The sequence below is a fragment of the Ruegeria sp. CL7 genome (assembly GCF_056536445.1).
This window is the reverse complement of the sequence record NZ_JBQFPQ010000003.1, coordinates 56,952-111,377: the sequence shown is the minus strand read 5'-3', so window position 1 is coordinate 111,377 and position 54,426 is coordinate 56,952. Positions and strand designations below refer to the sequence as shown.

The 54,426-nt window shown below is 58.7% G+C and carries 63 protein-coding genes (2 of these 63 running past the window's edge); 38 read left to right on the top strand and 25 right to left on the bottom strand.

Annotated features, from left to right (window positions below; all coding sequences use genetic code 11):
• Positions 1-834 carry the end of a tetratricopeptide repeat protein gene (locus ACR0LI_RS10780; RefSeq protein WP_480718495.1) on the top strand. The gene continues 1,392 nt to the left of window position 1, outside the view, so 834 of the gene's 2,226 nt are visible here — the last part of the coding sequence; the start codon falls outside the window, past its left edge; its stop codon occupies positions 832-834.
• A 109-nt stretch (positions 835-943) separates the two neighbouring features.
• Here the strand turns inward: ACR0LI_RS10780 and ACR0LI_RS10775 are convergent, their stop codons facing one another.
• On the bottom strand, positions 944-2,419 hold the full coding sequence (locus ACR0LI_RS10775) for an NAD-dependent succinate-semialdehyde dehydrogenase (protein ID WP_257599804.1): 1,476 nt from the start codon (positions 2,417-2,419) through the stop codon (positions 944-946).
• A gap of 284 nt (positions 2,420-2,703) precedes the next feature.
• Between ACR0LI_RS10775 and ACR0LI_RS10770 the strand changes: the two genes are divergently transcribed.
• The 8 genes from ACR0LI_RS10770 to ACR0LI_RS10735 all read left to right on the top strand — a co-directional run bounded on the left by ACR0LI_RS10770 (position 2,704) and on the right by ACR0LI_RS10735 (position 10,145).
• Positions 2,704-3,783 (top strand): coiled-coil domain-containing protein, encoded by a 1,080-nt coding sequence (locus ACR0LI_RS10770; protein ID WP_171230262.1) that lies wholly within the window; start codon positions 2,704-2,706, stop codon positions 3,781-3,783.
• A 216-nt stretch (positions 3,784-3,999) separates the two neighbouring features.
• Complete coding sequence (locus ACR0LI_RS10765; RefSeq protein WP_480718494.1) at positions 4,000-5,118, top strand: hypothetical protein; 1,119 nt, start codon at positions 4,000-4,002, stop codon at positions 5,116-5,118.
• A gap of 54 nt (positions 5,119-5,172) precedes the next feature.
• Positions 5,173-7,107 carry an AAA family ATPase gene (locus tag ACR0LI_RS10760; RefSeq protein WP_480718493.1) on the top strand — a complete coding sequence of 645 codons (1,935 nt, stop codon included), beginning with the start codon at positions 5,173-5,175 and terminating at the stop codon, positions 7,105-7,107.
• Positions 7,104-7,433: a hypothetical protein gene (locus tag ACR0LI_RS10755; RefSeq protein ID WP_171724105.1), complete on the top strand. Its 330-nt coding sequence runs from the start codon at positions 7,104-7,106 to the stop codon at positions 7,431-7,433. Before ACR0LI_RS10760 ends, ACR0LI_RS10755 begins: the two co-directional genes overlap by 4 nt.
• Positions 7,430-7,888: a hypothetical protein gene (locus tag ACR0LI_RS10750; RefSeq protein ID WP_171724106.1), complete on the top strand. Its 459-nt coding sequence runs from the start codon at positions 7,430-7,432 to the stop codon at positions 7,886-7,888. Before ACR0LI_RS10755 ends, ACR0LI_RS10750 begins: the two co-directional genes overlap by 4 nt.
• Positions 7,885-9,222: a DUF6638 family protein gene (locus ACR0LI_RS10745; RefSeq protein ID WP_480492285.1), complete on the top strand. Its 1,338-nt coding sequence runs from the start codon at positions 7,885-7,887 to the stop codon at positions 9,220-9,222. The genes ACR0LI_RS10750 and ACR0LI_RS10745 overlap by 4 nt, the downstream gene beginning before the upstream one ends.
• 1 nt (position 9,223) lies before the next feature.
• On the top strand, positions 9,224-9,490 hold the full coding sequence (locus ACR0LI_RS10740; RefSeq protein ID WP_171120117.1) for a hypothetical protein: 267 nt from the start codon (positions 9,224-9,226) through the stop codon (positions 9,488-9,490).
• Between the two features lie 10 nt (positions 9,491-9,500).
• The gene (locus ACR0LI_RS10735; protein WP_171635623.1) at positions 9,501-10,145 is read left to right on the top strand and encodes a DUF1523 family protein; all 645 of its coding nucleotides are present in this window, start codon (positions 9,501-9,503) and stop codon (positions 10,143-10,145) included.
• 54 nt (positions 10,146-10,199) lie between these two features.
• Here the strand turns inward: ACR0LI_RS10735 and ACR0LI_RS10730 are convergent, their stop codons facing one another.
• From ACR0LI_RS10730 to ACR0LI_RS10705, 6 genes are all read right to left on the bottom strand, one after another.
• The gene (locus ACR0LI_RS10730; protein ID WP_171635626.1) at positions 10,200-11,294 is read right to left on the bottom strand and encodes a flagellar basal body P-ring protein FlgI; all 1,095 of its coding nucleotides are present in this window, start codon (positions 11,292-11,294) and stop codon (positions 10,200-10,202) included.
• Positions 11,291-12,298 carry a flagellin gene (locus tag ACR0LI_RS10725; protein ID WP_480718492.1) on the bottom strand — a complete coding sequence of 336 codons (1,008 nt, stop codon included), beginning with the start codon at positions 12,296-12,298 and terminating at the stop codon, positions 11,291-11,293. Before ACR0LI_RS10725 ends, ACR0LI_RS10730 begins: the two co-directional genes overlap by 4 nt.
• Positions 12,299-12,300: 2 nt before the next feature.
• On the bottom strand, positions 12,301-13,752 hold the full coding sequence (gene flgK, locus ACR0LI_RS10720; RefSeq protein ID WP_480492284.1) for a flagellar hook-associated protein FlgK: 1,452 nt from the start codon (positions 13,750-13,752) through the stop codon (positions 12,301-12,303).
• A 32-nt stretch (positions 13,753-13,784) separates the two neighbouring features.
• Complete coding sequence (locus ACR0LI_RS10715) at positions 13,785-15,080, bottom strand: flagellar hook protein FlgE (protein ID WP_171635632.1); 1,296 nt, start codon at positions 15,078-15,080, stop codon at positions 13,785-13,787.
• Between the two features lie 91 nt (positions 15,081-15,171).
• Positions 15,172-16,011 (bottom strand): flagellar motor protein MotB, encoded by an 840-nt coding sequence (locus ACR0LI_RS10710; RefSeq protein WP_480492281.1) that lies wholly within the window; start codon positions 16,009-16,011, stop codon positions 15,172-15,174.
• A gap of 85 nt (positions 16,012-16,096) precedes the next feature.
• A complete protein-coding gene (locus tag ACR0LI_RS10705) occupies positions 16,097-17,416 on the bottom strand; it encodes a FliI/YscN family ATPase (protein ID WP_480718565.1) in 1,320 nt (439 codons plus the stop codon).
• 105 nt (positions 17,417-17,521) lie between these two features.
• Here ACR0LI_RS10705 and ACR0LI_RS10700 point away from each other — a divergent pair, with 105 nt between their 5' ends.
• Genes ACR0LI_RS10700 through ACR0LI_RS10660 form a run of 9 tightly spaced genes read left to right on the top strand, consistent with a single transcriptional unit; the run spans position 17,522 to position 22,066 of the window.
• A complete protein-coding gene (locus ACR0LI_RS10700) occupies positions 17,522-17,908 on the top strand; it encodes a FlgB family protein (protein WP_171724113.1) in 387 nt (128 codons plus the stop codon).
• An 11-nt stretch (positions 17,909-17,919) separates the two neighbouring features.
• On the top strand, positions 17,920-18,306 hold the full coding sequence (flgC, locus tag ACR0LI_RS10695) for a flagellar basal body rod protein FlgC (protein ID WP_171724114.1): 387 nt from the start codon (positions 17,920-17,922) through the stop codon (positions 18,304-18,306).
• A 12-nt stretch (positions 18,307-18,318) separates the two neighbouring features.
• A complete protein-coding gene (fliE, locus tag ACR0LI_RS10690) occupies positions 18,319-18,609 on the top strand; it encodes a flagellar hook-basal body complex protein FliE (protein ID WP_171724115.1) in 291 nt (96 codons plus the stop codon).
• 4 nt (positions 18,610-18,613) lie between these two features.
• The gene (locus ACR0LI_RS10685) at positions 18,614-18,886 is read left to right on the top strand and encodes a flagellar biosynthetic protein FliQ (protein WP_152459750.1); all 273 of its coding nucleotides are present in this window, start codon (positions 18,614-18,616) and stop codon (positions 18,884-18,886) included.
• On the top strand, positions 18,886-19,596 hold the full coding sequence (locus ACR0LI_RS10680; RefSeq protein WP_171635644.1) for a flagellar hook-basal body complex protein: 711 nt from the start codon (positions 18,886-18,888) through the stop codon (positions 19,594-19,596). Before ACR0LI_RS10685 ends, ACR0LI_RS10680 begins: the two co-directional genes overlap by 1 nt.
• Positions 19,597-19,617: 21 nt before the next feature.
• Positions 19,618-20,403 (top strand): flagellar basal-body rod protein FlgG, encoded by a 786-nt coding sequence (gene flgG, locus ACR0LI_RS10675; protein ID WP_170345694.1) that lies wholly within the window; start codon positions 19,618-19,620, stop codon positions 20,401-20,403.
• Positions 20,403-20,819: a flagellar basal body P-ring formation chaperone FlgA gene (flgA, locus tag ACR0LI_RS10670; RefSeq protein ID WP_171724117.1), complete on the top strand. Its 417-nt coding sequence runs from the start codon at positions 20,403-20,405 to the stop codon at positions 20,817-20,819. Before flgG ends, flgA begins: the two co-directional genes overlap by 1 nt.
• A complete protein-coding gene (gene flgH, locus ACR0LI_RS10665; RefSeq protein WP_171635648.1) occupies positions 20,819-21,550 on the top strand; it encodes a flagellar basal body L-ring protein FlgH in 732 nt (243 codons plus the stop codon). Before flgA ends, flgH begins: the two co-directional genes overlap by 1 nt.
• A 9-nt stretch (positions 21,551-21,559) precedes the next feature.
• The gene (locus ACR0LI_RS10660) at positions 21,560-22,066 is read left to right on the top strand and encodes a flagellar basal body-associated protein FliL (protein WP_480718491.1); all 507 of its coding nucleotides are present in this window, start codon (positions 21,560-21,562) and stop codon (positions 22,064-22,066) included.
• A 33-nt stretch (positions 22,067-22,099) separates the two neighbouring features.
• Here the strand turns inward: ACR0LI_RS10660 and ACR0LI_RS10655 are convergent, their stop codons facing one another.
• From ACR0LI_RS10655 to ACR0LI_RS10620, 8 genes are all read right to left on the bottom strand, one after another.
• The gene (locus ACR0LI_RS10655; RefSeq protein ID WP_171635652.1) at positions 22,100-22,486 is read right to left on the bottom strand and encodes a hypothetical protein; all 387 of its coding nucleotides are present in this window, start codon (positions 22,484-22,486) and stop codon (positions 22,100-22,102) included.
• Positions 22,483-23,571 carry a flagellar type III secretion system protein FlhB gene (gene flhB, locus ACR0LI_RS10650; RefSeq protein WP_480492276.1) on the bottom strand — a complete coding sequence of 363 codons (1,089 nt, stop codon included), beginning with the start codon at positions 23,569-23,571 and terminating at the stop codon, positions 22,483-22,485. The genes ACR0LI_RS10655 and flhB overlap by 4 nt, the downstream gene beginning before the upstream one ends.
• Positions 23,568-24,341 carry a flagellar biosynthetic protein FliR gene (locus ACR0LI_RS10645; protein WP_480718490.1) on the bottom strand — a complete coding sequence of 258 codons (774 nt, stop codon included), beginning with the start codon at positions 24,339-24,341 and terminating at the stop codon, positions 23,568-23,570. The genes flhB and ACR0LI_RS10645 overlap by 4 nt, the downstream gene beginning before the upstream one ends.
• A complete protein-coding gene (gene flhA / locus ACR0LI_RS10640; protein ID WP_480718564.1) occupies positions 24,338-26,365 on the bottom strand; it encodes a flagellar biosynthesis protein FlhA in 2,028 nt (675 codons plus the stop codon). The genes ACR0LI_RS10645 and flhA overlap by 4 nt, the downstream gene beginning before the upstream one ends.
• A 69-nt stretch (positions 26,366-26,434) precedes the next feature.
• Positions 26,435-27,133 (bottom strand): transglycosylase SLT domain-containing protein, encoded by a 699-nt coding sequence (locus tag ACR0LI_RS10635; protein ID WP_371732246.1) that lies wholly within the window; start codon positions 27,131-27,133, stop codon positions 26,435-26,437.
• Positions 27,134-27,206: 73 nt separating this feature from the next.
• Positions 27,207-27,635, bottom strand: coding sequence for an Lrp/AsnC family transcriptional regulator (locus tag ACR0LI_RS10630; protein ID WP_171120148.1), 429 nt, complete (start codon positions 27,633-27,635; stop codon positions 27,207-27,209).
• A gap of 52 nt (positions 27,636-27,687) precedes the next feature.
• Entirely contained in the window at positions 27,688-29,007 is a 1,320-nt protein-coding gene (locus ACR0LI_RS10625) for an MFS transporter (protein ID WP_480718489.1), read from the bottom strand.
• 3 nt (positions 29,008-29,010) lie between these two features.
• On the bottom strand, positions 29,011-29,268 hold the full coding sequence (locus ACR0LI_RS10620; RefSeq protein ID WP_171635661.1) for a metal-sensing transcriptional repressor: 258 nt from the start codon (positions 29,266-29,268) through the stop codon (positions 29,011-29,013).
• 133 nt (positions 29,269-29,401) lie between these two features.
• Between ACR0LI_RS10620 and ACR0LI_RS10615 the strand changes: the two genes are divergently transcribed.
• The 7 genes from ACR0LI_RS10615 to ptsN all read left to right on the top strand — a co-directional run bounded on the left by ACR0LI_RS10615 (position 29,402) and on the right by ptsN (position 34,185).
• Positions 29,402-30,016, top strand: a complete 615-nt coding sequence (locus ACR0LI_RS10615; protein WP_171635664.1) for a ribonuclease D — start codon at positions 29,402-29,404, stop codon at positions 30,014-30,016.
• Entirely contained in the window at positions 30,013-30,981 is a 969-nt protein-coding gene (locus tag ACR0LI_RS10610) for a KpsF/GutQ family sugar-phosphate isomerase (RefSeq protein ID WP_171724122.1), read from the top strand. Before ACR0LI_RS10615 ends, ACR0LI_RS10610 begins: the two co-directional genes overlap by 4 nt.
• An 11-nt stretch (positions 30,982-30,992) precedes the next feature.
• Positions 30,993-31,592 (top strand): LPS export ABC transporter periplasmic protein LptC, encoded by a 600-nt coding sequence (locus ACR0LI_RS10605; protein WP_152459764.1) that lies wholly within the window; start codon positions 30,993-30,995, stop codon positions 31,590-31,592.
• 3 nt (positions 31,593-31,595) lie between these two features.
• Complete coding sequence (locus tag ACR0LI_RS10600; RefSeq protein ID WP_371732247.1) at positions 31,596-32,087, top strand: LptA/OstA family protein; 492 nt, start codon at positions 31,596-31,598, stop codon at positions 32,085-32,087.
• Positions 32,087-32,845, top strand: coding sequence for an LPS export ABC transporter ATP-binding protein (gene lptB / locus ACR0LI_RS10595; RefSeq protein ID WP_152459766.1), 759 nt, complete (start codon positions 32,087-32,089; stop codon positions 32,843-32,845). The genes ACR0LI_RS10600 and lptB overlap by 1 nt, the downstream gene beginning before the upstream one ends.
• A 252-nt stretch (positions 32,846-33,097) precedes the next feature.
• Positions 33,098-33,661: a ribosome hibernation-promoting factor, HPF/YfiA family gene (hpf, locus tag ACR0LI_RS10590; protein ID WP_117870967.1), complete on the top strand. Its 564-nt coding sequence runs from the start codon at positions 33,098-33,100 to the stop codon at positions 33,659-33,661.
• A gap of 59 nt (positions 33,662-33,720) precedes the next feature.
• Positions 33,721-34,185, top strand: coding sequence for a PTS IIA-like nitrogen regulatory protein PtsN (ptsN, locus tag ACR0LI_RS10585; RefSeq protein ID WP_117872900.1), 465 nt, complete (start codon positions 33,721-33,723; stop codon positions 34,183-34,185).
• A gap of 55 nt (positions 34,186-34,240) precedes the next feature.
• Here ptsN and dalA read toward each other — a convergent pair whose 3' ends face one another.
• On the bottom strand, positions 34,241-34,756 hold the full coding sequence (gene dalA / locus ACR0LI_RS10580) for a divisome-associated lipoprotein DalA (protein ID WP_171120163.1): 516 nt from the start codon (positions 34,754-34,756) through the stop codon (positions 34,241-34,243).
• Between the two features lie 169 nt (positions 34,757-34,925).
• Between dalA and ACR0LI_RS10575 the strand changes: the two genes are divergently transcribed.
• A complete protein-coding gene (locus ACR0LI_RS10575) occupies positions 34,926-35,525 on the top strand; it encodes a L,D-transpeptidase (RefSeq protein ID WP_171635671.1) in 600 nt (199 codons plus the stop codon).
• Positions 35,526-35,664: 139 nt separating this feature from the next.
• Positions 35,665-35,847 carry a hypothetical protein gene (locus ACR0LI_RS10570; protein ID WP_117870963.1) on the top strand — a complete coding sequence of 61 codons (183 nt, stop codon included), beginning with the start codon at positions 35,665-35,667 and terminating at the stop codon, positions 35,845-35,847.
• Positions 35,848-35,918: 71 nt separating this feature from the next.
• Here the strand turns inward: ACR0LI_RS10570 and hemH are convergent, their stop codons facing one another.
• Positions 35,919-36,968, bottom strand: coding sequence for a ferrochelatase (hemH, locus tag ACR0LI_RS10565; RefSeq protein WP_480718488.1), 1,050 nt, complete (start codon positions 36,966-36,968; stop codon positions 35,919-35,921).
• Between the two features lie 56 nt (positions 36,969-37,024).
• Positions 37,025-37,855: a methyltransferase domain-containing protein gene (locus ACR0LI_RS10560; protein WP_171635676.1), complete on the bottom strand. Its 831-nt coding sequence runs from the start codon at positions 37,853-37,855 to the stop codon at positions 37,025-37,027.
• On the opposite strand from ACR0LI_RS10560, the gene ACR0LI_RS10555 reads away from it, so the two are divergent.
• From ACR0LI_RS10555 to ACR0LI_RS10540, 4 genes are read left to right on the top strand one after another with little or no spacing between them, the layout of a single operon-like run.
• Positions 37,806-38,600 carry a ComF family protein gene (locus ACR0LI_RS10555; RefSeq protein ID WP_209834182.1) on the top strand — a complete coding sequence of 265 codons (795 nt, stop codon included), beginning with the start codon at positions 37,806-37,808 and terminating at the stop codon, positions 38,598-38,600. The two genes, ACR0LI_RS10560 and ACR0LI_RS10555, sit on opposite strands and share 50 nt — an antisense overlap.
• A gap of 38 nt (positions 38,601-38,638) precedes the next feature.
• Positions 38,639-38,896, top strand: a complete 258-nt coding sequence (gene grxC / locus ACR0LI_RS10550; RefSeq protein WP_152459773.1) for a glutaredoxin 3 — start codon at positions 38,639-38,641, stop codon at positions 38,894-38,896.
• Entirely contained in the window at positions 38,896-39,726 is an 831-nt protein-coding gene (locus ACR0LI_RS10545) for a carbon-nitrogen hydrolase family protein (RefSeq protein WP_480492264.1), read from the top strand. The genes grxC and ACR0LI_RS10545 overlap by 1 nt, the downstream gene beginning before the upstream one ends.
• Before the next feature lie 12 nt (positions 39,727-39,738).
• Positions 39,739-40,179, top strand: a complete 441-nt coding sequence (locus ACR0LI_RS10540; RefSeq protein WP_171635682.1) for a MarR family winged helix-turn-helix transcriptional regulator — start codon at positions 39,739-39,741, stop codon at positions 40,177-40,179.
• Between the two features lie 4 nt (positions 40,180-40,183).
• Here ACR0LI_RS10540 and ubiG read toward each other — a convergent pair whose 3' ends face one another.
• Positions 40,184-40,930: a bifunctional 2-polyprenyl-6-hydroxyphenol methylase/3-demethylubiquinol 3-O-methyltransferase UbiG gene (gene ubiG, locus ACR0LI_RS10535; RefSeq protein ID WP_209834178.1), complete on the bottom strand. Its 747-nt coding sequence runs from the start codon at positions 40,928-40,930 to the stop codon at positions 40,184-40,186.
• 48 nt (positions 40,931-40,978) lie between these two features.
• On the opposite strand from ubiG, the gene pip reads away from it, so the two are divergent.
• The 6 genes from pip to infB all read left to right on the top strand — a co-directional run bounded on the left by pip (position 40,979) and on the right by infB (position 48,273).
• On the top strand, positions 40,979-41,956 hold the full coding sequence (pip, locus tag ACR0LI_RS10530) for a prolyl aminopeptidase (RefSeq protein ID WP_480492261.1): 978 nt from the start codon (positions 40,979-40,981) through the stop codon (positions 41,954-41,956).
• Positions 41,953-42,774: an ABC transporter substrate-binding protein gene (locus tag ACR0LI_RS10525; RefSeq protein WP_480718487.1), complete on the top strand. Its 822-nt coding sequence runs from the start codon at positions 41,953-41,955 to the stop codon at positions 42,772-42,774. Before pip ends, ACR0LI_RS10525 begins: the two co-directional genes overlap by 4 nt.
• 160 nt (positions 42,775-42,934) lie before the next feature.
• Positions 42,935-43,525, top strand: a complete 591-nt coding sequence (gene rimP, locus ACR0LI_RS10520) for a ribosome maturation factor RimP (protein WP_152459779.1) — start codon at positions 42,935-42,937, stop codon at positions 43,523-43,525.
• Positions 43,525-45,144, top strand: a complete 1,620-nt coding sequence (nusA, locus tag ACR0LI_RS10515; RefSeq protein WP_171120181.1) for a transcription termination factor NusA — start codon at positions 43,525-43,527, stop codon at positions 45,142-45,144. Before rimP ends, nusA begins: the two co-directional genes overlap by 1 nt.
• Before the next feature lie 22 nt (positions 45,145-45,166).
• Positions 45,167-45,790 (top strand): RNA-binding protein, encoded by a 624-nt coding sequence (locus tag ACR0LI_RS10510; protein ID WP_171635687.1) that lies wholly within the window; start codon positions 45,167-45,169, stop codon positions 45,788-45,790.
• Positions 45,791-45,798: 8 nt separating this feature from the next.
• Entirely contained in the window at positions 45,799-48,273 is a 2,475-nt protein-coding gene (infB, locus tag ACR0LI_RS10505; protein ID WP_171724130.1) for a translation initiation factor IF-2, read from the top strand.
• A gap of 70 nt (positions 48,274-48,343) precedes the next feature.
• On the opposite strand, the gene ACR0LI_RS10500 is transcribed toward infB, so the two are convergent.
• From ACR0LI_RS10500 to ACR0LI_RS10475, 6 genes are all read right to left on the bottom strand, one after another.
• The gene (locus ACR0LI_RS10500) at positions 48,344-49,168 is read right to left on the bottom strand and encodes an alpha/beta hydrolase (protein ID WP_480718486.1); all 825 of its coding nucleotides are present in this window, start codon (positions 49,166-49,168) and stop codon (positions 48,344-48,346) included.
• Between the two features lie 3 nt (positions 49,169-49,171).
• Entirely contained in the window at positions 49,172-50,056 is an 885-nt protein-coding gene (locus ACR0LI_RS10495; RefSeq protein WP_480718485.1) for a tryptophan 2,3-dioxygenase, read from the bottom strand.
• Positions 50,057-50,120: 64 nt separating this feature from the next.
• Positions 50,121-51,149, bottom strand: coding sequence for an L-threonine 3-dehydrogenase (tdh, locus tag ACR0LI_RS10490; protein WP_480718563.1), 1,029 nt, complete (start codon positions 51,147-51,149; stop codon positions 50,121-50,123).
• Between the two features lie 19 nt (positions 51,150-51,168).
• Positions 51,169-52,119: a PLP-dependent cysteine synthase family protein gene (locus ACR0LI_RS10485; protein WP_480718484.1), complete on the bottom strand. Its 951-nt coding sequence runs from the start codon at positions 52,117-52,119 to the stop codon at positions 51,169-51,171.
• Positions 52,116-53,303, bottom strand: coding sequence for a glycine C-acetyltransferase (locus ACR0LI_RS10480; protein ID WP_480486018.1), 1,188 nt, complete (start codon positions 53,301-53,303; stop codon positions 52,116-52,118). Before ACR0LI_RS10480 ends, ACR0LI_RS10485 begins: the two co-directional genes overlap by 4 nt.
• Positions 53,304-53,413: 110 nt before the next feature.
• On the bottom strand, positions 53,414-53,977 hold the full coding sequence (locus tag ACR0LI_RS10475; protein ID WP_480718483.1) for a helix-turn-helix domain-containing protein: 564 nt from the start codon (positions 53,975-53,977) through the stop codon (positions 53,414-53,416).
• A gap of 116 nt (positions 53,978-54,093) precedes the next feature.
• On the opposite strand from ACR0LI_RS10475, the gene ACR0LI_RS10470 reads away from it, so the two are divergent.
• Positions 54,094-54,426 carry the 5' end (the start) of an acetyl-CoA C-acyltransferase family protein gene (locus ACR0LI_RS10470; RefSeq protein WP_210093232.1) on the top strand. Its footprint extends 843 nt past the window's final position, so the window shows 333 of its 1,176 coding nt (coding positions 1-333); the start codon lies at positions 54,094-54,096; the stop codon falls past the right edge of the window.

The window sequence follows — 54,426 nt, the reverse complement described above, 5'->3', positions numbered from 1 at the left end:
CGGGCTATTGTCAGTCTCAACCTTCCGGATTGGGACAGTAACCTACGGGTAGGTCGGGGGACGGAAGAAGCCAGACGAGAAGCAGCGAAAGCCATCGCGCTGCAACCCAGCGACCCCGAGGCGCATCTGACGATGGGATGGGCGCTGATTGCAGCCGGTGAGCCCGAGGAAGGATTGGCCTTTGTACAGGCTGCGACCCGGCTGGATCCCAATTATCCCAGCCACTACGCGCTGTTTGAAGCGGCGGCTCTTTACGCATTGAATGACCTGACGGGCGCGGCAGATGTGATCGAGAAAGAGTTGAACAGAAATCCGCAGGCAACCGAGCTGATGCCATTTGCAGCCTCGGTTCTGGCCCTGAATGGAGATCGCCGTGCGGGCAGGGCCATCATCGACCGATGGCAAAAGGGCAAGCATGCCGGTGTCATACAGGACGCTGTTCAGAATTACTTTTTCATCATTCGCTGGGTCGGTGAGAACCAGCAGTTGAACGCCCGGCTGAACGACGGGCTGCGTCTGGCGGCGTTGCCTCCGGAAAAAACCATAGCAAGCCTGAGGGCGGACCTGTCACGGGGGGATGCCAAAGATCAGAGGACGGCAGCCCAATCGCTGGCCCTGTTTGGTCCCGAGGCAGAGCCAGCGGTGCCGGAATTGATCGCGCTTCTTGAAAGCCCGTCGGTGTTTGTCCGCAAAGAGGCAGCTATTGCATTGGGGAAAATAGGTGGCGCGGCGTCCTCTGCATTGCCCGCGCTGGAAGCCATGGTGGACGGTTCGTTGCAGGGAAAGTTCGCGACCCGTGCAATCGAACAAATCCGCGACAAATCCGCAGAATAGCCGTGTCAGCGTCGACTGGGCCGCCGCCATGAACAGTCAATAGACGACGCGATTGCGTTTCCGGACGCGGGGTCTCTGCCCACCGCAATGGGACAGAGACCGTATTGGATCAGACCGACATGCAGACGTATTTCATTTCCAGATAGTCTTCCATGCCGTGATGGCTGCCTTCGCGGCCCAGACCGGATTGCTTGACGCCGCCGAACGGGCCCAGCTCGGTTGAGATGATGCCGGTGTTCACGCCGACGATACCGTATTCCAGCGCTTCGGCCACCTTGTAGACGCGGCTCAGGTCCTTGGCATAGAAATACGAGGCCAGACCAAAAATCGTGTCATTGGCCATGGCGATCACGTCGTCTTCGTCCTCGAACTTGAACAGCGGGGCCAGCGGGCCGAAGGTTTCGTCCTGCGCCACCAGCATGTCCTGCGTCACGCCGGTCACGATGGTTGGCTGGAAGAACGTGCCGCCCAGATCATGGGGCAGGCCGCCTGTCAGAACCGCGCCGCCCTTGTCGGTCACGTCCTTGATATGTTCTTCGACTTTGGCGACCGCGTCGGCATTGATCAGCGGGCCGGTGGTGGTGCCTTCGGTCAAACCGTCGCCGATTTTCAGCGCTTCCACTGCCGCTTTCAGTTTGGCCGCGAACGCGTCATAGACACCGGCCTGCACATAGATTCTGTTCGCGCAGACACAGGTCTGACCGTTGTTGCGGAACTTGCACAGCATCGCGCCTTCGACGGCGGCATCCAGATCGGCATCGTCGAACACGATGAACGGCGCGTTGCCGCCCAGCTCCATCGAACACTTCATGACCTGATCGGCCGCCTGCCGCAGCAGAATGCGCCCCACTTCGGTCGAGCCGGTAAAGGTCAGCTTGCGCACGCCGGGGTTTTCGCAGAACTCCTTGCCGATCTCACTGGCCCGGGATGAGGGCACCACGTTGAACACACCCGCGGGCACGCCGGCCTGTTCCGCCAGCAGCGCAAGTACCAGCGCCGACAGGGGCGTTTCGGTGGCCGGACGCGCCACAAAGGCGCAGCCGGCGGCCAAAGCCGGGCCTGCCTTGCGGGTGATCATGGCATTGGGAAAATTCCAGGGCGTGATCGAGGCCGCAACGCCGATTGGCTGTTTCATCACCATGATCCGCTTGTCGCGCTGATGGCCGGGAATGGTCTCGCCATAGACCCGCTTGGCCTCTTCACCGAAGAACTCGATGAAAGACGCGCCATAGCCGATCTCACCGATGGCCTCTGCCAGGGGCTTGCCCTGTTCAGCGGTCAGGATCTTGCCCAGATCCTCGGCGTTTTCCATCATCAGATCGAACCAGCGCCGCAGGATGGCTGCACGTTCCTTGCCGGTCAGCTTGGCCCATTCTTTCTGCGCGGCTTCGGCCTGTGCGATTGCTCCGGCGACCTGAGCGCGGCTGACGTCTGCCACCTCGGCGACCACATCGCCCCGAGCGGGGTTTGTGACTTTGAACGTGCCATTGTCACCGTCCACCCACTGACCGCCGATATAGGCTTTGGTTACAAGCAATTCGGGGTTCTTCAGGATTGACTTCAGATCGGTCGTTGCGTCCAGCATGATAAGCCTCCGGCGTGAATTGGGTTGTGCGCACCCAAACAGGTGATGTCTCAATTGTCTATGGCCACTCTGGATGTGGAATCAATCCAGATTTGATCAAAAAATTACTTAACAAGTTAATTTAATCGAGTCACCCGAAATCTGCGCGTTTCATTGTCCGGTCTCGCCTTTCTTTTTGCCAAGGAGTTTGCCAAAGTCTGGGTGAATTTTGAGACCCAGGGGATGTAAATCAGTGTAACATTTCCTATCTTATTGGGTAATAGAAGAAAAAAGGGATAGAAGCGATGTCGAACCAGCAATTCGAAGCGTTGATAGAAGAGACTCAAGCCAAAGTGCGCGAAAGCCAGTCTCAGATCGAAGGGCTGACCTCGCGCATTGAAGCGGCCCGCGCCAAGATCGGCACTGCCGAGGCCGATATCGACATCGAAAACGCCACGCTCGAAGATGTGCATGCCCATACCGAGGTGATGAATGCCAATATCGCCGAGCTGATCATGGGGCTGGACGACGTCACCAGCGCGTTTTCCAAGGATTTTGACGAGATGCGCTCGAAAACCGGGTGGGAGTCGTTTGTCGGCATCTTCTCGAAAGGTAAATCCGAGTCGATGCGGCAGGAGCGGATGCGCACCGCCAATATCGACGACAAGTTGCAAGACCTGATCGCCAAATCCGACGTGATCGTCAAACTGCTGCAAGGGCAGTTGGCCGTGCTGGAGGAACAGCGCGTCAAGGTCGAGGACAACCTGACCGTCACGCTGGACGATCGCGAGGCGACCGTGGCGGAACTCGAGGCGCTGCGCGCCGAAATTCAGGGTATGGATCCGACGATCATCACGCTGGAAAACAAGATCAGCGTCGAACAGGACGCCGCCGCGCGGACCCAGTTAGAGACTGAATTGGCTGAGCTGAACAAGCAATACAACGCCAAGGTTCAGGAAGAGCAGGTCAAGCTGGCCAAATCACAAACGCTGGAGCGGTACATTGAAAAGGGCAAGACCTGGGTCGATTCACTGCAAAATCAGGCGGCGACGCAGATGGTGCTGATCAACAAGCTGCAAACAGACACACAACAGCGCGTGGTGCTGTATGACGCGCTGACCAAATCGCTGAAAACCGCGCAACAGCAGGACGTGGCCCACCGTATCAACGAGATCGGCGTGCAGACGGATCAGGAGGCGCAAACCGCCATGGCCGCCATCGGCACCGCGACCAATCAGAAAATGGCCGACATGCTTGAGGCGCATGAGGACCACATGGTCTTTGCCCGCGACGTGCTGGAGAAAAAGGCAAAGGCGGATGAACGCTTTGCCCGCCGGTTCGCGTCGATTGTCGAGAAGCATGATAAGAATTTGTATGGGGGATGAAGCTCTCTGAGTTCAATTTAGTGGGGCGTCCAAGAACGTTGGGTGAGTGGGCATACCAATCAGCATTAGGTGCCTGCCTCATTCCGTTCATAGTCTGGTTAGCTCCAAACGATGCGTCGAAATGGATACTGCTCTATGCTGTGCTCTGCTTTGGCAGCTTAGTTAGGTTTTGGTTTTCTAGGCTGAGTTCAAACAATTTTGAAGAAACCATCAAGGATGACTGACCCCACCCAAGACCATGTCGGCCTGACCGACACCTTCGCCTCGCGCCGTTACTTCCGCAAATTCGAGGTGATCACCGTCCACCTTCTGCGCGTGGCCGCAACGATGGAGGCCGAGGGCGCGATCAGCAAACAAGAGGTGCGGATCGTGTCGCGCTACCTTTCGGGGCTGCTCTACACCTTCCGCGCGCTGTCCATGAAATACCTGCTGGTCGGGCGCGATACGGGGCGGTTCTTTGGCAGCCTCGCCATGGACAAGCGCGACAGCGGGTTTCCGGTGGCGGCCGAGTTGTTGACCATGGCCAATGACGCGCAGCAGGCGCAGGTTCATCTGGCGAATATGCCCTCGGAAGACGACCTGAAAACCGACATGGTGCGGACAATTATTGGCGACCGGGAGATTCCCACCAAGCTGCAATTCGCGCTGTCCCAAAGGCTCTATTACGAGGAATTGCTGAAAGGTCAGCTGTTCTGGGCCCGCAACGATCCCGAATGTCACTGGATCGGGAATGAGGGCGAGCGGCGCAAGTTCCTGATCCATTGGGCGGTCTATGACAGCCAGATCAACCTGCCGGTCATTTACCTGATGCAGTTGGAGGACAGCGGCAAAACTGCCCTGCCCAAGGACCAACGCCGCTGGCCCGAGGTGCAGGCGCATCTGATGGCGCAAAGCTTAGGCGGTCTGAAACTGGTGACCATTGCCAAAGGCTTCGATCAGGATTTCGACGACCTCCATCCCAAACATTTGCGCCGCATCCATGTGGGCCCGATGTATTCCTCGGCCTATACCGAGCAATCCGGCCCCCTGCGGCAGGTGTTGGAGGACGCACAGGCGCCCGAAGGTCAGGATTGGGCGCTGGCCTGGACCACCGAGGAGCTGGAAAGCGAAGAGGTGATCGAAGAACGCGCCGGTTGGTTTTCAACCGTCGAGCGCGAGGTTTTTGCGCTGGACCCGTTCGGCGGGCAGGGGGCCGAAACCGGGGCTACGCGCACCCAGCGGTCGATCATCCTGCCACAGCGGCCGTTTCAGGTGCTGGCCGAGCGCAACCCGCCAGGCTTTGCCGATGTGCGCAAATTCGTCGTCAGCAAGGCCGGGCAGGTGTTGCGATATTAGTTTCGCCTCCGGCGAGAGTATTTTTGAAAAGATGAAGCAAGAGCGGTTTTTGAGATGAGTTTAACGTCAGATCAGATGGAATTGCGGGAAGACGATATTCGCAAGCATTACCCTGCGGCGACGGCCTTGTTGAACGGGTTCGAACATGCGCCGCGGATTGCGAAACCGGTTGAAGTGGCGGTTGAGCGGTCTCCGGGGATTTCCACGGGGCGACGGTTTCGATCCACGACACCAGGTCTGGTCACGCGGCGCACGGTGCGGGCGGATGGGGTGCATCTGGTTGAACGGATCGAGGCGTCGGACGATGGGGATACGCTGGTGTCTCCGCCTCAGGCTACGACACAGCAAGCCATTCGCCGCGCGATAGCCATCGCTCTGGCTGTGGCCGAGACCTATGCGGAGCAGACATTGTTGGCCGATCTGAAACGTGCCAATTTGGCCGGGGATCTACCTGCCGCGCGCAAGACTGAATTCTCGGAATTGCTGACCGCCGAGGCTTTGATCACGCTCCATACGTTCGGCAATGCGCTGGCCTATCTGTTGTCCTCGCATCTGGGCGAAACCACGGTTGATCTCGGTGAGATCGAAGAGGTCCTGACCGACAATGGCCAGCTTGCCCTGCATGGCGCGCTGTGGGAGCTGGATCAGGTACTGGCCAAACACGCCCCCGACGACGCCCATCTGATCGCGGCAACCAGCGCTTATGCCGAACAACTGATGGAAAAGTCCGCCCTGCGCGCAGGGTCCGCAGGCCATCTGGCCCCGTTCCATAATGCTGCCTGGCATATCGAGGCGGATGATCTGACGATCCGGGGGTTTGAGCCGGCCTCAAAAGCCAAATCCACAACGCTCACCATGACGTTCAAGAAACCGAACGAGGTGGTGGGCAACCATATCGCCAAGTATCAGGCGATGAAGCTGGCCAAGATGGTGATGGCCTATGATTTCGACCGCCGCCTGAACCCGTTCGCGGAACTGGGCGGGTTCATCTTTACCTTCATGGGCGACGGCAAGCCGGGTACCGGCAAGACCACCCTGATCCAGATGATGGCCGGGCTGATCAACGATTATTGCCAGAACGCGGGCTATCCGTTCCGCTATCAGAACCTGAGTACCGACAATATCGACAGCTATCAGGGGAAATCCGGTCAGAACGCCAAGGCCTTTATCAACACGATCATCGACCCCTCGGTCATCGGCTTTGGCACTATCGACGATATCGACCAGCTGGCAGGCAAACGCGGCGACCGGCAATCGTCAGCCGGGCAGCTGGAAATCACCGCCGTGCTGATGGAGAGCTTTGCCGGTGCCAACACAGTCGTGCGTGGCAACTGCACCTTTGGCATGTTCTCGAACTACCCTGAGAATGTGGACGACGCCCTGCGCCAGCGCGCAGGCGCGCGGTTTCTGGTGGACGGGCCGCAAGCGCGCGAGGATTACATCGACATCCTGCACCTGCTGATGGGCCGCAACCACGACATCCCGCTGGGCGAACACGAAGCTTACGCCGCGCAGGAAATCAAGAAGGCCGTCGCCGCCAGTTTCGAAAGCCATTCCCGCCCACATGAGGACGCTCTGTTGCAGGTCTATGACCGGGTCTCGGGTGAGATCGGCCAGATGGATACGATCGCCAAGCTGGGCACTTACCTCAAGGCGATCCAGCAGGCGGATGAGCGCTTTACGGGCCGCGCGATCAAGAACATCACCGACGCGGTCAAGGTCCGCGCGATGGATTTCGAACTGCCTGACGAATGGATGGAAAACCCCGACCTGTTCCTGTTCCGCGACTACGACACCAAGAAAGCGATGATCGAGGACCTGCGCCAACCGATCACGGTCGAGATGGTGATCCAAGAGATCAACCGCTACGCCGACAGCGAGTTCCGCTATGCCGACAAGAGCGACGAGGTCGCCATCGAAAACGCGGTGCGTGAGATGGGCCGGATGGAAGAGGCCAAGCGGCGGTATCTGGAGGGGAAGGGGTCTTGATTGCTAACTTTGTGATCTTCGCACTTCCAGCCAGTCTGAGTTTGTCTGCGTGCTTTTTGATTGCTCAAAAAATTGTCCGCCTGCCATTCATCCCGCGTTCGATTGTAGCATGGATTACGGCGCTGGCAGTTTCGATCCTGTGTCTTTCTCTGATCGGAATGTTGTTCGATCTTGGCCTTGGCCATCGGCTTCTCAGCAATGATCGAACAACTTACGCAGCAACGGGTTGGGCTTCGTTTCTTCTTAGTTTTTGCCTATCTTCGGTTGTCTTGATCCTGATTGTAGTCAGCGAGGCCAAGCGGCGGTATCTGGAGGGGAAGGTGTGAGCAGTAACTTCGTAATCGTTGTCTTTTTTGTTTTCAGTATGGTGACTTCCGGTCTTGTCGGCTGGCGTGCAGGAAAGACAGCTTCGAACAGAGCTGGCTTCATTAGGTTTCGTGCGTTGATGATGACTATGGCGTTGTTTTTCACAGTAGTTCCACTCGCACCTGTCGTGGTCTCAACTATTTTGGCAGGTGGCGCGGAAAGCTTGAGCCACTTTTTGGACATGTGGACCGCGGCAATGTTCATAGTGGTTGGCGGCATCATTGTCGGATCGGCTATCCTTTGGGCAATATTGGTGTTGGGTATCCTGTTTTGCCTAGCAGCAGTGTCAATCAGCAGCCGTAATTCTGGCAATGGCGAAATATGCTCAGAACGACAATCATCCCAGTTGGCTCAGCAGGAAGAATTTTTGTGGAACGTTGAGGAAAAGAGCGCTCAACAGAAAGGAGGCCAATGATCCGCCTCATCAAAAAAGGCCTGATGTTCGGCAACCTCGTCCACATCTCCAGCCCGGCCTTAGTCGAGCGGTATAACCGCGCGCTGCAGCATCTGGCGGGCAAGACCACCGAGCTGACGGATTTCCATGTCGATATCTCGGGCTATTCGCCAGAGGTGGGGATTGAGCTGGAGGATGAGCTCTACCTCAATCCCAACGGGGTCAACCGGCAGTTCATCCTGCTGACGACCGAGCAGAAACGCGCGCCGCTGCTGGACGTCAAATTCTCGACCTCGCGCGATATCCTGCGGGAATTCATCGAGATGAACGAAGCGCAGTTGTTTGCCCTGACCGCCACCGATGCGGTGGCCGGAGAATTGGTGAACTCGGTCATCAAACTCAGCACGCCGCGCGATCTTCTGAACCTGCGCAAGATTGAGATTGAGGCTGACACCGCAGGCGGCACCCTGCGCAAGGCCGAACAACTGGCGGGCATGGTCGAGCGGTTCAAAACCGAAGAGGACGCCTGGTTCGACGATGTGCTGATCGCCAAGATGATCGAAACGGCCAGGGAAACCGGTGACGTGACCCGAAACCCCGTCCGCTTGCGCCATACCGCGTTCGAGCAGCGCAACTTCTGGACAGCGCATTTCGGTGGGCTTTATCTGTTCCCGGATCTGGATCACCCGGCCGCAATTTGTATGGAAGACGTACCAGACGATCTTCCGCTGAAACACGTCTTTCAAAAGGCGCAACGTAATCAGATCGCCAAATTCCTTGGGCTGAACAACCTTGTCGAAACGATCATCGAAGCGCGGGGCGTGAACTCGAGCGCGATCCTGCAACAGAAGATGGATTTTCTGACGGTTTCTGCTGCTGCGGATGCGGGCGTGGATATGGCGGGTCTGGATCGCAGCGATATGCGCCGGTTGGCGCGCAACCATGCCGACCGCCTGCCCGAAGCCTATCACGGCCTTGCGCAATTGCTGCGCTGGGCAAAGGATGGCGGACCTTGGCCGCGCATCACCTCGGATCACCCGGCCTACTTCTACACCTTGCGGGCGACCGATACACCGAACCGTGATCTGGTGAACATGCTGTTGTCCGAATTGGCCCCGCTGGACCCGCGCCAGATGTTCATCTGCCACAAAGAATTGTTCTACCGAACATATTCGGGCTGGCCCGAGAGCAAGAAGGCCTATGTGGCCGACTTCCTTGCGCGCGAATATCAGGTGGACAAGCAAGGCGCCCGCGCCGCCCTGTTCGGACATGAGCCGGATATGAGCGGCGACGATCGGGTCAGCGATGACATAATTGCCCGGGTTGGTCCGTGGGGTTCGGTGAGGAAAGGTTGAAATGATTGGATTATTGCGCCTTTTGCTGATCTTGCTGGTGATCCAGACGATTGCCTATGTCGGGCTGTCTTTCTATTCGCGCGGCATACGCCGGCGGAAACTGGAGAACTGGTGGGACGAAAAGGGCAAGACGGGCAACAAAGAAGCCTTTGTCGAACGCGGATTGCATGTGTATGACAACTCGTTTCGGCGTAAACTGATCCTGGGTGTCTATATTGTGCCGTGGGTGGCGATTGGCGCGCTGATCTACATCGTGAATTACATGTGAGGGTTTAGGCATGGCCTATGTGAAATGGGCGTTCATTATCATTTTCTGGGGTACGATTGCCGTGATCCTGCAATATTCTCTGCCCCAGCATGACATTGTGCGCATCGTCAACACCTATGAAGAACGGCAGGATCTGAACGACTGGACCCGGATCTTCTGGTCAGAGCCGGAAGATCAATCCACCAGCCTGTCCAACCGGGATGTGCAGTTCATTCAGGCAGTGCGGGCCAACGGAAAACCCATCGTGTACCGAAATGAGGATACCGGCTGGGGATGGCCCCCGTATTTCAAGTTCGACACTGCGAACCTGTACACCGAGGCCAATGATGCGAAATCCACCAAGGAAAACCCGAAATGGGTGGTCGTAACCCATTACGGGTGGCGCAACGAATTCATGTCGATCTTTCCCAACGCCATTTTCATCAAAGACGTTGAAGGGCCGGATGTTCGGATCATTCCCTGGTTCAATATCATCTTCCTGACGATCTTTGCGGCGTTCGTCTGGGCGATGTGGGTGCGTTGGCGCAGGTTCCGGCAAGCACGGATTGATCCGATGATCGAAAACGTGGAAGACGGCCTTTATGCGGCGGGTGACGCCATAGAAGAGCGACACAACAGATTTCGGCGCTGGCTGGACAGCTGGAAATCGAAATAGATACAAGCTTTGGCGGGCGTGCCAGCAGCACGCCCATCCAACTGGCGGCGCCCTTCACCTGACGATGAATTCCGCATGCAGCGCGCCTGCTGCCTTGATCGTTTTCAGAATGTCGATCATGTCCTGAGGCGAGACCCCAAGCGCGTTCAGACCTGCCACAACCTCGGACAGGGTGGTGGCTTCGGGGATTTCGGCGAGGCCGGTTCCCTCTTCTTCCTCGATCCCTGCGATTGTACGTGGCACGACCACTGTTTCACCTCTGGCGAACGGGTTGGGCTGCACCGCAATCGGTGCTTCCTGAACCGTCAGAGTCAGGTTGCCTTGAGACACCGCAACACGCGAAATTCGGACCTCCTGCCCCATGACAATGGTGCCAGAGCGCTGATCAACAACAACGCGCGCTTTCGATTCAGGTTCGACCAGAATGTTTTCGATACGCCCTATGGCGTGGGCTGTCGAAACCGCCTGCGTCGCCGCGACGTTGATCTCAACCGTGCCGGAATCTCGCATGATTGCCACGGTTCTGTTGAACTCGGTGTTTATCGCGGTTTCGATGCGCGCGGCTGTTGTGAAATCGGGCTCTCTGAGTGCAAGGCGCATCTGAGTGAGAGTTGACAAGTCGAAGTCAATTTCACGCTCGACCCTGGCACCGGATGGGATCACGCCCGAAGTTGGCACCCCACGCACGACCGAGGCTGCCTCTCCTTCAGCCGAAACGCCACCTGCAAGGATTGTGCCCTGCGCGACCGCATAAATTTGGCCATCGGCTGCGTTAAGCGGGGTCATGATCAATGTTCCACCCAACAGGTTGCTTGAATCGCCTATGGCTGAAACCGTTACATCGATTTGACCACCCACCCGTGCAAAGGGCGGCAGGCTGGCCGTGACCAATACCGCTGCCACGTTTTTGGGCCGGAAATCCTCACCTGTGACGTTGACGCCAAGGCGTTCGAGGATATTGGACATGATTTCTTCGGTGAAAGGCGCGTTGCGTAACCCATCGCCAGTTCCGTTCAAGCCGACCACCAGGCCGTAACCCACCAGATCGTTGCCCCGTACACCGTCAAAATCCACGAGGTCCTTGAGACGGATTGTCCCTGCCCAAGCCATGCCGGGAAGGAGAAGCAGGAGAAATATCAGCGCCCTCATCTCAGAAAGTTCACCAGCGACAGGTTCGCATTGCGAACGGTTACGGAATACAGGCTTTCCAACTGAAATTGCACCGTTTGCAGTTTCGCTGCCGTCTCATAAGGATCGGCCGCGATCAGTTCGTTCCGGCTGAATTCCAGGCTGGTTCGGGTCGAGGAATTGCGTGTTGCCGCCTCTTCGATGCGGGCTTCGGCCGCCCCGACCTTTGCCCGGAGCTTGACGGTGGCATCCTGTGAGTTGGCCAGATCGACCCCTAACTGCGTGAACAAAGCGGTGCGTTGATCGGGCGAAAGTGCCAATGCGCTGTCGGTGGCCAGCGCCGCAACGGCGACATCCTTGAGTGCGGCCTTGAACGCCGGGTCCGTTGCCGTGATCGGCAGCGTGACGCTTTCGTTTTCCGAAATCTGCATCGGAGACAGGGTGCCGTTTGACCCCTGATAAATCACGGCGTCGAAACCGGCTGGGTCATTGAACCAGTTTTCTGCCGCCAGCCTGATATCAGCGACCGTCGCAAGCCCCGTCAACTGCGATTTCAGCGCCGTCAAAAGCTCGTTCGAAGATTGCAGGGGCGACACATCGGTGGCGGTACCGGAAAACAGGCTGCGCCCTCCTACGCGCGTGTTCAGTGCCGAGATCATCGTGTCCAGCTCATTCTTCGCCTGTTGGGACGCTTGTTCATGATTGACGGGCTGATTGGCGGTTCCGTAAGCCAGCAAAGACGCGGTCATGTCTCCGACCGAATCTCCGAAGGTTTTCAGGCTCAGTTGCATGGTATCGGTGAACAGGGCCGCTTCGGACGTTGCGATGCCAAAGGCGTCGAGTCTGGCGAGGCTGCGGTCGAGATCCAGAATTTGCGAATAAATTCCGCCAAGCCGCCCCGAGACGTCCTGTACCCGCCCGGTGGACATTTCATAAGACAGGGTTTCGATCTGGGTTTTGATATCTGTTGCGCGGGTTCGTAAGGTCATTCCTCGCGCCAAATCGCCGATAGAAGTGATATTCATGGTCACAACCTCAGAAGAGTTTCCATAAGCTCGTCAACAACCGAGATGACACGAGCGTTTGCGGCATAAGTCTGTTCGACCTGCATGAGCCGCTGTAGTTCCTGATCGGTATCCACGCCCTGCGCGGCCTCGATCTGCGCCATTTGCTGCTGGAAGCTGTTTGCAAAAGTCTTGCGTTGATCTGCGGCATGGGCGTGTGCGCCCGCTTTCGACAACAGGGCCTCGGTCAACTCGGCAGCTCGCATGTTTCCCGTGCCGAACAGCCCGCCAGGTACCGGACGTGCGTCGTTCAATATGTGCCCGAACGCGCGCAATTGAGCAGCCTGCCCAGGGTCACCCGGAGTTGCGGCGCCCAGACCCGCGCGCAGTTTCCAACTGACCCCGCCATTGTCAGGGTCCACGGTTGAATTGAGTGAGATCCGTGATGCAAGTCCGACAACAGATGCAGGATCAAATCGGTTGCCATCGTCGGTGAACAGACCGGGATCTGTCACAAGAGCCGACGAATCCAAACCGGGCGTTTCAAATCGTTCAATCAGGTCCCTTGCAACCGTGTCGAGCTGAACCTGCGCCTCGACTGCCAAGTCGTCGCGGATGGTGAACTGCGCCATCAGTGCCCCGCCGCGGATTTGAGCGTTATCTCCGCTTGTCCGTACCGGGTTTCCGTTCATCTCCAGACTGGACAACAGACCATTTGCCACAGTCATATGAGGCTTTGTTTCGCCCGTCGTGGAAAAAGTGAACTCCGAGGCCGTGCCTTCCAACAGGATCAGCCCGCCCTCCGAGTACAGGGATACCTGATCATTGGCGCGAGGCACGACATTGACCGGGATCAGGGTATTGACTTGGTCGATCAGGACGTGCCGCTGATCCAGCAGGGCACCGATGTCACCGCCAGAGTTTTGAATGGCGGGAATCTTGGCGTTCAGGTCTTCGATATCTTTCAGAGTCTGATTCAGGGTATCGATCTGGGCGCCAATTTTTCGATCAGCATCCGAGCGTGCCTGGCGTACGCCTTCGGACGCCGCGTTCAGCTCGTTGGTCAGATCGCGGGCCGAGCGCGCAACCTGATCCAGCCGTTCGATCGAGTCAGGCAGACTGGCCGCCGTGATAAAGGCGTTTTCCAACGAGGACAGACGGGTAGACAGCGAAGGGCCGTCATCAGGAGACCCCACCAGTTGTTCGAACCGCGCGTGAAAATCTGAAACGTCCGACCGAAAGGCGAGTTCGGCATCAGACGAACGTCTGTTGGCGGTCAAAACCGGATCCTGATGCCGGATCACGCCAACGGTGCGTACGCCATTTCCGGATATAGGACTTGTCGCAAGTTCCAGGGACCGGCGCGCATAGCCGGGGGTTAGCGCATTCGCGATGTTCCCGGACACTACAGCGGCCCCGCGACTGGCCGCAGTCAGCCCGCCCAATGCGTTATTGAGTGCTGTCGACATGTTCATGAGGCCGCTCCTTTCTTTGGGTCAGAGCTGGATTAACGTTTCAGGTTTGTCGTTTCCTGCAACATCTCGTCCACTGTCTGGATCACAGTGGCGCTGGACGAGTAAGCACGTTGCGTCTGAATCAATGAGGTCAGCTCAGTCGCCACATCCGTGGTGGATTCCTCACGCGCGAAAGAAACAAGATCCCCTGTCGGGCCTTCGCCGGCATTCCAAAGAAAGAACGTACCGCTTTCCCGTGACGGCTCGTAGGTTTGGCTGTCCAGCGCGGTCAGGCCGTTAGGATTGGGAACGTCAGCAAGCGGGATTTGGAACATGCGGCGGTTGACACCTGTATCATAGCGCGCGTAGACATAGCCGTTTTCGTCCACCTGAACGCTGGTCATGGTTCCCACGGCAGAGCCGTCGCGTGTGATTGAAACCGGCGCAAAGGTGTCGGATAGCTGGGTTATGCCGTCGGTATCCCCGATCTGGCCGATATTGATCTCCATCGGTCCACCGGCGACGTTGACCATGACACTGCCCGTTGCTGGATCATAAGCACCACCTGAAATAGGTGTCACGCTTGCGAGGGTTCCCCCGGCCGTTCGGTTGTCGGTGAATGTCAGCCTGTATTCCCCCACGACGGCCCCGCCAGAGGCTGAATCGCGCAATACCATCCGCCATTCATTGCTGCTGCCGGTTGCGGGAACGGTCGGAATCAACTGGATATCGACGCTTTCAGACTTGCCGAGATTGTCGAAATACTTGACCGACAAAGGCTGAATGTCGCCCGGCGCGCCCGCATCTGTTGCCGTGGCCGGAAGGTTCATACGCAGTTTCATTTCCGTGGTTGGAGAACCCGACAGCTGATTCACGCTGAGCTGAATGGGTACAAGCGCGGAGGGTGTGTCGCGCGAAACCGGTGGAATAGTGCCATCAGATGCCGCGGGCCACCCCAGAAGAACGAGGCCGGATTCGGTAACCAAATACCCTTCTTCGTTGGTGCGGAACGACCCGGTTGTTGTCAGCAGCATCTCGTTCGAATTATTCCCGATCTGCGAACTGGGGCGCACAGGCAACATGCCGCGCCCACGAACTGCCAGATCGGTTGAGTTGCTGGTTGTGACCAATGGCCCGCGTTGATCAATCATGCGCTGGCTTGTCGTCCGCACGCCGCCTGCCGAATAGCTGCCACCCTGGCCCGACGTGACCATTGAATGAAAATCCGTCTCGACCCGTTTATATCCATAGGTTGAAGAGTTCGCGATGTTGTCGGAAATCGTCGCCAACCTGTTGGCATTGGCTTTCAGCGCCGCCACACCGGCATTGAGCGAAGAGGAAATGGTCATGGGTGCGCCCTTCTGTTGCGTCCGTCTTTGATGCAACAGGTAACGCGCTGCCCCTTAACAGCGCGCTAACATGTAAAATACGCTCTATCATTTAGGGCTGGCGCAGAAAGATCACTTCGATCCTGTTGTTCCGCGCAGCCATGGGATTGTCGGCGAACAATTCTCGGTCTGCATGGCCCGTAACACGATCCATTCTTTGTGCCGCAACGCCCTTGTCCTGTAGCAACTGACGCAATTTTTGGGCCCTTGCCGTGGACAGTTCCCAGGCTGTGTTGCGCGCCTGCACAACCGGAGACGCGCTGACATGCCCTTCGACAGCGATCGAATTGACGACAAGATCCGAGGCTCGGGCGATGATCAGGGCCAGGGACCGCAGAAAGCTGGTTGGCTTGTCAGAGCCCGATTCGAACAATGCCTGATCGTCGGTGTCAAACAGTTCCACCACCAGTCCCTCATCCGTGACTCGTGTGACGATATGCTTGAGCAGTTTGTCCGAGATCTCGCTTTCACCCGTGCGCCCCAGCAGTTGCGCCTCCAACGTAGAGAAATCTTCCTTGTCTCCTTTGCCGCCGCCCTCGGCATTCACTCCGATCGAGCCACGGGCCTGATGCGATTCAGTCGGGTGAGTGGTCGTGGCACCCTGACCGTCCCGCAGCAGCACTTCTTCAGACAGCATGCTGTCGCCGCCAAACGCCCCGTCCCCGCCGCCGGATTCCGGGCTTAGCGGGATTGTCGGTGCGAAATAATCCGCCAACCCTTTTCGTTGCTGTTCCGTTGTTGCGTTCAGCAGCCACATCAACATGAAGAAGGCCATCATGGCCGTCACAAAGTCGGCATACGCGACTTTCCACGCGCCACCGTGATGGCCATCGCCACCCGATACACGCTTCTTCTTGATGATGATTGGCGCCGCATTGGTTTGCGCACCCATCTCCACCACCTTTTTATCACCCGACTATCGGGATAGCAGCGTAGGTCTTAAGGCGGCCTTAATACTTAAAACTGTTCCGAGTTCACTAACGCGGCAGGCCGGCCGAGGCACGGCGCAGAATCAGGGACAAGCGGTTGAAGCTGTTTTCAATCCCTTCGGAATCGGGTTTGCCGAAAAACGCGTCCAACTCCTCATGAACGCGCACGGCCTGATCCAAGAGCGGATCTGATCCTTCTGAATACAGCCCGGCCTTTATCATGACTTCGGATTGTTCGTAGCTGCCAACAAGTTTGCGGGTTTCGTTGATCATCCGGTTCTCGGCCTCTGACGCGGCCTCTGGAAGGCTGCGGGATACGGATTTGCTGAGGTCGATGGCCGGGAAGCGCCCGCGTTCGGCAATCTCGCGGCTGAGTACGATATGCCCGTCCAACACACCGCGCAGAATGTCGGCGATGGGTTCATCCATGTCGGACCCCGCAACCAGGACGCTGAACACGGCGGTGATATCACCCTGCTCCTGCGTGCCGGGGCCTGCGCGTTCACACAGGTTGGCAATCAGGGGGGTGACAGAGGGCGGATAGCCTCGGAGTGACGGGGCTTCGCCCATGGCAACGGCGATTTCACGGTGCGCTTCCGCGAAACGGGTTACCGAATCGGCCAGAAACAGGACGTTCAGCCCCAGATCCCGCAGGAACTCTGCCGCCGACATGGCCGACCACGCGCACCGTCTGCGCGCCAATGCAGACTGGTCGGACGTCGCGGCGACCACGATCGTGCGCCTCATGGCTTCCGGACCTATGGCGCGGGCAACAAACTCGTTCACTTCACGCCCACGTTCGCCGACAAGAGTCACCACAACCACGTCAGCCTGCATGAAGCGCGCCAGCGTCGACAGCAGCGTCGATTTCCCTACACCTGATCCCGCAAACAACCCAACGCGTTGACCGCGTACAATCGGCAGCATGGTGTTGAGAACAGATAGTCCGGTGGCCATCCGCTTTCCCAATGGCTTGCGCGCCACCGCAGGCGGCGGGGCTTGCATGATGTCGCGATCCTGTGGCCCGTTCAGCAGAGGTTTTCCGTCCAGCGGTTTGCCAAACGGATCAATGACGCGTCCAAGCCAGTGCAATGCGGGCGCGAAACCCGGCGAGGGATCAAGGTACACACGATCCCCGAGGCTGACACCGTCAGGGGCGGAACCCGGGATCATGTGGATATGGTCTGCACCGACATGCAGCACTTCACCGGCCAGATCGGGCCCTGCGCGCCGCCGCAATGTAAGCAAGTCTCCGATTCGCGCATGTTCGTTCAGGCCACTGATCTCGATCAACCCTTGTGCGACGCCGCTGACCAGGCCCACGTGGCGGATTGAAGTCATCCGATCGAATTCATGTTTCAGAAGCATCGGGTCGAGATCAGACATCTTGGGTTCTCCAATTGGGTTCTGAAAACGGTTTCTAAAGGAATCGGGGTTAAGCCTTGATTGAAATTGATCGAGGGAGAAGCCCCGATGTTCTATGACTTGAACGTCCTAAAGACCGCGTACGCAATGGCAACCCATGCCGGGCAACGGCAGGCAGTGATTGCGCGCAACATGGCCAATGCGGATACGCCGGGCTACCAGCCGCGCGATATCGAGCCCTTCCATAAAGCACTTGAAACCTCGGGACGCGAAGTGACCATGATGGCCACGCGGCAGGGTCATCTGCACGGCGGTACAGGTGCGCAGCCCTGGGCAGAGCACCAGGCCGCTTCGTCGGGTGATCCAAATGGCAACGGCGTATCGCTTGAAGAAGAAATGCTGAAATCGGTCGATGTCAAACGACAGCACGACCGCGCGTTGGCGATCTACAAATCCTCGATGAACATCCTTCGCACCAGTCTGGGGCGTGGATAAGGAGGCCGGGGATGAGCGATTTTTCCCACTCACTTGCTGCATCCGCCAGCGCCCTGCGTGCGCAGGCAGCCCGTCTGCGTCACGTGTCCGAAAACATATCGAATGCGGATACACCCGGGTACCGGCGCAAGACGGTGCCGTTTGAGACCATGGAAAAAGAGGGTCGGAACGTGGTGAAAGCTGGCCGCGTAAAGCTTGATCGACGCGACTTGACACGAATTTTCGACCCCGGTCACCCGTTGGCAGATGCCAGTGGTCACTATCTGGGATCGAATGTCGATCTGATGATCGAAATAGCCGACGCGCGTGAGGCGCAGCGGAGCTACGAAGCCAACCTCAAGATGTTCGATCAAACACGGCAAATGTCGTCGTCATTGATGGAACTGCTTAGAAAATAAAGGACAGCCAGAATGGACATCCGATCCTTGACCGCCGCGCAGAATTATGCCGGCGCCCGTCCTGCAACCCAGGCCGACCCAGATCACTCGGGCATGGTGCAGGGGCTGAAGGCAAGTTTTCAGGACTTTGCATCCACGTTGAAACACAGCGAGCAGATGTCGCAGACCTCGATGGTGGGGCAGGCCGACCCGCACGCGCTGGTGCAGGCGCTGGCACAGACCGAACTGGCCGTCGAGACAGCTGTGATCGTGCGCAACAAGGTGGTCGAGGCCTATCAGGAAATCCTTCGGATGCCGGTCTGATACCATGCTGAGCGAAGGTCTTTTCTATGACATCGTGCGTCAGGCTCTCTGGATCGCCGTCATCACATCGGTTCCGATTCTGGCAGTTGCTTTGGTGTCAGGCCTGATCGTTGGTCTGTTTCAGGCCCTGACGTCGATACAGGAAATGACACTGACCTTTGTTCCCAAACTGATCGCCATCGTCGTCGTGTTCTGGATCTCGATGGGGTTCATGACTCAGACCCTTGTTACGTTTTTTACCGGTACGCTTGTTCCATTGATCGCAGGAGGTCGCTGATGGACACCGCCTATGTCACCCTGTCCCGCCAGTCCGGGCTGATGAATGAAATGCGCCTGGTGGCGAATAACATCGCAAATGCCAACACGACCGGCTATCGCCAGCAGGGGCTGGTGTTCTCGGAATACATTCGAGATATGCCGAACAGCCCCTCCCTTTCCATGAGCAGGGCCGAGGCGCGAAATTCGTCAACGCAGCAGGGTGTGCTGAAGCAAACCGGCGGGCAATTTGATTTTGCCATCGAGGGCGACGGGTTCTTCATGGTCGAAACCGAGAACGGCAACCGGCTGACGCGGGCTGGTAGTTTTTCTCCCAATGCCGATGGCGATCTGGTTTCAATGGATGGTGCGCGCGTGCTCGATGCCAATGGCGCGCCTGTGTTCATCCCGCCTGATGCCGCGTCAATCGATGTCGGCAGCGACGGAACGCTGAGTGTCGATGGTCAACTTCTGGGTCAGCTGGGCGTTTTCAACGTCGCCGACACGAACGAACTTGTACGCGAAGGAAACACTCGTTTCCGTACCGACGGTGCAATCGAGCCGGTCGACGAGCCGGTGGTTTTGCATCGCTTTCTCGAAGGGTCAAACGTGAACGCGATTCAGCAAGTGACCCGTTTGGTCGAAATCCAGCGCGCCTATGAGCTGGGGCAAAGCTTTCTTGAGAGTGAAGATGAGCGCGTGCGTGGAGCACTCAAGGCGCTGATGCGCTGATTTGGATGAGGAGAGTTAGACATGCGGGCCCTTAAAATTGCCGCCACCGGGATGACAGCGCAACAGATGCGGGTCGAGACGATCTCGAACAACCTCGCGAATATGAACACCACCGGCTACAACGCCCGACGGGCCGAATTCGCCGACCTGCATTATCAGCAGATGGCGCGGGCCGGCACCGTGAACGCGTCGGACGGAACGGTTCTGCCCACGGGTATTCAACTGGGTCTGGGTGTGCGACCGGCAGCGGTAACAGTGCAATTGGAACAAGGCGCCTTGTCAGCCACCGGGAGCGATCTGGATGTTGCAATCGAAGGTCGCGGATATCTGGAGGTGACCTTGCCCAGCGGTCAGGCCGCTTATACGCGCGACGGCAGTTTGAAGCGGTCGGCCGAAGGTCTGATCGTCACCTCTGACGGGTTTGCGGTTTCGCCGGAAATCACCATCCCCGACGATGCGCGTTCTGTTTCGATCAATGCGTCGGGTGAGGTCTATGCATATTTTGACGATTCCCCCGAAGGTCAGTTGCTTGGGGAGTTTACGCTGGCCAGTTTTTCGAACGCAAAGGGCCTGGAAGCCGTCGGAAGCAATCTGTTCAAGGAAACCGAAGCTTCCGGCGCTCCGGTACTGGGTACGCCGGGCGAAGACGGTCTGGGAACTTTGCGGCAGGGTTATCTGGAAGACAGTTCGGTTGACGCCGTTCGCGAAGTTACCGAGCTGATCGAAGCGCAACGCGGCTATGAGATGAATGCCAAAGTCATCACGGCGGTGGACCAGATGATGAGCGCGACAACGCAGGTACGGTGATGCGACATCTGGTTCTTTCTCTGGTGCTGCTGGCGCCAATTGCCGCACAGGCTGACATTGTGGTGCCGACACGCACGATACGGGCCAAGGAAGTCATTTCTGCGGCCGATCTCGAGCTAAAGCCAACAGATGTTGCCGATGCAATTTCAGACCCTGATCTTCTGATCGGACAAGAGGCCCGGGTGGCGCTCTACCCCGGTCGGCCAATTCGCGGCTCTGATGTCGGGCCACCTGCCATCGTGGATCGAAACGATCTGGTCGTGCTGGTGTTCAGTAGCCAACCCTTGTCGATCACCACAGAGGGCCGGGCCTTGGGGCGCGGCGCGGCGGGGGATCGCATTCGGGTCATGAACCTTTCATCCCGAACAACCGTAACAGGCCGAATCCGTCTGGACGGTCAAATCGAGGTACAGTGATGCACGGATTGCCAAAAACCCTTATCCTGACGGCTTTTGCCTTGTCCGCATGTGGTCGAATGGACCATTTGGGCAAACCGCCAAGTTTCACACCCAACGAGGATTCCCCGGAACAGGTTGCAATGTTGTGGCCGGGTTTGCCATTGCACACCCAACCCCAGCGAAACGTCGACCGATCCTCTTTGTGGAGCGGCGGGCAGCATTCATTGCTGGGCGACCAGCGGGCGATCAAGAAAGGCGACATCCTGACCGTTGTCATCGAACTGGACGAGAAGGCAGAAATTTCGAACAACACCAGACGATCCAGATCTGGTTCCGAGAATCTCGAAGTACCCAGCCTCTTCGGCCTGCCTCAGCGCGTGCAAAAGAACCTGCCCCAGGGCGCGTCACTGGATGAAGCCGTTTCGATTGAGGCGGATTCCTCGAGCTCTGGCCGGGGATCCGTCAGGAGAAACGAAAAACTGACTCTGCGTGTTGCCGCAACAGTGCTGGATGTGTTGCCGAACGGAGTTCTTTCAATATCGGGATCCCAGGAGTTGCGGGTCAACTTCGAACTGCGAGAGCTTCTTGTGACGGGATATGTCCGCCCGCAGGACATCTCGCGGCAAAACGAAATAACCTATGACAAAATCGCGTCAGCGCGCGTGTCATATGGCGGCAGAGGGCAGATAACGGATGTCCAGCAACCCCGCTATGGTCAGCAAGTTCTTGATTCCCTTTTGCCGTTCTGAGGTGAGATCGTGGTCGCGAAATTGATTCCCGTGATTTTTCTGATTGTTGGACTCGGCGCGGGTATTGGCGCGGGTCTGGTTCTTGCACCTGCAAAGAAACCTGAAACTGCCGTTGCCGAAAAAGAAGCAGTCAAAGAGGACAAGGCGGCCGGCAAAAAAACAGGGAAATCAAAGGAAAAAGGCGAGGGGGAGAGCTTTGGTTATCTGAAAATGACCAAACAATTTGTCGTCCCCGTTGTAAAAGATGACCAGATCGAAGCCATGGTAACGCTGTCGCTGAGCCTTGAGGCGAACCCAGCCATTACAGAAACCTATTATGCAATCGAACCTAAACTCAGGGATGGATTTCTTCAGGTTCTTTTTGACCATGCAAACACGGGTGGTTTTGACGGGGCTTTTACAGAATCCGGGAACCTGGATGTATTGCGGAATTCCTTGTTGGAAGTGGCGCGCAAAGAATTTGGCGACGACGTGTCCAAAGTGCTGATCCTGAGTGTAAACCGACAAGATAGCTGACACTAATCGGCCCGATACTCCGGGTCGGTCAAGCTATGGCCCGAAGTGTTTTCTGGTTTTTGCTTTTCGGTTTGCCTGCTGAACTTCCTTCCGCAATGTTTCCACCGCTTGTTTTCGCCCAAAGGCAGCACGTAAAGCTTCCATTCCGGCCAGTTTCTGCGCGCGCGTTCGTGCCAGTTGCAGGTTCAATTGTCTCCGGGTCGCGGACTCCCAACTATTCCAGAGAACGTCGGTCCCTGAAACCTGATAGCCTTCGACCTTGGTGCTGTCTTGGCGCGCCTGACGGAGTTGACCGTCCAATCTGGCAAGTTGCTGCTTGATCCGTGCCTCGGCCTCCAGGATCGGTCGCAGCGCTTGAAATTGCTTCTGAAACGCTGCGTTGGTCACTTTTTCCAGATCGGGTAATTGCGTATGAGTCATCGAACTTGCTCCTTCGCGCGTTTTCGCATCGCTTCGGCAAACCGGATCGCGGCGGCAACAGGACGATAGTGCTCTTCGGCGATCTCCTGACCTATGTCCACGGTCGCGTGAAGGGCGCGAGCTGTGGGAGGGTCTGAATGGATCGGAACGCCTGCTTCTCCTGCGGCGGATCGGATGGTGGCGGCGATTTCGTCCACCCCTTTGGCAACGCAAACCGGGGCGCTGCCCGCAACCCGTGTCCATTTAAGCGCCACAGCATAATGGGTGGGGTTTACGATCACGACATCCGCGCCTGGAACACCTGCCAACATTTGGTTGGTTGCGATTTCCTGTGCACGCTGGCGCCGGTGTTGTTTGACATGAGGGTCGCCCTCGGCATCCTTGGTTTCATCCATGATCTCCTTGCGCGACATACGGTTCTTGCGCATGTGTTCGGCATATTGCCAAAGGAAATCGACAACCCCGATGGCCAGTGCGATGGCGATCACGATGAACAGAAAGCGAAACAGCAGGTTCATCATCAGCAGAATGGATGACTTTGCCGGCGCCGCGCTGGCAGACAAAATTTCGGTTAGATTGGCTTTCAGAAAAAGCGCAAGGCAGGTGCTGTAGATCAACAGTTTGGTGGTGCTTTTGGCAAACTCGAACAGGCCGCCCCGCCCGAACTTGTTCTTAGCGTTCGAAATCAGAGAGATACGCGAAAGTCTTGGTTTCAATTTGCTTGGGGCAAAGATCAGCGCGCGCTGGGCGATCAAGTTCAGCAGAACAGCCGCGGCAGGAAGGAAGAACAGCAAAGCAACAGGCAGCAGGGCACTTTTCAAAACCCCCGCAACCGGAGCATGCGATGCCCCATCCGTCAGAAGCCGTGCAAATGCGTCGGACTGATCGATCAGAACCATGAACCCGGTGCCCATATGCTCGACGCTGTATTGACCGACTGTAAGCAGAGCGATCAGAAACCCGGTATATGCCGCCACAACCGACAAGTCGTTGGATTTTGGAACCTCACCTTTCTCGCGCGCCTTCAGCAGCTTTTGCGGTGTCGGCTCGTATGACTTGTCGCTGTCGTCATCACCTGCGCTCATCTTTGCGCTCCCATCGGGTTGGTGAAGAAGGCGACCAGCGCGTCCGCCCACACGGACAGGATCAGCGGTGTGCCGGCGAACAGCAGAAACAGCCCGGCGAAGGTAATTGCAGGAGCACCCACGAAGGCCACTATCAGCTGGGGCATTGCCCGGTTGATGACCCCAAGTGCCAGGTTGTAAATCAGAGAGGCGATGACGAACGGCGTTGCCAGTGCAAAAGCCAGCCCAAAGCTGTTGGCGACCTGATGCAATCCCCAACGCGACGCATCCGCGGCACCGGGTGCCAACCCTATTGGAAACAGGGCATAACTCTGGATCAGGAACTGCGCGGCCCGGATGTGCAGGTCCATGATCACGGCAAGTGTCAGCCCTGCCAGGGTCAGCAGGTATCCCATGGCGGGGACCGGATCGGCCGCCGCGCCACCCAACAGTTGCGACAATGACGTGGACTGAGCCGCAATAGACCCCGCGGTTTGCAGCGCGAGAACGAACAGGCGCAGGCCTATCCCCAGGACAAGCCCGATCAGGACCTCGGTGCCGACCAGTTGCACGGTCGCCCAAAGGCTGGGATCAATTCTGACGGGGGGCGCAGCGGGCAGTATGATCAGCGTGAAAGCAACGGAAGCACCAAGCTTTACCCGTGTCGGAATACTGCGCTCACCGAAAGCTGGAAGCAGCGAAACAAGAGCGGAGGCGCGCAGAAACACGACAAAGGCCTGCCAGATTACTTCGGCCAGCTGCGACAGCATTTCTGGCGGCAGGGCAATCACGCTGCAACAGTTCCGACCAAGGCAGGTTTGGCTTCCAGCCCGATTTCTTCGAAGGACAACACCGGGTTGGACACGCCGCGTGCCTGCATGACTGTGCGCAGCAACCGACGGCGCCGGGTCGAGGTCACGACGGCCGGAAACAGACCGTTGTCAGCGGAATTGGCGATGGTGCTCACAACTCCGTCGGCCAGTTTGTTGAACACGTTTGGGGGCAGCGCGACATCCATGCCGGTATTTGGGGCGTCGATCTGGTAAGAGGCGAATGTGTCCTCCCATTCCGGGGCCAACTGTATCAGAGGGATCGAACCATCCTCGCGCTTCATGTCCGCGACCAGCTGAAAGCCAAGACGCTGACGCACAAGTTCACAGATGCCTTCGGGCTGGGTTGTGGTCAGTCGCGCCTCGGCGACACTTTCAAGGATCAGCGCCATGTTGCGGATCGACACACGTTCGTCGATCAACAGGCGCAGAACAGCGTGCAACGTGTCGATCGGCACTTTGTCGGGGATCAGTTCATCCAGCAGCTTGCGGTTGGCTTCGGCGCGTACCGGGTCGCTCAGTCGGGTCATTTCCGACAGCAGGCGCCGGAGGGATTTCAGTGTCAGCAGGCGCGAGAAGTTCTGTTTGATGATCTCCAGCAGATGGGTGGCAAGAATCTCAGGCGGTGAGACTATGGTGGCGCCGCTCAGCGCGGCGTCCTCCTGATCTTTCGGCAGGATCCAGCGCGCCGGAGCACCATAGACAGGCTCGGTCACGTCATTGCCCTCCGGCAGCAGGTCAAACCCGTCCTGCACGAGCGCCAGGACCAGATCGGGATGCAAGACACCGCGTGCCTGTTCGACGCCCTGAACCTTGATCACATACGTTCCGGTCGGCAGGTCGGCGCGGTCGGTCAGGCGGATCTCGGGCAGAATCAGGCCAAAGGTCGACGCCACATAGGTCCGCATATTGGCAATACGGGCGTCCAGCCCCGTGCCAGGGTTCAGAACCATGCTGACCAGATCCGGCGCGAACTCCAGATGGACATCATCCAGGTCCAGGATGTCGCCGATAGCCTGGTATGACGGCGCTTCGGTTTCGGTCGAGGGCAGGTTTGCCGATGCCGCCGCATCTTGCTGCTTTCGGTGAACATTGTAAGCCGCATATCCCAGAATAGCTGCGCCAAGGATGAATGGCAGAAAAGGGAGACCGGGCACCAGAGCGAACAGGACCATGAGCACCGCGACAGTCGACAATGCTGCGGGGTGGCGGCCAAGTTGAGAAAAGATGGCGTTGTCTGTGGCCCCTTGCGTGCCGCCCCGTGCCAGCAGCAGGGCAGACGCTATGGAAATGATGACGGCGGGAATTTGGGATACCAACCCATCGCCGACGGTCAGAATCGCATAGGTTTCGAACGCCGAGGCCACGGGCATACCATGCACGACGACTCCCATGACCAGGCCCATGACGAGGTTCAGCAACGTGATCAGAAGCCCGGCGACGGCGTCACCTTTCACGAATTTCGACGCACCGTCGAGCGAACCGAAGAATGTCGTCTCCTGCTGTTCCAGCTCTCGCCGTTCCTTGGCTTGCTGATGATCGATTGCCCCGGCGGACATGTCGCTGTCGATCGCAAGTTGTTTGCCGGGCATCCCGTCCAACGCAAAGCGCGCGCCGACTTCGGCCATGCGGGCGGCGCCTTTGGTGATGACCATGAAATTCACGATCAGCAGCACGCCGAACACCACCAGGCCAAGAAAAATACTGCCGCCCATGACGAAACTGGCAAAACCTTCGATCACGTCTCCTGCCGCATTCGGGCCGGTGTGCCCCTGCCCGATGATCAGTTTCGTCGACGACACATTCAGCGACAGGCGCAACATCAAAGACGCCAGCAGAATCGTGGGGAAGGACGAAAAGTCCAGCGGGCGTTCAATGAACAGCGTCAGGGTGAAGATCAGGATGGCCAGGGCAAAGGAGGCCGCCAACCCCACGTCCAGAACCCAGGCTGGCATGGGCAGGATCATCATGACGATGACCGTCATCAGCGCAATCGCCAGCAGGACAGTAGGCGAAAACAGCGACTGGATGTTTACCTTGGGCACGCGAAACTCCTAGTTGAAGGCGATAAACGCGGTTGCGGCGCCTGCGGCCGGCACCAGAGACCCAAGCGCGCCGGTGCGGGGCGAGGCCGTCGGAATGGGGATCAAGGGGAGTCCGGCTCCGGTGAACGGATCCCGAGACGTGCCCGCAACCCGGGTTCGGGGGGCCCCTTCAAGCTGTGCCAGCACCTTTTGAAACCGCTCTTTGTAAGCTTCGGCAAGGGGTGTCGTGCGGGAATGATAAGCCCCCGCGGCTGCGGGCCACGATCCAAGCTCGGCATGGAGTTCATTCAGGAACCGGGCGGCGTAGGTCGCGTTCTCATCCGGATCGAACATCGCGTCGATCGAACGGAAGGCTCTGCCGTGCCAGCGATAATTGATCTGAAAACAGCCGACATCAAAGCTGCGGGCGCCCGATTTGAAGATTTTGAACGCATAGGCCTTGGCTTCGACCTCGGACTTGAACCAGTATCCCTGACCGCCGACGTTGATCGTCCAGGGCCAAGGCTGCAACCGGCCGTCCAGCCTGCGCCCGGTTTCAACGCGCGAGATGGCGCGCAGCACGTCCAGGGGCACGCCTTCGGACAAAGCGGCGCGGCGCGCGGCATGATCGCACAGGTCACCGGTTTTGGCATCTGGCATGGCAAACCCTGCCTGCGCCAAAAGCACATGCACCAATATGAGTAACAGCGGGAACTTCTGATTTGGCATTCTGCCGGTCCGGGATTCTGATCTCTCCCGGCCAAGCTAGCCAACGATCGGTTTACAGAGAGTTATCGCCGCTTCAGTTTCGATCTATCCTGCGCCCGAACACGACGCTGGTATTGGTGCGCAGGACACCGGGGATCTTCGCCAGGTCGTCGACCAGAATGTCCAGATCCTCCAGCCTGGGCGCCTCCGCCGACAGCATAAGATCGAACTCTCCGTTGATCGACAGGCATAGCTTGACCTCGGGGTAGGCTTCGAGCCGCCTGATGATCCGGCTGGTTTCCTTTTGCTGCACTTCAAGCATGACGATGACCTGCACTTTCGGCGTGTCTTCGGTGGACCCGAGGCGCACGGAATATCCTTCGATCAGGCCGCGCTGTTCCATCCGGTTTATTCGCTCGTGCACGGTTGTCCGGGCAACACCCAGCGTGGTCGCAATCTGCGTGGTCGAGGCGCGTGCGTTGGCTTGCAGGGCGGCGATGATGCGGCGGTCAAGCTGGTCCATTGGGGCTCTGGTTCGTGGTCATTCCGGGTTGAGATCAGATCGAAGCGCCCGCTCAGGGTTCGCGCGGGATGCGCGGGTGCAGATCGTCGATGATGATCGGATGCGCGTGCGGGCCTGGCCCGGCCAGATGTGGGTGATCGGGCGGCAGGTCGGGGTGATCATGGGTGATCGGTTCCTGGTCGAGGCGCGGCCAAAGGCCGATTGCACCGACGACGCCGGCCACGGACAGCGTCGCCATGCTGCTGAGTGTGACGGTCGGGCCGAACACGGTCATCAACCACCCCGCCAGCGGGTAAAGAACCAGCCAGCAACCATGCGACAGAGTAAACTGTGCGGCGAAGACGGCGGGGCGATCCTCGGGGTGGGCCGACCGGGTCAAAAGGCGGCCCGAAGGTGTCAGGGTGGTGGAATATCCGAAACCGGTGAATGCCCACAACGCGGTCAGCAACCCGAGCGACAGAGGAGCAATTGCGGCCAACATCGCAGCGACGGCCATGGAGCCAGTGGCGAATACGGCGCCCGCGACCATGACCCGACGGTCCTCGATCCGATCCAGAAGGCGGGGCAAGGTAAAGGCTGCAAGCATCGACCCGCCCCCGAACCCGGCCAGGGCAATGGCCACCGCGCTTTCCGACAGGCCCAGATTGGCGCGCACGATGACCACGGTGTTCACGATTACCATCGAGCTCAGGGCTGCTGCGCTCCAGCTGAGCGCAAGCAGTCCGCGCAACCTGGGTGTTTTCAAATAGATACGAATGCCGCGCGTGGTGCGGTCATAGATGCCGCGGGGGCGGCTTGGCTTGGGTGACGGAAGCACGACCGAGACAACCAGCATTGCCGATGCGACAAAACCCAACGCGGTACCCCAGAACAGGCTGCTGAAGCTGACCAGCAGCAGCAATGCGGCGGCGAACATGGGACTCAGCAGGCTTTCCATATCGTAGGCCAGGCGTGACAGCGACAAGGCACGCGTGTATTCAGCTTCGTCTGGCAGAACGTCCGGGATCGTGGCCTGAAAGGCGGGCGTAAAGCCCGCCGACGCCGATTGGAGCACGAAGATCAGCACGTAGATTTGCCAGATTTCGGTCACGAAAGGCAGGCACACTGCAACCGCAGCGCGGATCAGGTCCAGCACGACCAACATCTTGCGACGATCCAGACGCTCGGCAAAAGCAGCGGCGAGCGGTGCAACAGTGACGTAAGCCACCATCTTGATCGTCAGTGCCGTGCCTAGGACAAGGCCCGCAGCATTCCCGGCCAGATCAAAGGCGAGCAGCCCAAGGGCGACCGTGGCCAGCCCGGTTCCGGTCAGGGCGACGATCTGGGCGGCGAACAGGTGGCGGTAGGTGCGGTGTTTCAGAATACTCAGCATGGCTCAGAGGTACTTTGTAATCGCTTTGAAGTCTTCGATCCCGCCGCCATCGTCGTCAGCGGACAGGCAGTGTTCGATATGATCATGAATCAATGCGCGTTTGGCATTGGTGACGGCCTTCTCTACTGCAAACAACTGTTGGGCGATGTCGGAACAGGGGGCGTGCTCCTCGAGCATGGCAATGACCTTGGCGAGGTGCCCATGGGCCCGCTTCAGTCGGGCCGTGATTTGTGGATGTGACTGGTGGGCGTTGTCTGACATGACTTATCCATATCCCCCCGATGGGGATATGGTCAAGGATTCGGCATCGAACGGCCCGCGACTTTCGGACGGCGTTGAGTTTGGGGACCAAACCGCCTATCTCGGAGGCGATATCGCACAAAGGAATAGTCGGGTGGCGAACCATTTGTACAAAAACGATCTGCCGGATGGGCTGGATCTGGGCCCGGTTGTGGCCATTGACTGTGAAACCATGGGGCTGAACCCGCATCGCGATCGCCTGTGCGTGATCCAAATGTCAGGCGGCGACGGTAACAGCCATATCATCCAGGTGGACAAGGGCCAGACCGTAGCCCCGAACCTGAGTGCCATGCTGGAAAACCCCGATGTCCTGAAGCTGTTCCATTTCGGGCGGTTCGACATCGCCGCGATGTATCACACCTTTGGTGCCCTGGCCGCGCCGGTTTACTGCACCAAGATCGCCAGCCGGCTGGTGCGCACCTACACCGACCGTCACGGGCTGAAGAACCTGTGCCAGGAACTGATCGGCGTGGATATCTCGAAACAACAGCAGATGAGCGACTGGGGCGCTGAAACCCTGACCGATGCTCAGCTGGACTATGCGGCCTCGGACGTTCTTTATCTGCACCGCCTGCGCGACGAGTTGAACAAGCGGCTGGCGCGCGAGGGCCGGACCGAGATGGCGCAGGCCTGTTTTGATTTCCTGCCGATGCGTGCGAAGCTGGACCTCGCCGGTTGGCCCGAAACGGATATCTTTGCACACTCATGACCGACACCGAAGCATTTCTGAGAACCGCCCGCCAGGTCGTCACTGACGAGGCCCGCGCGCTGGATGTGCTGGCCGACAGCCTTGACGAGCATTTTGCCGAGGCCGTGCATCTGATCCTGAAAGCCACCGGGCGCATCATCATCAGTGGCATCGGAAAATCGGGCCATATCGGCCACAAGATTGCCGCCACTCTGGCCAGTACCGGAACGCCCGCCTATTTCGTGCACCCGGCCGAGGCCAGCCATGGAGATCTGGGCATGGTTTCCAAAGGCGATGTGGTGCTGGCGATTTCGAATTCGGGCGAAGCGCCTGAGCTGGCCAACCTGCTTGCCTTTACGCGCCGCTTTGGCATTCCGCTGATCGGGCTATCCAGCAAGCCAGAAAGCACGTTGATGAAACAGGCTGATGTGCATCTGCTGATACCGTCGATGGGCGAGGCCTGCGGTTTCGGCATGGTGCCTTCGATCTCGACGACGCTGACCCTTGCAATGGGCGATGCGCTGGCCATTGCGCTGATGAAGTATCGCGACTTCCGCCCCGAGGATTTTCGCGCCTTCCACCCCGGCGGAAAGCTGGGTGCACGGCTGAGTACGGTGCGCGACCTGATGCATACAGGCGACGCCCTGCCTCTGGTCGCGGCGAACACCGCGATGAGCGACGCGCTGATCGAAATTAGCCAAAAGGGTTTCGGCGTGGCCGGTGTAACGGATGCGCAGGGGCATTTGTCGGGCATCATTACGGACGGTGACTTGCGGCGACACATGGACGGTCTGCTGGACAAAACGACCGAGCAGGTCATGACCGCCAATCCGACCACCATAACACCGGACGCATTGGCCGAAGAGGCGGTGGCGATCATGAATGATCGCAAGATCACTTCGCTGTTTGTGGTCGACGAGGCTGCATCCGGGCAGGCGCTGGGTCTTCTGCATATCCACGACTGCTTGCGCGTCGGTCTGGGCTGAGGGAGGTCGAATTGGACAGGTATTCCCGCATGGTACAGTTCCTGAAGGTTCTGTTGCCACTTGCGGCCATTCTGATGCTGTCCACAGTGTTCCTGCTGTCTCGCAGCATCGAAACCAACGTATCGGTGCCATTCGCCGAAAAAGACATTGACGAGCGATTGGCGCAACAGGTGGTCACACAGCCGAAATATCGAGGGACAACCCGCAAAGGCGAAGATGTCCAGATCGAAGCCATCCAGGCCAAGCAGGGCGGCGAAGACGAAACCCCGACCGCATCCGAATTTCGGGGCCGTCTGGGGCTTCTCAGCGGTGGAACGATATTTCTGGATTCCAATTCAGGTTTGATCCGCCCCGATGAGGGCACGGCAACTTTTGTCGGCGACGTCGTGATTACCACTGCCGACGGACTTCAGGTCACGACTGATCTGCTCAACACGTCGCTGGACGAAATCCGGGGCGACACGCCGGGGCGGGTGAACGGAACCGGGCCGATCGGCAATTTTTCCGCCGGACGCATGACCTTTGGCACTGAAAAAAAGGACGGACCGGTCCATATTGTTTTTACAGACGGCGTGAAGCTGGTATACGAGCCTGAAAAAGCAGAAAGATAACCTGTGTTCGATTTTCGTTTTGTTCCTTTGTGCCTTGCTCTGTTTGCAGGTGCCGTAACCGCGACAGCGCAGGAGGCGCAGGTGGCTTTTGGTTCTGCAAATGCCGACCCGAGTCTTCCGGTCGAGGTCACGTCCGAAACATTGAACGTCAACCAGGAGGACGGTTCTGCCGAATTCCTCGGAAATGTCGTCGTCATTCAGGGCGAAATGCGGCTGACTGCTGAACGGGTTCTCGTGATCTATAACGAGGAACGCTCGGCGATTGAACGGATGGAAGCCACCGAGAATGTTGTTCTGGTCAGCCCGCCCGATGCGGCAGAGGGCGATTGGGCGGAATACACGATCGATTCCGGTGTGATCGTGATGAAAGGCAATGTCCTGCTGACGCAAGGCCCCAGCATCATCAGCGGCGACCAGATGAACGCCAATCTGACAACGGGCACAGCGACCATGACCGGGCGCGTCAAGACGATCCTTCAGCAGGGAAACAACTGATGGCGCGACCCGACCTGTCAGTGGCCGAAGGCAATTCCGGGCTGCGCATCGAGAAGCTGCGGAAATCCTACCGTAAGAAAACGGTGATCCGCGATGTCTCGATGACACTGGACCGGTCCGAAGTCGTTGCCCTGTTGGGACCCAACGGGTCGGGTAAGACCACGACCTTTTATTCCGTGGCGGGGCTTGTTTTCCCAGAGGCCGGCAAAGTCACGATTGACGGCCAGAATGTTACGACTTTGCCGATGTACCGGCGTGCGCGAATGGGCATCGGTTACCTGCCGCAGGAGATGTCGATCTTTCGCGGCATGAGCGTCGAGGACAATATCGCCGCGGTACTGGATATCACGGTTCCTCATGCTCACAGGCGGAAAGAACGGCTGGAAGAGCTGTTGTCGGATTTCTCGATCGAACATCTGCGTCGCGCGCCTGCTCTTGCCCTTTCCGGCGGTGAGCGCCGCCGCGTTGAGATAGCGCGATGTTTGGCCGCAGACCCGAAATATCTTTTGCTGGACGAACCATTTGCGGGTGTTGATCCGATCAGCGTCGGCGATATCCGGCATCTGGTTGCCGACCTTAAAAAACGGGGGATCGGTGTTCTGATCACCGACCATAACGTGCGGGAAACGCTGGAAATTGTTGACCGCGCCTATATCCTGCATGACGGGCAGGTTCTGATGTCCGGCACACCTGACGAAGTCGTCGAGAACGAGAATGTCCGCCGTGTCTATCTTGGCGAAAACTTCCGTATTTCATAGGCTTGTTATGGTCTGCGTCGGATGCATGGCGGAAATCGCGTATATACACACCTGTTTTGATTGACTCTTCCGTCGTCTCTTGCCTCAATTGTCCCATGGCATTTACCCGGTTCCAGTCTGGAGATCGTTGTCCCTTCGTTGAAGGGCTGGAGTTAAGACAACCGCGGAAAGTGTCTCGACCCCCCACCCGATAAAAACAAGTTCGTCGCGTAACGTGACGTCAGAATGGGTGTGAATTGTGAAGGAGATCACATGCGTTACCAAATCAGCGGAAAACAGATCGACATCGGTGCGGCGCTTCAGACTCACGTGCAGACCGAATTGGGCGAGGTTGTGGGCAAATATGCCCAGCGGCCTACCGACGCCAACGTCGTCTTTTCCCGTTCAGCGCATGAATATGTATGCGAAACAACAGTGCACCTGTCCACCGGGCTGACCGCTCAGGCCAAGGCGCATGCAACCGAAATTTATGCGGCGTTCGAGGCATGCTGCGACAAAATGGAAACACAACTGCGGCGCTACAAACGTCGTTTGAAGGACCACCACAAGGATCGGTCCGAGCCGGTTGAACTCTTTGGGGCGTCCTCTTATATCCTCGCCTCTGACGAATCGGACACGGCCGATGAACCCGAATCGCTACAGCCCATGATTGTGGCTGAGATGGAAACTAAAATCCCATCTTTGAGCGTTGGTGAAGCCGTGATGCAAATGGAACTTGCCGGTGCCCCGGTGCTGGTGTTCAGAAATGAGAACAAGGATGGATTGAACGTCGTGTATCGTCGCGAAGACGGTAATATCGGCTGGATTGATCCTTAACAGGCAAGGATACGGGGCGGCACCCGCCGAGGCGGGTGCGGTGCCCATGGAGCGTGATCATGGAGCTTTCGAGCATACTAAAGCCCGAAGCAGTACGTGTACTATCCGCCGCTTCCAGCAAGAAGCGGTTGTTTCAGGAAATAGGCGATGTAGCAGCCGCCAATCTGGGGCTCGACTCGCAGGCCGTCGTCGACTGTCTGCTCGAACGGGAAAGCCTGGGCCCGACCGGCGTGGGGCATGGCGTTGCGCTTCCGCACGCGCGTTTGCCCGAGCTGGATTCGGTTTCGGGCGTATTCGTCATGCTGGAAAAGCCCATCGACTTTGGATCGGTTGATCGTCAACCCGTGGACATCGCCTTTGCACTTTTTGCGCCGGAAGAGGCCGGCGTCGATCATCTTAAGGCGCTGGCCCTTGTGTCACGCACGCTGAGGGACACCTCGGTGTGCACCAAGCTTCGGGCGAACCCTGATCCGGTCAAGCTTTATGCTATCCTGACCGAAGCGCAGTCCATGCAGGCAGCGTAATCACAAAAAAAGCCCCCGGATTTCGGGGGCCTTTTTGTGTGTACGGTGATCGGGGTCAGCCGCCGGTTCCCATTTCCAGCGTCCACCAGATTTTCCCGCCTTTTTCCTGATGCCAGGCGAACCCCATCTGCGTGGCCTTGGGGTCCATGATCACGGCGCGCGGTCCGGGTTCCTGCATCCAGGCGGCAAGGGTTTCGGTTTCGGTTTCGTATGTCTCGGAAATGGCTTCACCGAGGAACGTGCCGAAATATCCGACCCGTGCAGCCCGATCGATCGGCGAGGAACCGTCGGACCCAAAGTGCCAGGGCCGGTTCTGTCTGGCCATGTCCTTGGAATGGGTCGCCGCTGCTGCGTTCAGCTGCGCGTTCAGCTGGACAGGCTGCAATCCCTGGGCCTGGCGCAGGGCATTGACCGAATCAACCATACGGAACTGCAACTTTTCCGGGTTGCCGCGAATTTTGTAGACCGTGGGCAGCGGGCGACCGTCTGCACCAATGGTCGTGGTGCCGGTGTCTGTACATGCCGCCAGCGCGACAAAGCAAATCAAGAGTAAAGAAACGATACGCGTCATGATCGACCTGGTTATTGTGTCTTTACAGGGCATAGCGCGCCTGAAGGCTCTGAGCAAACGCGCAATGGCCCTAACTTGCATGATTCTGCCGGTTTGATTTGCGACTGAAGCATTCTGGCAATAGAATGTCATAGATTTCAGACCTCATCTAAACACAGGACCCGTTGTCATGGTCAAAAAGCGTATTCATTCGCCCACACGCAGGGGATTTCTGGCAGGGGCCACTGCGACGCTGGCAACCCCAGCACTGGCGCAATATATCCCGGGCGACCCGCTGCGCCCTGCACCCGAGACTGAACCGGCGGTTCGCCGCAACGTATCCGGGTTCCGGGCATTGGATTGGCAACCGTATTTCTCGAACACCAGAAATGGCGCCATTCTGGTCGATACCGTCTCAAGAGCGCTGCATTATTGGTCGGATGATCAAGCGGTGTACAAATTGTACCCGTCGTCGGTTCCGCTGACCGAAGAACTCACCCGGCGCGGGCGTACCAGCGTAATCCGCAAGGTCGAAGGGCCCAGCTGGTCTCCGACGCCGTCGATGAAAAAACGAAATCCGGAATGGCCGGACTATATTCCTCCGGGGCCAGATAACCCGCTGGGAACACACGCTTTATACCTGAGCTGGAAGTATTACCGCATTCACGGCACGCACGATACGCGAAAAATCGGACGTCGGTCGTCGAATGGCTGTATCGGTCTGTTCAACGAAGACATTGCCGAGCTGTTCTCGATGGCGAAGGTCGGCACGCAAGTGTTGCTAATTTGACGACATTTTCGTGTGGGAACCCGCTTAGCGGTCAAGTTGCAATTGCATTCCAGCGTCAATGCTGATTAGAAAAAACCACGAGGTAAGTCTTAGATGTGTGGTTCCGGGCATTGGAACTGCGCAAATTCTGGAGGTTAATATGAAGAAACTCGTTCTCGCTGCTGCACTGACTGCTGCCGCTTCGACCGCTTATGCTGGTAACCTGGAAGAGCCGGTTGTTGAAGCACCTGTTGTTGTAGAAGAAACTCAGGGTTCGTCGCAGGGCATCCTGCTGCCGCTGATCCTGCTGGTCGTTGTTGCTGCTGCTGTTGCTGCAAGCTAATCCGACACGGAATTCATGAAAAAGGCGGTGGAGCAATCCACCGCCTTTTTTGTTTCCCAAGGCTGTGCAGGTCAGTCCAGCCAGCCGCGCAAGTTTTCTTCGATCACCGTGCCCAATGCAGCAATGTGCGCCGCATCGTCATTGAGGCATGGAATATAGGTGAAGGTTTCGCCGCCTGCTTTTTCGAAGCTTTCCTTGATCTCTTCGTTGATCTCTTCCAGCGTTTCGATGCAGTCGGCCGAGAATGCCGGTGCGATGACCGCTATGTTCTTTTTGCCCTGCCTGGCCAAATCCGCCACATGATCCACTGTATAGGGTTTCAGCCATTCCTCGGGGCCGAATCGCGACTGGAACGTTGAAACCAGTTGATCGTCAGACCACCCCAGCCGTTCCTTCAGCAGCCGTGTCGTCTTGGCGCACTGGCAATGATAGGGGTCACCCTGTTGCAGATACCGTTCCGGCATCCCGTGATACGAGCAGACCAGAATATCGGGTTTTGTCTCCGCCGCTGCATAGGCACGTTCAACGGATTGCGCCAGGGCGTCGATATAGGCCGGTTGGTCGAAATAGGCCGGTACGGTTCGCGAGGCGGGCTGCCAGGCCTCATCCATCAGTGCACGAAAGAACTGGTCATTGGCGGTGGCTGTGGTTGCGCCCGCGTATTGTGGGTAAAGCGGGAAGAACAGAATACGGTCACAGCCCGCGGCAACCATCTCGCGCACTTTGGACTTTGTTGAGGGGTTGCCGTAGCGCATACAGAAATCGACCATCACCTGATCCCCGTACCGATCCTGCATTGCGCCGCGCAGCTTGGCAGTCTGGTCCTTGGTGATCGTCATCAGCGGGCTTTCGCCCTTCTCGTGATTCCAGATCGATTTGTAGGCTTCTCCCGAACTGAATGGCCGTTTGCTGAGGATGATCGCCTGAAGAATCGGTTGCCATTTCCATTTCGGATAGTCGATGACCCGTTGATCCGACAGAAACTCGTTCAGATAGCGACGCATCGGCCAATAGGTGTAATCGTCCGGGGTGCCCAGATTGGCCAGCAAAATGCCAACACGGCCCATCTTGACCTTGGGATGGTCGGCAGGAGCATGAGCGGGACGAGTGGCATCAAACATTTGAGCATTCCTGAGTTTTCGTGTTCCGACCTGAGATAAAGGGATTTGGTTGCGCGTCAATCCGGCAGTTTGCCCTCTTTCGTGCGCAGGGCATCTGCCAGGCGCATTTGGGCTGACCCCGGGCGCAGCGGCTTTGGTTGGCTGTCATCGGGGGACCAGCCGGTCAGGCAAATCAGTTCGAAGGTTGCGGCAAGGCGGCCTGTTTCCGTCGAAAAGTGATCCGAATAGACGCGCTGTGCGGCTTCGAACACTCTGCGTCGGGTTGGGCATTTCAACCGGGCAGCCAAAGCGTTGGTCTCACCCATGTCCCTCAGATCGTGCATCAGGTGCCAGATATCGCGGTATTCTGCCGTCAGCGGTACGGCATCGGCCACTGGCAATGCCAGACCGGCCCGCTGCAACAATCCACCGAGGTCGCGCAGTTCGGCCATGGGGGCGATTCGGGGGCTGAGCCCGCCCGTGACTTTGATTTCGGCCTGACCCAGCGCGGCGCGCAATTCGTGAAGGGTCTCACCCCCAAGGCATAGAACAAGAACCAGTCCATCCGGTTTCAAAGCCCTTTTGCATTGGATCAACTGGCCGACCGGGTCATTGGCGCAATGCAGCGCCATCGCATGAATTACCAGATCATGCGCACCGGGTTGAAGCGACAGCACATCGTCATCCGCGACAATGGCGGCATCCGGAAAAACGTCTGCCCAAAGCTGTGGAAAAGGGGTCACAACCGCAGGTGCCGTAAAGGTTCTGTTAACCATGGAGAGCCGATCCTGAACCTCATCAATGGCGGCGCGGTGCAAGAACAAGGCGTCGTCCTTCGCGCGGGCGCGATGATGCAGAATGGCGTTACGGTCGAAAAGAGAGGGTGCGGTGGGCTCGGGCAGTTTCATAGGTCGCAAGTATCGCATTGCGCAGCGGATTCAAACTGCCCTTGCTCTGATCTACCCGCCGCGTTGCATGGGCTGCGGAGAGCTGACGGAATCCGATTTCGGCCTGTGTGGGGCGTGTTGGCGGGATACGCCGTTCATCGGTGGCACGGTTTGCGAAAGCTGTGGTGTGCCCGTGATCGGAAGCGCAGACAGGTTCCGGACCGAGTGCGACGATTGTCTGAAAACCCCTCCGCCCTGGAACGCGGGCCGCGCTGCGCTGATGTATGATGGGAAGGCGCGGTCACTTGTTCTGGCTTTGAAACATGGTGACCGTACCGAACTGGCCCGCCCCGCTGCGCGTTGGATGGCGCAGGCCGGGCGCGAGCTGTTGCGTCCCCGTATGGTGATTGCTCCGGTGCCGTTGCATTGGTCACGCCTGCTGAAACGGCGATACAATCAGTCTGCGCTGCTGGCACGCAACCTTGGGCGAGAAACCGGGTTGGACTGCGTGCCGGATCTGCTGGTGCGCAAACGGCGGACCCCGGTGCTGGACGGAAAGACCGCGCGGGAAAGGGACGAAGCCTTGGCAGGCGCAATTGACATCCACCCAAGGCGGGCACTGCATTTGAAGGGGCGCGATGTCCTGCTGGTGGATGACGTGATGACATCCGGCGCGACGTTGGCGGCGTGCACGCGTGCGTGTCAGGCCGCAGGGGCAAATCATATTTTCGTGTTGGCACTGGCGCGCGTTGCCAAGGATGCCTAATTCGCCCAAGATCGCACGAAACCCAAAGGGACCGGAACATGAAGCCCGTAGAAATCTATACCTCGCCGCTCTGTGGTTTTTGCCACGCGGCCAAACGTCTGCTGAAGCAGAAAGGCGTTGAGTTCAAGGAAGTTGACATTCTGATGCACCCCAAACGCAAGCCCGAGATGATCCAGCGCGCAGGCGGCAAACGCACCGTGCCTCAGATTTTCATCGGGACACAGCATGTGGGCGGCTGCGACGACCTTTACGAGCTGGAGCGGCAAGGCAAGCTTGACCGTCTGCTTGCGGCCTGATGAAGACCGCGCTGCTGCAAATCACCTCGTCGGATGATCCGGTCGAAAACCTGGACATGGTGCGCGCCATGGCGGCCGACGCGGCAGGGCAGGGTGCGCGGTTTATCCTGACGCCAGAGGTCACGAATTGCGTGTCAAACAGTACCACGCGGCAAAACGAGGTTCTTCAGCACGAAGAAGACGACATCACCTTGGCCGGCCTGCGGGAACAGGCCGCCCGACTGGGCGTGTGGGTGTTGATCGGGTCACTGGGGATAAAAACTCATGACGCTGACGGGCGGTTTGCCAACCGGTCTTTCATGATCGATCCGCAAGGTCAGATCGTGGCGCGTTACGACAAGATTCATATGTTCGACGTGCAAGTCACCGAGACCGAGACGTTTCGCGAATCAAAGAACTACCGCCCCGGTGAAAAGGCGGTCATAGCCGAAACCGATTTTGGCAAGGTGGGTTTGACCATCTGTTATGACATCCGGTTTCCGTACCTGCATGCGGCTTTGGCGCAGGCAGGCGCGCGAATCCTGACCGTTCCGGCAGCGTTTTCACCTGTTACGGGCGCCGCGCATTGGGAATCGCTGCTGCGGGCCCGGGCGATCGAGACAGGCTGTTGGGTCTTGGCCCCCGCGCAAACGGGGGAACACCCATCAACGCGCGGAAAGACGCGTTTTACCCATGGGCACAGCATGGTTGTCGCCCCTTGGGGAGAGGTGCTGATCGACGCAGGTACCGATCCGGGCATTCACATTTTCGATTTGGATGATAGTTCTGTGTCAGAGGCACGCCGCCGCGTGCCGTCGTTGACACATATCCGGTCTTTCACGGGACCCTGACAGAACTGAACAATGACGGAAGACACCAACGCCCTTGCGGTCACGCTGTTCAGCGAGATCCTGACCGCGGATCAGTTGTTGCGCAACCGGCTCAGCCGGGTGCTGCCCAAGGGTATGGAAATTTCGCATTTCTCTGTGCTGAATCATCTGGTTTTCGTCGGGGACGAGCGTAGCCCGGCGCAACTGGCCAACACATTCCACGTGACCCGAGGAGCGATGACCAACACCTTGGCCAAGCTGGAATGGGCTGGATACATCCACATCCGCCCCGACTGGGACGACGCCCGCCGCAAGATGGTGGCGATCAGCCCCGCAGGCCGACGGGCGCGGGATCAGGCGATTTCCTCGATCGCGCCGCTGATCAACCGTGTCGTCGGAGAGCTGGGGCTGGAACGGGTGCGCGGCACGCTGCCGGTTCTAAGGGATTTGCGGTTGCAGTTGGAGGGGGAGTAACCCCCTACTGTGGCTTCACGCTCGCCGTCACGTAATTCACGCTCAAGTCCCGATCCGAGATGGACCAGCTCCACAGGATTGGGTTGAACACGAACCCCTTGCGGTCCACCGGGTCCAGCCCGGCCTGACGCAGCAGGTCGAACAGCTCGTCCGGCGTGATGAACTTGTTCCATTCATGGGTGCCGCGCGGCAGCCAGCGCATGACGACCTCGGCCCCGAAAATCGCCATCGCATAGGATTTCGGGTTGCGGTTGATGGTGGAGCAGATCAGCAAGCCACCCGGTTTCAGCAAGTCTTGCGATGCGGTCAGAAAGCCAAGGGGATCGGCCACATGTTCGACCACCTCCATGTTCAGCACCACGTCGAATTGTTCGCCTGCTGCAGCCATGTCTTCGGCGGTTGTGTGGCGATAATCGATTTGCAGCCCCGATTGCTCGGCATGGATGCGGGCCACGGGCAGGTTGCCCTCGGCGGCGTCGGCACCCACAACTTCAGCACCGAGCCGCGCCATGGGTTCGCTCAGCAGCCCGCCGCCGCAGCCGATATCCAGCAGGCGCAGGCCTTCGAACGGCACAGGCGACTTTAGGTCGCGATCGAATTCTCCGGCGATCTGCTGCGTTATATAGTCCAGCCGGCACGGGTTAAGCATGTGCAATGGTTTGAATTTCCCGTGCGGGTCCCACCATTCGGCGGCCATCGCCTCGAATTTTGCGATCTCGGACGGGTCCACCGTGTTCGGATGCGCTTGCATTCCTGTCTCCGTGTGCTCTTTTACGCTTAAGGACTATATAGGGCCATAATGGACAAGTACCCGGACCAAAAGCGCGCAGTTCAATATCTGTACCCGCCGATCGACCCTTTCGACCAGCGGATGGTCAATATGGGCGATGGGCACCGTATTTATGTGGAACAATGCGGAAATCCTGACGGCATACCCGTCGTGATCCTGCACGGGGGGCCGGGTGGGGGGTGCAGCCCGGCCATGAGGCGATACTTCGATCCTCAGGCTTACAGGGTGATTCTGTTTGACCAGCGCGGATGTGGCCGGTCGCGCCCCACCGCCTCGGTCGAGGACAACACGACGTGGCATCTGGTGGCCGACATAGAGCGGCTGCGCAAACTCTTCGAGATCGAAGAATGGATCGCTTTTGGCGGAAGCTGGGGGGCGACTCTGGCGTTGATCTATGCCCAGACCCATCCCGATCGCGTCAGTCGACTGGTGTTGCGCGGGGTGTTCCTTGCGACTCAGGCCGAGCTTGACTGGTTTTACGGCGGTGGCGCCGGGCGGTTTTGGCCCGAGCAATGGCAGAAATTCACCTCGCTGCTGCCCGAGGTTGAACTGAACGACACCATTGCCGCCTATAACAAACGTCTGTTTTCGGGCGACCGCGCGACAGAGATCCTGTATGCGCGGGCCTGGTCGCATTGGGAAAACGCGCTGGCCTCGATCCACACCAACGGATCGGTTGGCGAAAGCCCCGGCGAATACGCGCGCACCTTTGCGCGGCTCGAGAATCACTATTTCACCAACAAGGCGTTTCTGGAAACGGACGGGCAGATTCTGGATCAGATGGACCGGATCGCGCATATCCCCGGCCATATCGTGCAGGGGCGCTATGACATGATCTGCCCGCCGCAGGCCGCCTGGTCGCTGGCGGAACGCTGGCCGAATGCCGAACTGAAGATGGTTCGTCAGGCGGGGCACGCCCTGTCCGAGCCGGGCATCAGCGCGGAACTGGTGCGAATCATGGACCGTGTGGCGGAGGGTGTCGCATGACCCGCATCGATCGCCGTGCTCTCTTTGCCTCTGGTGCCGCTGCCGCATTGCTAGCGGCGACAGGAGCATCCCTTGCCGGTACGCCCAAGAAAGGCGGGACATTGCGTCTGGCTGTTCCGCGCGATGACAGCCTCGAGCAAGTGGCGCGTGGGGCCGTTTTCGACACAATGACCGAAATCGCCCCGGATGGTACGTTGCGCGGTGAGCTTGCGACCGGCTGGCAAACCGACGCCGACGCACGGGTCTGGAACTTTGATCTGCGTGATGACGCGATCTTTCACGATGGCGAACCCTTGCAGATTGCCGATGTCCTGGCCGTTCTGGCCGAAATCGGAAGGCCCGAGGCGCTTGCCCCCAACCGCCTGCGGCTTGAACTTGCCGAGGCAAATCCCGGATTGCCATTCCTGTTGGCCGACAGCCGCTTTGTTGTTGCGCGCGCCGGTGAAACCGTATCCCCGTTGCGCAAAGCCTACGGCACCGGCTGCTATCGTGTCGAACGGGCAGAAGATGGCCGCCATTTTCTGGGCCGCCGTGTCGAGGGGCATTATAAAGATGGTCAGGCCGGATGGGCTGACGCGGTTGAAGTCATTGTAATCCCGGACCCAGCCGTGCGCGCCGAGGCGCTGCGGGACGGGTATGTCGATATCGCGGCGCTTCCGGATCGGGCCGGAATGCGAGGCACGCGCGGTGTCCGGTTCCACCCCTCCGAGGCCGACATGGCCCTTGCCGTATCGGATGCTGTCGGGATGCCGCGGCAGATTGCCGGGAACGGTGCGCTGGACGATGGCCGCATCGCCGAACGGTGGTGGATGGTGTAAATCCGAATGCGAATCCCTCAGGGGGTTGCAGACTCGGGCCATCCTGCGTATATGCAGTTTCAACAGCGGCGCGTTGGACTTCTGGTCCAAGGCTCCACCGGAAAATTCGACGGGCCGCGCGCCCGTTTTTTTGTGCCCGACTGACAGGGTAGAGTACCAGATGACAAACGACCTGATAGCAAAAGCTGCCATTGACCGGCGACTGGCCGAGATCATCACGCCCGTGATCGAAGATCTGGGGTATGAGCTGGTCCGTATCCGCCTGATGAGCGGCAAGCAGACTACGCTTCAGATCATGGCCGACAAGCCCGATGGCGGTATCGAAGTGGATGATTGCGCCGAGATTTCCAACGCGGTCAGCGCCACGCTGGATGTCGAGGACCCAATCCTTGATGCCTATACGCTTGAGGTGTCCAGCCCCGGTATCGACCGCCCTCTGACCCGTCTGAAGGATTTCGAGACCTTCGAAGGCTATGAGGCCAAGATCGAGACCGCCGAACTGATTGACGGCCGCCGACGCTTCAAGGGCGAATTGGCGGGGATCGAAGGGGACGAGGTTCTGATCAACATCCCCGAGGGGGATGAAACCATCACCATCGGTCTGCAATTCGACTGGCTGAGCGACGCCAAGCTGGTCCTGACCGATGACCTGATCAAGGAAATGCTGCGCCAGCGCAAAGACGCCGGTGCCCTGAACGAAAACGCTTTCGACGAGATTGAGACCGAAGGGTCCGAAGAGGAGACGAACTGATGGCAATCACCTCAGCCAACCAGCTGGAGCTGTTGCAGACCGCCGAGGCCGTGGCCCGCGAAAAGATGATCGACCCCGGTCTGGTTGTCGAAGCGATGGAGGAATCGCTCGCCCGCGCCGCCAAGAGCCGCTACGGCGCCGAGATGGACATCCGCGTGTCGATCGACCGCAAGACCGGCAAGGCGACCTTTACCCGCGTCCGTACCGTGGTCGAAGATGAGGAGCTTGAGAACTATCAGGCCGAAATGACCGTCGAGCAGGCCAAGCAGTATATGGAAGCGCCCGAGGTTGGTGACGTCTTCGTCGAAGAGGTCCCGCCGGTTGAGATGGGCCGGATCGCGGCTCAGTCCGCCAAGCAGGTGATTTTGCAGAAGGTGCGCGAAGCCGAGCGTGACCGTCAGTACGAAGAATTCAAGGATCGCGCCGGTACCATCATCAACGGTGCGGTCAAGCGCGAAGAGTTTGGCAATGTCATCGTCGATCTGGGCGGTGCCGAGGCGGTTCTGCGCCGCAACGACAAGATCGGCCGCGAAAGCTATCGCCCGAATGACCGGGTGCGCGCCTATATCAAAGAGGTTCGCCGCGAAGTGCGTGGCCATCAGATCTTCCTGTCGCGCACAGCGCCGGAATTCATGGCCGAGCTGTTCAAGATGGAAGTGCCGGAAATCTATGACGGCATCATCGAGGTCAAGGCCGTGGCCCGTGACCCCGGTTCGCGCGCCAAGATCGCCGTGATTTCCTATGATGGTTCGATCGACCCCGTGGGTGCCTGCGTTGGTATGCGCGGCAGCCGTGTGCAGGCGGTTGTGAACGAGCTTCAGGGTGAAAAGATCGACATCATCCCGTGGAACGAAGACCAGCCTACCTTCCTGGTGAACGCGTTGCAGCCTGCCGAGGTTTCCAAGGTGGTTCTGGACGAAGAAGCCGGCAAGATCGAGGTTGTCGTGCCAGAAGAACAACTGTCGCTGGCCATCGGTCGCCGCGGTCAGAACGTGCGTCTGGCCAGCCAGCTGACCGGCCTGGACATCGACATCATGACCGAGGCCGAAGAATCGGCCCGCCGCCAGAAGGAATTCGAAGCCCGTACCAAACTGTTCATGGACAGCCTGGATCTGGACGAATTCTTTGCTCAGCTGCTGGTCTCGGAAGGCTTCACCAACCTCGAAGAAGTTGCCTATGTCGAAATTGAGGAACTGTTGGTCATCGACGGCGTCGACGAAGGTACCGCGCAGGAACTGCAAACCCGCGCCCGCGAATTCCTGGAAGCACAGGCCAAGGCGGCACTGGATGCGGCGCGTGAATTGGGGGCCGAGGACAGTCTCATTGAATTCGAAGGTCTGACACCCCAGATGGTAGAGGCGCTGGCCAGGGACGACGTGAAGACTCTGGAAGACTTTGCAACTTGCGCCGACTGGGAACTGGCCGGTGGCTGGACGACCGTCGATGGTGAGCGTGTCAAGGATGACGGTGTATTGGAGCCTTTCGGCGTAACGCTGGAAGAGGCGCAAGATATGGTCATGACGGCGCGTATCCTGCTGGGTTGGGTTGATCCGGCCGAGCTGGAACAGGCGGAAGAAGACGTCGACGGCGATGCAGCAGACGAGGAGGTCGAGGCCTGATCTCGGGCTTCGGGTGGCGTGTATGAGTCGCGGTGGCGCCCATAAGGATCGGTCCGACGGACCCGAGCGCAAGTGCATCGCCACAGGCGAGGTGCAGCCCAAAAACGGGCTGATCCGCTTTGTGGCGGGGCCGGACGGTCAGGTTTTTCCGGATGTCGCGGCGAAACTGCCCGGGCGGGGGGTCTATGTGGCGGCGGATCGTGCCGCCCTGGACAAGGCCGTTGGCAAGAAACTGTTTGCGCGGGGGTTCAAGGCGCAGGTGTCTGTGCCCAAGGACCTGGCGGAAAAGGTTGAACAGCAGATCGCGCGCCGCGTTGTCGAGCTGCTCAGCCTGGCGCGCAAGTCCGGCGACGCGGTCGCGGGGTATGAAAAGGTCAAGACGTGGCTGGACCGGGAAGAGGCGCAGGTGCTGATTCAGGCCGCCGATGGATCGGGGCGCGGCAAGTCCAAACTGAGCACGCCGCACTTCGGGAAATACATAGGTTGGCTGACGGCAGACGAATTAGGACAGGCATTTGGGCGCCAAACGGTGATTCATGCGGCCTTGGCCTCTGGCGGACTCGCCAAACGTGTTGTAGAGGAAGCGCAGCGCCTGCGTGGCTTGCGCGAAACGGATGACGGCGGCAGGGGCCGCGCGGAAGGGTAAAGAGCTTTATGAGCGATAATGACGGCAAAAAGACATTGGGTCTTCGTGGCGGGGCACGCCCCGGAAATGTGAAACAGAGTTTCAGCCACGGACGCACCAAGAATGTCGTGGTGGAAACCAAACGCAAACGCGTGGTGGTTCCCAAGCCGGGCGCAGCAAAGCCGGGTGGCGGTGCTGCACCTTCGGGTGATCCGTCGCGTCGTCCTGCGGGCATTTCCGATGCGGAAATGGCGCGCCGCATGAAGGCGTTGCAAGCGGCCAAAGCGCGTGAGGCCGAAGAGGCCGCGGCGCGCGAGGCTGCTGAAAAGGCGCGCGAAGAAGAGCGCGCCCGCCGCCGTGCGGAACAGGAAGCCAAAGAACGCGAACAGCGCGAAGCCGAAGAGCGTGCGCGTCAGAAGGCTGAGGAAGAAGAGCGCAAGCGCAAAGAGGCGGAAGAAGCCGCCAAACGCGCCGCTGCCGCGCCCGCACCGGAAGAGCCCAAAGCGGCTCGCGCCCCGGCCAGCAAACCTGCGCCGGCAGCCACGCCGCGCAAACAGGATCGCGAACGTGAGCAGCGTGGTCGTGGCAAAGGTCGCGACGACAACCGCCGTTCGGGCAAGCTGACTCTGGGTCAGGCGACCGGTGGCGAGGGCAACCGTCAGCGCTCGATGGCCGCGATGAAGCGCAAGCAGGAGCGTGCGCGTCAGAAAGCCATGGGCGGTGCCGTTGAACGGGAAAAGGTGATCCGCGACGTACAGCTGCCCGAGGCGATCATGGTCTCGGAACTGGCCAACCGTATGGCCGAGCGTGTGGCTGACGTGGTCAAATCGCTGATGCAGATGGGCATGATGGTCACGCAGAACCAGACCATCGACGCAGACACCGCGGAACTGATCATCGAAGAATTTGGCCACAAGGTCACTCGCGTATCCGATTCGGATGTTGAAGACGTCATCAAAGAGGTCGAAGACAGCGAAGACGATCTGCAGCCGCGTCCGCCGGTCATCACCATCATGGGTCACGTCGACCACGGCAAGACCTCGCTGTTGGACGCAATCCGCGACGCGCGCGTTGTGGCGGGTGAGGCCGGTGGCATCACCCAACATATCGGCGCGTATCAGGTGAAAACCGATGGCGGCACCACGCTGACCTTCCTGGATACTCCGGGCCACGCGGCGTTTACGTCGATGCGCTCGCGCGGTGCTCAGGTTACGGATATCGTGGTTCTGGTCGTCGCGGCTGACGACGCGGTGATGCCGCAGACGATCGAAGCGATCAACCACGCAAAAGCGGCCGAAGTACCGATGATCGTGGCGATCAACAAGGTCGACAAGCCGGATGCAAACCCGGACAAGGTCCGCACCGATCTGCTGCAACACGAAGTGATCGTCGAGAAAATGTCCGGTGAAGTCCAGGATGTCGAAGTGTCCGCAATCACGGGTCAGGGTCTGGACGAATTGCTGGAAGCCATCGCGCTTCAGGCCGAGATTCTGGAACTGAAGGCAAACCCGAACCGCGCCGCACAAGGTGCCGTGATCGAGGCGCAGCTGGACGTGGGTCGTGGCCCGGTCGCCACGGTTCTGGTTCAGAACGGCACACTGCGTCAGGGCGATATCTTCGTTGTGGGTGAGCAGTACGGTAAGGTCCGCGCGCTGATCAACGACAAGGGTGAACGCGTCAAGGAAGCTGGCCCCTCGGTTCCGGTCGAGGTTCTGGGCCTGAACGGTACGCCCGAGGCCGGTGACGTTCTGAACGTGACCGAGACCGAAGCGCAGGCCCGCGAAATCGCCGCTTATCGCGAACAAGCCGCCAAGGACAAACGTGCCGCCGCTGGTGCCGCAACCACCCTTGAGCAGCTGATGCAGAAGGCGAAAGAAGACGAGAACGTGGCCGAGTTGCCGATCCTCGTCAAAGCCGATGTGCAGGGTTCTGCCGAAGCCATCGTTCAGGCGATGGAAAAGATCGGCAACGAAGAAGTGCGCGTGCGCGTTCTGCACTCGGGTGTGGGCGCGATCACCGAAACGGATGTCGGTCTGGCGGAGGCTTCCGGCGCGCCGGTCTTTGGCTTCAACGTCCGTGCCAACGCATCGGCGCGGAACACGGCGAACCAAAAGGGTGTCGAGATCCGCTACTACTCGGTGATCTATGACCTGGTCGACGACGTGAAAGCGGCCGCATCCGGCCTGCTGAGCGCCGAGATCCGCGAGAAGTTCATCGGCTATGCCGAGATCCGCGAAGTCTTCAAGGTTACCGGTGTCGGCAAGGTTGCCGGCTGTCTGGTGACCGAAGGTGTTGCCCGCCGTTCCGCAGGCGTTCGCCTGCTGCGCGACAACGTGGTGATCCACGAAGGCACGCTGAAGACCCTGAAGCGCTTCAAAGACGAAGTGGCCGAGGTCCAGTCGGGTCAGGAATGTGGTATGGCGTTCGAGAACTACGACGATATCCGCCAGGGCGACGTGATCGAGATATTCGAGCGCGAAGAAGTTACCCGTACCCTGGATTGATCCCAAGCGGGATGGACACAAAAAACAGCGGCACCGGTCGGGCCGCTGTTTTTGTTTGAAAAATGCCTCATTACGTGTCGGGCAGGAATGTTCCGGAATGCAGGATGATGTCGAAATGGTGCATTCCGTGTTTCAAGGCAAAGCTGACCGAGTGCCCGGCCTTGCGCAGCCGTTCCGCATAGTCGCGGCTTTGACGAATGTATTCGCCGGTGTCCCGTTCCCCCACTGAAACATGATAGCGGGGGCCCGGTGGGGGCAGGTTGCGGATCGGGGACAGATCGTTCACTTCGACTGGGGTCAGGTGCAGCGGGTCATTCACGGATGTCAAACTGACGGGTTCCAGATCGTAGACGCCGCTGATCAGAAGCACGTCACGCACACGCAGCCCGGCGCGGGCCAATGCGCCGGCCGAGGTCGCCATGACCATGCTTGCCAGATGGGCGCCGGCACTGTGCCCTGACAAGGTGATCCGCGTCGGGTCGAATCCCAGTGCCCCGGCTTGTGACGCAAGCCACAGAAGGGCGTCGCGGCATTCGTCGACCATTTGATCCAGCCGCGCATCCGGGGCAAGCGTGTAGTTCAAGGTGGCAAAGGATTGCTCGGCTTCGATCAGCGCCGGGGCCATCATGGCCGATTCGCGCTGGCTGAGATCCTGCCAATACCCACCGTGAATAAAGACATGCAACGGGGCGCCGGCCCCCTTCGCAGGAAAGAAATCCAGCACCTGGGCCGGGGTGTCGCCATAGGCCAGGTTGGCCTGAACGGGCAGCTCGGCACGGGCTTGCGCACTCAGCGTTTGATAGCTGGCCAGATAAGGGGTCAGGTCGCCACCGATCATCGAACTGGGAGAGTATTCCCGCTCCAGTTCGGCTTGTGAAAATCCGCGATACAGCATGGCTCAGCCCTGCCCGCTGTACATGAGTTCTGTCCGCACATCATAGAGGTCATGGAAGAACCGCAACTCAAGTGCTTTTCGCAAGAAAGCCACGCCGCTGGAACCTCCGGTACCGGGTTGCATTCCGATCACACGTTCAACCGCCGTGGCGTGGTCAAAGCGCCAGCGTTGAAACAGGCTTTCCACATCCATGAGCTTTTCTGCCAGCGCATACAGATCCCAATATTTGTCCGTGTTGCGGAACACGTCGACCCAGATCTGAACCACGCGCGGATCACCGGAATAGGGTTCGGAGTAGTCCCGCTCGATCAAGTCCTTTGGAACGTCGAACCCCTGTCGGGCCAGCATGTGCAACACTTCGTCATACAGGGACGGTTTGGTCAGGGCGGCGTTCAGCATCTCCATCACCTCGGGGTCATGCTCGTGCACTTTCAGAGTCGAGGCATCCTTATTGCCCAGAATGAACTCGATCTGCCTGTACCCATAGCTTTGAAACCCGGAAGAGTTGCCGAGGGCCTGCCGAAACGTCATATAGTCGGCCGGCGTCATGGTCAGCAGGGTTTCCCAGGCCGCAATCAATTGCCGTTGAATGGCCTTGATACGGTCGAGGTTTTTCATGGCGGGCCCGAATTCGTCTTGTTGCAGGAACCGGCGGACCTCGACCAGTTGGTGATGCATCAGTTTCAGCCACAGCTCACTGACCTGATGAATGATGATGAACAGCATCTCGTCAGGTTGTGCGGGGTCCTGAAAGGTTTTTTGCAGGTTCAGCAGCGTCTTCAGTTGCAGGAAGTCGCCATAGCTTTTGCGGTGCGTTTCGGCGAAATCAGTGACCAGGGTGTCTTCGATCCCCCGTTGCAACAGACGATCGTCTTTGTTCTCGCCCATCTCATGCCTCCCTTGTGCAAGTTCTGCACCTGTCTAGGGGCTGAACTTGCAACTTTCCAGCGCGTTAGGTCCAGTCCAGAACAACCTTGCCGGACAGGCCTGATTTCATCGCGGAAAACCCTTTGGCGAAATCATCAACCGCAAAGCGATGCGTGATCACGCGGGACACATCCAGACCGTTTTGCAGCATGGCGATCATCTTGTACCACGTTTCGAACATCTCACGCCCATAGACCCCCTTGATCGTGATCGCCTTGAACACGATGCGCGACCAGTCGACCGGAGATTTGCCCGGTGGAATCCCCAGCAACGCGATCTTTCCACCCATCACCAAGGCTTCGACCATCTGGTCCAGGGCGGCTTGCGAGCCGGACATTTCAAGCCCGACATCGAACCCTTCCTTCATCCCAAGCTCGGCGATGACGTCCCGCAAGTCCTCGGTGGAGACATCGACGGTCCGCACCGAAGGAACCACATGTTCGGCCAGTTTCAATCGGTCTGCGTTGATGTCGGTGATGACCACGTTGCGTGCACCCGCGTGACGAGCGACGGCAGCGGCCATGATACCGATGGGGCCCGCACCCGTGATCAGAACGTCCTCTCCCAGCAAATCAAAGCTGAGGGCAGTATGCACCGCATTGCCCAGCGGATCGAGGATGGCTCCGATCTCATCCGGTATGTCGTCGGGCAAGGGAACCACGTTGAAGGCAGGCAGTTTCAGGTATTCGGCAAATGCGCCCTGTTCGTTCACTCCAATGCCCCGGGTTCCCGGATCCAGGTGAAACTTTCCGGCGCGGCTCTGGCGGCTGTCGGTGGTGATCAGATGGCCCTCGCCCGAGCATCGCTGGCCGATTTCAAGCCCGGTCACGTTGCGCCCGATCTCGACGATCTCTCCGGCAAACTCATGGCCAGTGATCATCGGAACCGGCACGGTATGAGACGCCCACTCGTCCCAGTTCCAGATATGGATGTCGGTGCCGCAGATACCCGTCTTGTTGATACGGATCAGCACATCATCGGGGCCAATTTCGGGGATCGGGGCCTGCACCATCCACAACCCTTCTTTGGGTTTGGATTTTTCCAGTGCTTTCATTGTGTTGGGTCGCATATGTTTACTCCCACAAATCGGTCGACAGGTATTTCAGGCCGCTGTCACACATGACGATGGCGACACAGCCGCCTTCTTCGGGGCCGCGCAGCAGTTCAATCGCCGCGGCAAGATTCGCGCCTGCCGAATAGCCGGCGAATATCCCCTCGGTCCGGGCCAGAAGTCGGGCGCAATCCCGCGCGGCCTTCCCCGAAACAGCAAGATGTCCGGCCAATCGGCTATCCTTCAAATGCACCAGATCACCCATGGCGTAACCGCCGCCCTGAATGGGATGGTCCGGGGTCGAAACCGGCTCACCGGCCAAAGCGCGCGCGCCCGCAGGTTCCACGGCATAGCATCGCACGGCGTGCCGGTTCAGATACTCTGCCGCTCCGGCCAGCGTTCCGCCCGATCCGGCAAAGTCGCAGAATGCCGTGACGGTGCCTTCGGATTGCGCCCAGATCTCGGGCCCGGTCCCGGTTTCGTGTGCCTTGGGGTTTCCCGAATGGCCAAATTGATCCGCACGAAATGCGTTGCGTTCAACTGTGATGCGCTTCGCCTTGACATCGACCAGTTCAAGATCGGCCCCAGAGACTTCGCCGGGTTTGCTGCCGGGGGCCTGGGGCACGATGACAACTTCGGCCCCCAGGGCCCGCATCATACGCGCGCGTTCGATCGAGTTTCCGGCGCTCATGACAGCCACGAAAGGATGGCCCAGAATACCGCAGACAATGGCCAGCCCGGTGCCCATATTGCCCGAGGTCAGCTCGACCACCGTTTGCCCCGGTGACAAAGTCCCGTCTGCGCGCGCCGTTTCGATGATGGACTTCGCCGCACGGTCCTTTTTCGAAAACCCCGGCAGCAAATAGTCAAGCTTGGCGATGATCCGCCCGTTCAGCTTCTGATGGGCACACACGCGCGACAGTTCGACCATGGGGGTGTCGCCGATCACGTCGATGACCGATGGAAGGATCATTTGATGACCCCCAGCTCTTTGCCGACCTTGCCAAATGCGGACAGGGCGCGGTCCAGTTCATCCCTGGTCAGAGCCGCATTCATCTGCGTTCTGATCCGCGCTTGCCCGCGTGGGACGACCGGGAAGAAGAAGCCCGAAACATAGACGCCTTCGTCGAACAGCCGTGACGCCATGTCCTGTGCCAGCTGAGCCTCACCCAGCATCACCGGGATGATCGGGTGTTCCCCAGGCAGCAGGTCAAAGCCAAGCTTTTCCAGCCCGGCGCGCCAATATTTGGCGTTGCCGAAGAGTTGCGCGCGCAGCATGTCGCCTTCTTCGACCAGGCGGATCGCTTCCAACCCGGCGGCGACGATCGAGGGCGGCAGCGAGTTTGAGAACAGATAGGGCCGCGCCCGCTGCCGCAGCAGGTCGATCACTGGCTGCGGCCCGGCGATATAGCCGCCGATTGCCCCCCCAAGTGCCTTGCCCAAGGTTCCCGTCAGAATATCCACATCGACGCCGAAATGATCGGGTGTGCCGGCCCCGTTCGGCCCCATGAAACCGGTCGCATGGCAATCGTCCACCATGACAATTGCATCGTATTTATCGGCCAGTTCCCGGATTTTTGGCAGGTTGGCCAGATAGCCGTCCATCGAGAACACGCCATCGGTGGCGATCATGATATGCCGCGCCCCGTCTTCGCGCGCCTGTTTCAGCCAGGCTTCGAGGTCATTCATGTCGTTGTTCAGATAGCGATAGCGTTTGGCCTTGCACAGCCGCACGCCGTCGATGATCGAGGCGTGGTTCAGGCTGTCCGAAATGATGGCGTCTTCCGGTCCCAGCAGAGGTTCAAACAGCCCGCCATTGGCGTCGAAACAAGCGGCAAAGAGGATGGAGTCGTCCTTGTTCAGGAAATTGGCAAGACGTTGTTCCAGTTCGCGGTGAATGTCTTGCGTGCCACAGATGAACCGAACCGACGCCATGCCGAATCCTTTGGGCCCCATCGCTTGTGTCGCGGCCTCGATCAGCGCCGGGTGATCCGCCAGACCCAGATAGTTGTTGGCACAGAGGTTGATCACCTGCTTGCCGCCCACAGTGATCTCACCGCCCTGAGGTGAGGTGATCATTCGTTCGCGTTTGTAAAGACCCTCAGATTCGATCTGCGCAAGTGTGTCCGTGATATGGGACAGGAATACATCTGCCATGGCGACCTCCGTTCAACTGAGTCGCACATCTAACATAGCGGATGAAATTCCCAAATAGGGGAAATTCAATATGAAGGAAAAATATCCGTGAAGGCGGAATTTCGCGGATGTCAGGCGTTTTTTACGATCAGGAATACCCGGGCTGGCCCTTGGGCACAGATGGAATGCGTAATGTCGGCGGCATATCGGGCTGTATCCCCCTGATTCAACTCGGTCACCGCATTGCCTGAAGTGACCCTGACCGCACCTTCCAGCACGGTGAGCTGTTCACGGGCGCCGCGGGCGTGGGGTTGGCTGTTCAGGGCCCCGTCCTTGTCAAATTCGATATCATAGACTTCATGACCCCCGGCCTCTTCCGGCGGTGACAGGATGCGAATTCGGCAGTTCTGCCCCATATTGTCGATGCTGGGCACTTCGGAGTTTCTGAGCACCTCGATCTGGTCCGTGGTCTTTGTGCCCTCCAAGAGACCGGCGAAATCCACCTGCAAGGCGCGTGTCAGGTTCCACAAGGTCGAAATCGTCGGGCTGCTTTCGCCGCGTTCGATCTGACTGACCATCGACCGGGACACACCGCTGAGATTGGCGACCGCTTCCAGGGACAGGCCTTTGGCCCGGCGTGCCTCTTTCAGGCGGGCGGGCAGGAGGTTCAGGATATCGTCTGTGTCTTCCGTCATGACGGAATCCATGGGGGCTGCGCAACGCAATGTCAATTCCCGCCGTGACGGGACGTCTGGGGCGACAGTGCCATTCTGCGCATGCATAATGCAGCGAAATTCAGGAGGAGTAGCTCATGAGCGATATCGTTATTCTCGACGGTGCCCGCACCGCAATTGGCACCTTTGGTGGTGCGCTGGCTTCAACCGCGCCGATTGATCTGGCCACTGTCGCGACCGAAGCGGCGCTTGAGCGATCGGGGGTTGAGGGGGCGCAGATCGGGCATGTGGTGTTCGGTCATGTGATCAACACTGAACCGCGTGACATGTATCTGTCGCGCGTCGCCGCCATGCAGGCGGGCATTCCCAATGGTACGCCGGCCATGAACGTGAACCGCCTGTGCGGATCCGGCGCGCAGGCGATCGTGTCAGCCATGCAGTCCCTGATGCTGGGCGATGCTGACTTTGCG

What these genes read in the sequence shown, in the direction of transcription:
- ACR0LI_RS10735 (WP_171635623.1), top strand. Translation starts at nt 9,501, where the DNA reads ATGGCCTATGTGAAATGGGCGTTCATTATCATTTTCTGGGGTACGATT.
- flhA (WP_480718564.1), bottom strand. Translation starts at nt 26,365, where the DNA reads ATGACGGTCATCGTCATGATGATCCTGCCCATGCCAGCCTGGGTTCTG.
- ACR0LI_RS10570 (WP_117870963.1), top strand. Translation starts at nt 35,665, where the DNA reads ATGAAGAAACTCGTTCTCGCTGCTGCACTGACTGCTGCCGCTTCGACC.
- ACR0LI_RS10765 (WP_480718494.1), top strand. Translation starts at nt 4,000, where the DNA reads ATGACTGACCCCACCCAAGACCATGTCGGCCTGACCGACACCTTCGCC.
- lptB (WP_152459766.1), top strand. Translation starts at nt 32,087, where the DNA reads ATGGCGCGACCCGACCTGTCAGTGGCCGAAGGCAATTCCGGGCTGCGC.
- ACR0LI_RS10730 (WP_171635626.1), bottom strand. Translation starts at nt 11,294, where the DNA reads ATGAGGGCGCTGATATTTCTCCTGCTTCTCCTTCCCGGCATGGCTTGG.
- hpf (WP_117870967.1), top strand. Translation starts at nt 33,098, where the DNA reads ATGCGTTACCAAATCAGCGGAAAACAGATCGACATCGGTGCGGCGCTT.
- ACR0LI_RS10555 (WP_209834182.1), top strand. Translation starts at nt 37,806, where the DNA reads ATGGCGTTACGGTCGAAAAGAGAGGGTGCGGTGGGCTCGGGCAGTTTC.
- rimP (WP_152459779.1), top strand. Translation starts at nt 42,935, where the DNA reads ATGACAAACGACCTGATAGCAAAAGCTGCCATTGACCGGCGACTGGCC.
- ACR0LI_RS10725 (WP_480718492.1), bottom strand. Translation starts at nt 12,298, where the DNA reads ATGAATATCACTTCTATCGGCGATTTGGCGCGAGGAATGACCTTACGA.
- ACR0LI_RS10740 (WP_171120117.1), top strand. Translation starts at nt 9,224, where the DNA reads ATGATTGGATTATTGCGCCTTTTGCTGATCTTGCTGGTGATCCAGACG.
- ACR0LI_RS10715 (WP_171635632.1), bottom strand. Translation starts at nt 15,080, where the DNA reads ATGACCATTTCCTCTTCGCTCAATGCCGGTGTGGCGGCGCTGAAAGCC.
- infB (WP_171724130.1), top strand. Translation starts at nt 45,799, where the DNA reads ATGAGCGATAATGACGGCAAAAAGACATTGGGTCTTCGTGGCGGGGCA.
- ACR0LI_RS10770 (WP_171230262.1), top strand. Translation starts at nt 2,704, where the DNA reads ATGTCGAACCAGCAATTCGAAGCGTTGATAGAAGAGACTCAAGCCAAA.
- ACR0LI_RS10500 (WP_480718486.1), bottom strand. Translation starts at nt 49,168, where the DNA reads ATGCTGTATCGCGGATTTTCACAAGCCGAACTGGAGCGGGAATACTCT.
- flgH (WP_171635648.1), top strand. Translation starts at nt 20,819, where the DNA reads ATGCACGGATTGCCAAAAACCCTTATCCTGACGGCTTTTGCCTTGTCC.
- pip (WP_480492261.1), top strand. Translation starts at nt 40,979, where the DNA reads ATGGACAAGTACCCGGACCAAAAGCGCGCAGTTCAATATCTGTACCCG.
- ACR0LI_RS10625 (WP_480718489.1), bottom strand. Translation starts at nt 29,007, where the DNA reads ATGCTGAGTATTCTGAAACACCGCACCTACCGCCACCTGTTCGCCGCC.
- ACR0LI_RS10545 (WP_480492264.1), top strand. Translation starts at nt 38,896, where the DNA reads ATGAAGACCGCGCTGCTGCAAATCACCTCGTCGGATGATCCGGTCGAA.
- ACR0LI_RS10745 (WP_480492285.1), top strand. Translation starts at nt 7,885, where the DNA reads ATGATCCGCCTCATCAAAAAAGGCCTGATGTTCGGCAACCTCGTCCAC.
- flgG (WP_170345694.1), top strand. Translation starts at nt 19,618, where the DNA reads ATGCGGGCCCTTAAAATTGCCGCCACCGGGATGACAGCGCAACAGATG.
- flgA (WP_171724117.1), top strand. Translation starts at nt 20,403, where the DNA reads ATGCGACATCTGGTTCTTTCTCTGGTGCTGCTGGCGCCAATTGCCGCA.
- ACR0LI_RS10560 (WP_171635676.1), bottom strand. Translation starts at nt 37,855, where the DNA reads ATGAAACTGCCCGAGCCCACCGCACCCTCTCTTTTCGACCGTAACGCC.
- dalA (WP_171120163.1), bottom strand. Translation starts at nt 34,756, where the DNA reads ATGACGCGTATCGTTTCTTTACTCTTGATTTGCTTTGTCGCGCTGGCG.
- grxC (WP_152459773.1), top strand. Translation starts at nt 38,639, where the DNA reads ATGAAGCCCGTAGAAATCTATACCTCGCCGCTCTGTGGTTTTTGCCAC.
- ACR0LI_RS10620 (WP_171635661.1), bottom strand. Translation starts at nt 29,268, where the DNA reads ATGTCAGACAACGCCCACCAGTCACATCCACAAATCACGGCCCGACTG.
- ACR0LI_RS10655 (WP_171635652.1), bottom strand. Translation starts at nt 22,486, where the DNA reads ATGACTCATACGCAATTACCCGATCTGGAAAAAGTGACCAACGCAGCG.
- ACR0LI_RS10480 (WP_480486018.1), bottom strand. Translation starts at nt 53,303, where the DNA reads ATGGCAGATGTATTCCTGTCCCATATCACGGACACACTTGCGCAGATC.
- ACR0LI_RS10760 (WP_480718493.1), top strand. Translation starts at nt 5,173, where the DNA reads ATGAGTTTAACGTCAGATCAGATGGAATTGCGGGAAGACGATATTCGC.
- hemH (WP_480718488.1), bottom strand. Translation starts at nt 36,968, where the DNA reads ATGTTTGATGCCACTCGTCCCGCTCATGCTCCTGCCGACCATCCCAAG.
- ACR0LI_RS10540 (WP_171635682.1), top strand. Translation starts at nt 39,739, where the DNA reads ATGACGGAAGACACCAACGCCCTTGCGGTCACGCTGTTCAGCGAGATC.
- ptsN (WP_117872900.1), top strand. Translation starts at nt 33,721, where the DNA reads ATGGAGCTTTCGAGCATACTAAAGCCCGAAGCAGTACGTGTACTATCC.
- ACR0LI_RS10775 (WP_257599804.1), bottom strand. Translation starts at nt 2,419, where the DNA reads ATGCTGGACGCAACGACCGATCTGAAGTCAATCCTGAAGAACCCCGAA.
- ubiG (WP_209834178.1), bottom strand. Translation starts at nt 40,930, where the DNA reads ATGCAAGCGCATCCGAACACGGTGGACCCGTCCGAGATCGCAAAATTC.
- ACR0LI_RS10510 (WP_171635687.1), top strand. Translation starts at nt 45,167, where the DNA reads ATGAGTCGCGGTGGCGCCCATAAGGATCGGTCCGACGGACCCGAGCGC.
- flhB (WP_480492276.1), bottom strand. Translation starts at nt 23,571, where the DNA reads ATGAGCGCAGGTGATGACGACAGCGACAAGTCATACGAGCCGACACCG.
- ACR0LI_RS10685 (WP_152459750.1), top strand. Translation starts at nt 18,614, where the DNA reads ATGCTGAGCGAAGGTCTTTTCTATGACATCGTGCGTCAGGCTCTCTGG.
- ACR0LI_RS10495 (WP_480718485.1), bottom strand. Translation starts at nt 50,056, where the DNA reads ATGGGCGAGAACAAAGACGATCGTCTGTTGCAACGGGGGATCGAAGAC.
- ACR0LI_RS10485 (WP_480718484.1), bottom strand. Translation starts at nt 52,119, where the DNA reads ATGATCCTTCCATCGGTCATCGACGTGATCGGCGACACCCCCATGGTC.
- ACR0LI_RS10705 (WP_480718565.1), bottom strand. Translation starts at nt 17,416, where the DNA reads ATGCTTCTGAAACATGAATTCGATCGGATGACTTCAATCCGCCACGTG.
- flgC (WP_171724114.1), top strand. Translation starts at nt 17,920, where the DNA reads ATGAGCGATTTTTCCCACTCACTTGCTGCATCCGCCAGCGCCCTGCGT.
- fliE (WP_171724115.1), top strand. Translation starts at nt 18,319, where the DNA reads ATGGACATCCGATCCTTGACCGCCGCGCAGAATTATGCCGGCGCCCGT.
- ACR0LI_RS10630 (WP_171120148.1), bottom strand. Translation starts at nt 27,635, where the DNA reads ATGGACCAGCTTGACCGCCGCATCATCGCCGCCCTGCAAGCCAACGCA.
- ACR0LI_RS10680 (WP_171635644.1), top strand. Translation starts at nt 18,886, where the DNA reads ATGGACACCGCCTATGTCACCCTGTCCCGCCAGTCCGGGCTGATGAAT.
- ACR0LI_RS10475 (WP_480718483.1), bottom strand. Translation starts at nt 53,977, where the DNA reads ATGACGGAAGACACAGACGATATCCTGAACCTCCTGCCCGCCCGCCTG.
- ACR0LI_RS10610 (WP_171724122.1), top strand. Translation starts at nt 30,013, where the DNA reads ATGACCGACACCGAAGCATTTCTGAGAACCGCCCGCCAGGTCGTCACT.
- flgK (WP_480492284.1), bottom strand. Translation starts at nt 13,752, where the DNA reads ATGAACATGTCGACAGCACTCAATAACGCATTGGGCGGGCTGACTGCG.
- ACR0LI_RS10575 (WP_171635671.1), top strand. Translation starts at nt 34,926, where the DNA reads ATGGTCAAAAAGCGTATTCATTCGCCCACACGCAGGGGATTTCTGGCA.
- nusA (WP_171120181.1), top strand. Translation starts at nt 43,525, where the DNA reads ATGGCAATCACCTCAGCCAACCAGCTGGAGCTGTTGCAGACCGCCGAG.
- ACR0LI_RS10710 (WP_480492281.1), bottom strand. Translation starts at nt 16,011, where the DNA reads ATGGGTGCGCAAACCAATGCGGCGCCAATCATCATCAAGAAGAAGCGT.
- ACR0LI_RS10525 (WP_480718487.1), top strand. Translation starts at nt 41,953, where the DNA reads ATGACCCGCATCGATCGCCGTGCTCTCTTTGCCTCTGGTGCCGCTGCC.
- ACR0LI_RS10635 (WP_371732246.1), bottom strand. Translation starts at nt 27,133, where the DNA reads ATGCCAAATCAGAAGTTCCCGCTGTTACTCATATTGGTGCATGTGCTT.
- ACR0LI_RS10700 (WP_171724113.1), top strand. Translation starts at nt 17,522, where the DNA reads ATGTTCTATGACTTGAACGTCCTAAAGACCGCGTACGCAATGGCAACC.
- tdh (WP_480718563.1), bottom strand. Translation starts at nt 51,149, where the DNA reads ATGAAAGCACTGGAAAAATCCAAACCCAAAGAAGGGTTGTGGATGGTG.